Source organism: Persicobacter psychrovividus (genome assembly GCF_036492425.1).
GTDB classification, from domain to species: Bacteria; Bacteroidota; Bacteroidia; order Cytophagales; family Cyclobacteriaceae; genus Persicobacter; species Persicobacter psychrovividus.
In genome coordinates, this window is the sequence record NZ_AP025292.1 from 517,713 (window position 1) to 575,383 (window position 57,671).

Annotated in this window: 49 protein-coding genes and 2 tRNA genes (2 of these 51 cut by a window edge); 25 read left to right on the plus strand and 26 right to left on the minus strand. The window is 43.9% G+C overall.

All coding sequences use genetic code 11. The features are described 5' to 3' along the window. Positions 1-37, minus strand: a tRNA-Gln gene (locus AABK40_RS02290); it reaches 36 nt to the left of the window's first position. A gap of 84 nt (positions 38-121) precedes the next feature. Beyond that, positions 122-194 (minus strand) — tRNA-Gln (locus AABK40_RS02295). Between the two features lie 204 nt (positions 195-398). Here AABK40_RS02295 and AABK40_RS02300 point away from each other — a divergent pair. Then, positions 399-1,631: a tetratricopeptide repeat protein gene (locus tag AABK40_RS02300; protein ID WP_338397530.1), complete on the plus strand. Its 1,233-nt coding sequence runs from the start codon at positions 399-401 to the stop codon at positions 1,629-1,631. 54 nt (positions 1,632-1,685) lie between these two features. Then, positions 1,686-1,916 carry a hypothetical protein gene (locus AABK40_RS02305; protein WP_332920872.1) on the plus strand — a complete coding sequence of 77 codons (231 nt, stop codon included), beginning with the start codon at positions 1,686-1,688 and terminating at the stop codon, positions 1,914-1,916. Positions 1,917-2,204: 288 nt separating this feature from the next. Here AABK40_RS02305 and AABK40_RS02310 read toward each other — a convergent pair whose 3' ends face one another. The 14 genes from AABK40_RS02310 to AABK40_RS02375 all read right to left on the minus strand — a co-directional run bounded on the left by AABK40_RS02310 (position 2,205) and on the right by AABK40_RS02375 (position 18,331). Then, positions 2,205-5,165 carry a PD-(D/E)XK nuclease family protein gene (locus AABK40_RS02310; protein ID WP_338397531.1) on the minus strand — a complete coding sequence of 987 codons (2,961 nt, stop codon included), beginning with the start codon at positions 5,163-5,165 and terminating at the stop codon, positions 2,205-2,207. A 103-nt stretch (positions 5,166-5,268) separates the two neighbouring features. Next, the gene (locus AABK40_RS02315; RefSeq protein ID WP_332920870.1) at positions 5,269-5,748 is read right to left on the minus strand and encodes a gliding motility lipoprotein GldH; all 480 of its coding nucleotides are present in this window, start codon (positions 5,746-5,748) and stop codon (positions 5,269-5,271) included. Beyond that, positions 5,748-7,274: a PSP1 domain-containing protein gene (locus AABK40_RS02320; RefSeq protein WP_338397532.1), complete on the minus strand. Its 1,527-nt coding sequence runs from the start codon at positions 7,272-7,274 to the stop codon at positions 5,748-5,750. Before AABK40_RS02320 ends, AABK40_RS02315 begins: the two co-directional genes overlap by 1 nt. A 412-nt stretch (positions 7,275-7,686) precedes the next feature. Beyond that, positions 7,687-8,973, minus strand: coding sequence for a phosphoribosylamine--glycine ligase (gene purD, locus AABK40_RS02325; protein WP_332920868.1), 1,287 nt, complete (start codon positions 8,971-8,973; stop codon positions 7,687-7,689). Between the two features lie 153 nt (positions 8,974-9,126). Further along, entirely contained in the window at positions 9,127-10,032 is a 906-nt protein-coding gene (locus AABK40_RS02330) for a peptidylprolyl isomerase (RefSeq protein WP_338397533.1), read from the minus strand. A 250-nt stretch (positions 10,033-10,282) separates the two neighbouring features. Next, positions 10,283-11,449 (minus strand): PCMD domain-containing protein, encoded by a 1,167-nt coding sequence (locus AABK40_RS02335; protein ID WP_338397534.1) that lies wholly within the window; start codon positions 11,447-11,449, stop codon positions 10,283-10,285. A gap of 12 nt (positions 11,450-11,461) precedes the next feature. Further along, positions 11,462-12,202 (minus strand): hypothetical protein, encoded by a 741-nt coding sequence (locus AABK40_RS02340; protein ID WP_338397535.1) that lies wholly within the window; start codon positions 12,200-12,202, stop codon positions 11,462-11,464. Between the two features lie 142 nt (positions 12,203-12,344). Beyond that, positions 12,345-13,631, minus strand: coding sequence for a GTPase HflX (gene hflX / locus AABK40_RS02345; protein WP_332920864.1), 1,287 nt, complete (start codon positions 13,629-13,631; stop codon positions 12,345-12,347). Between the two features lie 76 nt (positions 13,632-13,707). Continuing rightward, positions 13,708-14,058 carry a c-type cytochrome gene (locus tag AABK40_RS02350; RefSeq protein WP_332920863.1) on the minus strand — a complete coding sequence of 117 codons (351 nt, stop codon included), beginning with the start codon at positions 14,056-14,058 and terminating at the stop codon, positions 13,708-13,710. A gap of 73 nt (positions 14,059-14,131) precedes the next feature. After that, complete coding sequence (locus AABK40_RS02355; protein WP_332920862.1) at positions 14,132-14,494, minus strand: hypothetical protein; 363 nt, start codon at positions 14,492-14,494, stop codon at positions 14,132-14,134. 131 nt (positions 14,495-14,625) lie between these two features. Further along, on the minus strand, positions 14,626-15,441 hold the full coding sequence (locus AABK40_RS02360) for an alpha/beta fold hydrolase (protein ID WP_332920861.1): 816 nt from the start codon (positions 15,439-15,441) through the stop codon (positions 14,626-14,628). 105 nt (positions 15,442-15,546) lie between these two features. Then, complete coding sequence (locus AABK40_RS02365) at positions 15,547-16,329, minus strand: ZIP family metal transporter (RefSeq protein ID WP_332920860.1); 783 nt, start codon at positions 16,327-16,329, stop codon at positions 15,547-15,549. A 132-nt stretch (positions 16,330-16,461) separates the two neighbouring features. Continuing rightward, positions 16,462-17,205, minus strand: a complete 744-nt coding sequence (locus tag AABK40_RS02370; protein ID WP_332920859.1) for a class I SAM-dependent DNA methyltransferase — start codon at positions 17,203-17,205, stop codon at positions 16,462-16,464. 34 nt (positions 17,206-17,239) lie between these two features. Next, on the minus strand, positions 17,240-18,331 hold the full coding sequence (locus AABK40_RS02375) for an FAD:protein FMN transferase (protein ID WP_332920858.1): 1,092 nt from the start codon (positions 18,329-18,331) through the stop codon (positions 17,240-17,242). A 162-nt stretch (positions 18,332-18,493) separates the two neighbouring features. Here AABK40_RS02375 and ruvB point away from each other — a divergent pair, with 162 nt between their 5' ends. From ruvB to AABK40_RS02395, 4 genes are all read left to right on the plus strand, one after another. Then, positions 18,494-19,531 carry a Holliday junction branch migration DNA helicase RuvB gene (gene ruvB / locus AABK40_RS02380; protein ID WP_332920857.1) on the plus strand — a complete coding sequence of 346 codons (1,038 nt, stop codon included), beginning with the start codon at positions 18,494-18,496 and terminating at the stop codon, positions 19,529-19,531. Positions 19,532-19,737: 206 nt separating this feature from the next. Then, on the plus strand, positions 19,738-20,673 hold the full coding sequence (queG, locus tag AABK40_RS02385; protein ID WP_332920856.1) for a tRNA epoxyqueuosine(34) reductase QueG: 936 nt from the start codon (positions 19,738-19,740) through the stop codon (positions 20,671-20,673). A gap of 524 nt (positions 20,674-21,197) precedes the next feature. After that, positions 21,198-21,602, plus strand: coding sequence for a hypothetical protein (locus AABK40_RS02390; RefSeq protein ID WP_338397536.1), 405 nt, complete (start codon positions 21,198-21,200; stop codon positions 21,600-21,602). 160 nt (positions 21,603-21,762) lie between these two features. Next, entirely contained in the window at positions 21,763-22,281 is a 519-nt protein-coding gene (locus AABK40_RS02395) for a hypothetical protein (RefSeq protein WP_338397537.1), read from the plus strand. A gap of 78 nt (positions 22,282-22,359) precedes the next feature. Here AABK40_RS02395 and AABK40_RS02400 read toward each other — a convergent pair whose 3' ends face one another. Further along, a complete protein-coding gene (locus AABK40_RS02400) occupies positions 22,360-22,539 on the minus strand; it encodes a hypothetical protein (RefSeq protein WP_338397538.1) in 180 nt (59 codons plus the stop codon). Positions 22,540-22,644: 105 nt separating this feature from the next. Here AABK40_RS02400 and AABK40_RS02405 point away from each other — a divergent pair, with 105 nt between their 5' ends. The 5 genes from AABK40_RS02405 (at position 22,645) to AABK40_RS02425 (ending at position 28,773) form a co-directional block, all read left to right on the plus strand. Further along, a complete protein-coding gene (locus tag AABK40_RS02405) occupies positions 22,645-24,114 on the plus strand; it encodes a BatD family protein (RefSeq protein ID WP_332920853.1) in 1,470 nt (489 codons plus the stop codon). A gap of 45 nt (positions 24,115-24,159) precedes the next feature. After that, positions 24,160-25,254, plus strand: coding sequence for a chorismate synthase (aroC, locus tag AABK40_RS02410; RefSeq protein WP_332920852.1), 1,095 nt, complete (start codon positions 24,160-24,162; stop codon positions 25,252-25,254). Positions 25,255-25,452: 198 nt separating this feature from the next. Next, the gene (locus AABK40_RS02415) at positions 25,453-26,751 is read left to right on the plus strand and encodes a dicarboxylate/amino acid:cation symporter (RefSeq protein ID WP_332920851.1); all 1,299 of its coding nucleotides are present in this window, start codon (positions 25,453-25,455) and stop codon (positions 26,749-26,751) included. Positions 26,752-26,846: 95 nt separating this feature from the next. Further along, positions 26,847-27,455, plus strand: coding sequence for a NifU family protein (locus tag AABK40_RS02420; protein ID WP_332920850.1), 609 nt, complete (start codon positions 26,847-26,849; stop codon positions 27,453-27,455). A gap of 139 nt (positions 27,456-27,594) precedes the next feature. Further along, positions 27,595-28,773: a hypothetical protein gene (locus AABK40_RS02425; RefSeq protein ID WP_338397539.1), complete on the plus strand. Its 1,179-nt coding sequence runs from the start codon at positions 27,595-27,597 to the stop codon at positions 28,771-28,773. Positions 28,774-28,963: 190 nt separating this feature from the next. Here the strand turns inward: AABK40_RS02425 and AABK40_RS02430 are convergent, their stop codons facing one another. After that, positions 28,964-31,003 carry a S9 family peptidase gene (locus AABK40_RS02430; RefSeq protein WP_338397540.1) on the minus strand — a complete coding sequence of 680 codons (2,040 nt, stop codon included), beginning with the start codon at positions 31,001-31,003 and terminating at the stop codon, positions 28,964-28,966. 663 nt (positions 31,004-31,666) lie between these two features. Here AABK40_RS02430 and pyk point away from each other — a divergent pair. Then, the gene (gene pyk / locus AABK40_RS02435) at positions 31,667-33,079 is read left to right on the plus strand and encodes a pyruvate kinase (RefSeq protein ID WP_332920848.1); all 1,413 of its coding nucleotides are present in this window, start codon (positions 31,667-31,669) and stop codon (positions 33,077-33,079) included. Positions 33,080-33,246: 167 nt separating this feature from the next. On the opposite strand, the gene AABK40_RS02440 is transcribed toward pyk, so the two are convergent. Both AABK40_RS02440 and recQ read right to left on the minus strand, forming a co-directional pair. Then, positions 33,247-34,155, minus strand: a complete 909-nt coding sequence (locus tag AABK40_RS02440; RefSeq protein WP_338397541.1) for an SDR family oxidoreductase — start codon at positions 34,153-34,155, stop codon at positions 33,247-33,249. 99 nt (positions 34,156-34,254) lie between these two features. Then, entirely contained in the window at positions 34,255-36,414 is a 2,160-nt protein-coding gene (gene recQ / locus AABK40_RS02445; protein WP_338398056.1) for a DNA helicase RecQ, read from the minus strand. Positions 36,415-36,784: 370 nt separating this feature from the next. On the opposite strand from recQ, the gene AABK40_RS02450 reads away from it, so the two are divergent. Further along, on the plus strand, positions 36,785-37,867 hold the full coding sequence (locus AABK40_RS02450; protein WP_338397542.1) for a mannose-1-phosphate guanylyltransferase: 1,083 nt from the start codon (positions 36,785-36,787) through the stop codon (positions 37,865-37,867). A 62-nt stretch (positions 37,868-37,929) separates the two neighbouring features. Here AABK40_RS02450 and rlmB read toward each other — a convergent pair whose 3' ends face one another. Beyond that, positions 37,930-38,703 carry a 23S rRNA (guanosine(2251)-2'-O)-methyltransferase RlmB gene (rlmB, locus tag AABK40_RS02455; RefSeq protein WP_332920845.1) on the minus strand — a complete coding sequence of 258 codons (774 nt, stop codon included), beginning with the start codon at positions 38,701-38,703 and terminating at the stop codon, positions 37,930-37,932. A 131-nt stretch (positions 38,704-38,834) separates the two neighbouring features. Next, positions 38,835-40,043 carry a GWxTD domain-containing protein gene (locus AABK40_RS02460; protein WP_338397543.1) on the minus strand — a complete coding sequence of 403 codons (1,209 nt, stop codon included), beginning with the start codon at positions 40,041-40,043 and terminating at the stop codon, positions 38,835-38,837. Between the two features lie 207 nt (positions 40,044-40,250). On the opposite strand from AABK40_RS02460, the gene AABK40_RS02465 reads away from it, so the two are divergent. Beyond that, positions 40,251-41,024: a class I SAM-dependent methyltransferase gene (locus AABK40_RS02465; RefSeq protein WP_332920843.1), complete on the plus strand. Its 774-nt coding sequence runs from the start codon at positions 40,251-40,253 to the stop codon at positions 41,022-41,024. Between the two features lie 54 nt (positions 41,025-41,078). On the opposite strand, the gene AABK40_RS02470 is transcribed toward AABK40_RS02465, so the two are convergent. After that, positions 41,079-41,984, minus strand: coding sequence for a glycerophosphodiester phosphodiesterase (locus tag AABK40_RS02470; RefSeq protein WP_338397544.1), 906 nt, complete (start codon positions 41,982-41,984; stop codon positions 41,079-41,081). 148 nt (positions 41,985-42,132) lie between these two features. On the opposite strand from AABK40_RS02470, the gene AABK40_RS02475 reads away from it, so the two are divergent. Further along, positions 42,133-43,542, plus strand: a complete 1,410-nt coding sequence (locus AABK40_RS02475; RefSeq protein WP_338397545.1) for an aldehyde dehydrogenase — start codon at positions 42,133-42,135, stop codon at positions 43,540-43,542. Between the two features lie 162 nt (positions 43,543-43,704). Next, positions 43,705-44,883: an N-acetylglucosamine-6-phosphate deacetylase gene (gene nagA / locus AABK40_RS02480; RefSeq protein ID WP_338397546.1), complete on the plus strand. Its 1,179-nt coding sequence runs from the start codon at positions 43,705-43,707 to the stop codon at positions 44,881-44,883. 209 nt (positions 44,884-45,092) lie between these two features. On the opposite strand, the gene AABK40_RS02485 is transcribed toward nagA, so the two are convergent. Continuing rightward, positions 45,093-45,458 (minus strand): DUF4870 domain-containing protein, encoded by a 366-nt coding sequence (locus AABK40_RS02485; RefSeq protein ID WP_338397547.1) that lies wholly within the window; start codon positions 45,456-45,458, stop codon positions 45,093-45,095. A 1-nt stretch (position 45,459) separates the two neighbouring features. Then, complete coding sequence (locus AABK40_RS02490; RefSeq protein ID WP_332920838.1) at positions 45,460-45,756, minus strand: hypothetical protein; 297 nt, start codon at positions 45,754-45,756, stop codon at positions 45,460-45,462. Positions 45,757-46,151: 395 nt separating this feature from the next. Between AABK40_RS02490 and cmk the strand changes: the two genes are divergently transcribed. The 8 genes from cmk to AABK40_RS02530 all read left to right on the plus strand — a co-directional run bounded on the left by cmk (position 46,152) and on the right by AABK40_RS02530 (position 54,106). Continuing rightward, positions 46,152-46,835, plus strand: coding sequence for a (d)CMP kinase (gene cmk / locus AABK40_RS02495; protein WP_338397548.1), 684 nt, complete (start codon positions 46,152-46,154; stop codon positions 46,833-46,835). A 28-nt stretch (positions 46,836-46,863) separates the two neighbouring features. Then, positions 46,864-47,736 carry a 4-hydroxy-3-methylbut-2-enyl diphosphate reductase gene (locus AABK40_RS02500; protein WP_338397549.1) on the plus strand — a complete coding sequence of 291 codons (873 nt, stop codon included), beginning with the start codon at positions 46,864-46,866 and terminating at the stop codon, positions 47,734-47,736. Between the two features lie 145 nt (positions 47,737-47,881). Continuing rightward, on the plus strand, positions 47,882-49,243 hold the full coding sequence (locus tag AABK40_RS02505; protein WP_338397550.1) for a Na(+)-translocating NADH-quinone reductase subunit A: 1,362 nt from the start codon (positions 47,882-47,884) through the stop codon (positions 49,241-49,243). An 8-nt stretch (positions 49,244-49,251) separates the two neighbouring features. Continuing rightward, positions 49,252-50,457, plus strand: a complete 1,206-nt coding sequence (locus tag AABK40_RS02510; RefSeq protein WP_332920834.1) for an NADH:ubiquinone reductase (Na(+)-transporting) subunit B — start codon at positions 49,252-49,254, stop codon at positions 50,455-50,457. Continuing rightward, positions 50,444-51,151 (plus strand): NADH:ubiquinone reductase (Na(+)-transporting) subunit C, encoded by a 708-nt coding sequence (nqrC, locus tag AABK40_RS02515; protein ID WP_332920833.1) that lies wholly within the window; start codon positions 50,444-50,446, stop codon positions 51,149-51,151. The genes AABK40_RS02510 and nqrC overlap by 14 nt, the downstream gene beginning before the upstream one ends. A gap of 22 nt (positions 51,152-51,173) precedes the next feature. Continuing rightward, positions 51,174-51,833: an NADH:ubiquinone reductase (Na(+)-transporting) subunit D gene (locus AABK40_RS02520; RefSeq protein WP_332920832.1), complete on the plus strand. Its 660-nt coding sequence runs from the start codon at positions 51,174-51,176 to the stop codon at positions 51,831-51,833. Between the two features lie 12 nt (positions 51,834-51,845). Then, the gene (gene nqrE, locus AABK40_RS02525; RefSeq protein WP_332920831.1) at positions 51,846-52,457 is read left to right on the plus strand and encodes an NADH:ubiquinone reductase (Na(+)-transporting) subunit E; all 612 of its coding nucleotides are present in this window, start codon (positions 51,846-51,848) and stop codon (positions 52,455-52,457) included. A gap of 170 nt (positions 52,458-52,627) precedes the next feature. Further along, on the plus strand, positions 52,628-54,106 hold the full coding sequence (locus tag AABK40_RS02530; RefSeq protein ID WP_338397551.1) for an O-antigen ligase domain-containing protein: 1,479 nt from the start codon (positions 52,628-52,630) through the stop codon (positions 54,104-54,106). Positions 54,107-54,214: 108 nt separating this feature from the next. On the opposite strand, the gene AABK40_RS02535 is transcribed toward AABK40_RS02530, so the two are convergent. Then, a complete protein-coding gene (locus AABK40_RS02535) occupies positions 54,215-55,441 on the minus strand; it encodes an acyltransferase family protein (protein WP_338397552.1) in 1,227 nt (408 codons plus the stop codon). A 90-nt stretch (positions 55,442-55,531) separates the two neighbouring features. Here AABK40_RS02535 and AABK40_RS02540 point away from each other — a divergent pair, with 90 nt between their 5' ends. Further along, a protein-coding gene (locus AABK40_RS02540) for a UvrD-helicase domain-containing protein (RefSeq protein WP_338397553.1) crosses the window boundary here: on the plus strand, positions 55,532-57,671 show its 5' portion. It continues 1,259 nt past the right edge of the window; 2,140 of the gene's 3,399 nt are visible here — the first part of the coding sequence; its start codon is at positions 55,532-55,534; its stop codon lies beyond the right edge, outside the window.

Genomic DNA, 57,671 nt, shown 5'->3' on the forward strand with positions numbered 1-57,671 from the left:
CCAAAAACAGACGTGTTGCCAGTTACACCATCAGGCATTTTGCTCTTAAAGTCAATGTTTGACTGTAAGGATTGCAAAGGTAATGTTTTTTTCAAAATCCCAAAACATTTTTTTGAGAAAGTTGCCCGACTAGGGCTCGAACCTAGACTCTTCTGTACCAAAAACAGACGTGTTGCCAGTTACACCATCAGGCAGTAGCTAAAGCCCTTATTAGGCCTTTTTGCGGGTGCAAATATAATAGCCTTATTTTTAAAATACCAAACCGATTACCAAAAAATATGCCTTCAGTTTAAAATAAGCCCGATTTGACTGTCTTACAACGAGATGCATATTAATACCAAATCGATATTAAATTTGCATAATTCCATTAACTTTGAGCATATTCCGTAATGTAAGCTATGAGTGTTTTAACCAAGTCAATATCTATAAAACCATTTGTTTTAAAACTATGCCTGAGCATTTTTTGCCTTTTTTGTGCACTGCATGCACAGGCACAATACGATACTTTGGTCGTAAAAGGAAACGGCTTGCTGTTGCTCAATGAAACCAAAGTACAGATAGAATCGGCCAAAATGCTCGACGATATTTATGATTTCAAATTTGAAGATGTAGATCGTGAGTATATCCACCTTAAAGAAAAATATGGCTGGCATCCACTGCCTTATTTTCTGAGGGGACTGGCAGAGTGGTGGAAAATTACGGTGAATTTTGAAGATAAATCGCAGGATCCCGTTTTTCAGGCCTATATGGATACCTCCATTGTATATGCCAGAAAGCTGTACGAATATGAGCGGACTTCCCTCGAGGGGGCTTTTTTCCTCTCTGCGGCCTATGCTTTTGAGGCGCGCCTGCTCTCTGAGCGCAAGGAGTGGACCAAGGCGGCAAATATTGCCAAGCAGGCGCTCAACTATCTTGAGATTTGTAAGGGAAAAGGGGGGATGAGCCCAGAGCTGCTTTTCGGAGATGGGTTGTATAATTACTATGCTGAGTGGATTCCCGAAAATTATGCCATGCTCAAACCGATCATGTGGTTTTTCCCGAAAGGGGATAAGGACCTGGGGATTCGGCAACTTACGGAGGTGACCCAAACGGCCTTTTTTACCCGTACAGAAGGGCAGATATTCCTGATGAGGATGCTTGCTGGTGATGGCAAAGATTTGCAGCGGGCCACGCAAATCAGCGAATACCTTCATAAAACATATCAGGATAACCCTTACTTTGAGCGGTATCTTGCACGAATGCTGTATTCTACGGCTCGCTACGATCAAATGGAAGAAGTGTGCTTTTCAATCCTCAATAAGATTGAACAGAAGAAATACGGTTACAGTGCTGACGACGGGCGCTATGCGGCTTTTTTCCTCGGTCAGCTTTATCACGCCCGGATGATGTATGTTGAATCTGAGAAATATTATCAGATGACGGTCAACTTTGTGAAACAGAATGAAGCCTACGATATGGGCTATTTTCATTATGCTTTATTGGGGCTGATGGATATTTCTGGAAAACAAGGCGATTATTCCAAAGCAAAAGAGTACTACAAACAGTTGAAGAAATATGCCAAACGCGGAGACGCTGTTTCGAAGGCCGCCCGCATGAGAATCAAGCGGTATAAAAAGATGGCCAAGAAGTAGCCTGTGGCGCTTTGGCTGGTTTTAGATTTTCAGATTTGTCAAATAAATAAGAATATGACTGCCGAGGCTTTTTTGAACTATACGATCTGTCAACAATGCGATGTTTTGTGGGAGAAATCAGAGTTGTTGTTTATGCAATTGCGTGACCAGTGTGTGTGCCAGTTGTTTCTTCTTTATGATTTCTTTGTGGAGGTTTCCTTTCAGCAAGGGGGCTATTTGATCTCTTCCATCGCGGCTTATGATGCGAGCACCGTGGCCGAAGAGTATTGGGATCAGATAGGTTAAAAGATGACGTCGTCTATGGGGCAATGGGCTATTGTATGACTGACATTTCGTGAATGAACCTCAACTCATTTCAAAATAATGTACCCAATAGATAGTCCACGCAACATTATTCTCTCAACTATTTGGTCTTAATGCGATAATCATCAATTGTTATCGCATCATTTTTATCCGCAGATTAATGTGATTGAAAGGATTTGATTTTCCTGAAAAAAGGTGACTGATGATCGGTGATCTGAAAGGTGAAATTTACCTTTTATCAAGCACTGATCATCAGTCAAGTTTTACAAATTATCCTCGGCGGCAAATCTGTTTAAAATCGCAATAGGTGCATTTGTGCTCATCTTCCGTTTGGTAAAAAGGGATTTCACTGTTGAACAACTCATTCATCAGGAGCTGCATATGGTTCATCACTTCGGGCATCATTGGACGCGCATCTTTAATGCGTGTTTTTTTGAGCTTCAAATGATAGTCAAAATTATTGGAGAACATCTCACGGATCGCATATACCGCTGGAACAATTTCGTGGTTGGTGTCTGGGTAATTATGATCGTAAAGCATACTGTAAAGTAAGGTCTGCAAAGCGACTTTGGAGCGCTTGGTTTTTTTACGGTCAAAAAGGTCCTCAACGGCAGGGAAGCTGGTGTCGTCCTTCCCTGTTTTATAGTCCAGAATCCGCAGCTGTTTTCCCTTTAAGTCCACACGGTCGATGCTTCCAGAAATTTTCATGTCATATTTCTTTCCTTCATACTGAAAGGGCACCTTAATGAATTTATTGCGCCCCATCTCCAGTCCGACAATTTCAAAAGGAGCATAAGCGATGTCGGTTTCCAGGATTTTTTCGCCCATTTTATTGAGCATCTCATTCACAATCACATTATTCCCTGCCAGTTTCAGGTGCTGATCGCTGTTGATTTTATAATGTTCCCTGATGCCTTTTTCAATTTCAAAAGGCAGCGATTTCATCAGTTCCTCTTTAATTTGCTTCGGCATGATGGTGTTGGAGTTTGTCCTTTTCATCAAGCCTTTATAAAGCGCCTCGAGTGCATTATGGAGAATTGTCCCTGTGGCGGCCATATCGAGCTCCTCCTTGAGTTCCTCCTTTTCCTTGAGCTGGGCAATGTATCGGAAATAGAAGCGCAGTGGGCAGTCGAGAAATGTATTGATCGCCGAGGGGGAAAGTGGGTACTCTTTCGTTATGTAGCGTTCTTTCAGAATCTCCATGACCTGCCCTTTTTTCTCTATCGCAATGGCTTCGGCCTGTTTTACTTTCGGCTCCAGCGCCAACACTTTTTCTTTCAGTTTGAAAGGTGACTCAAAACGCAGTTGATAAAGATATCGACTTTCCTCTCCTTTGTAGTTGCCGTCTGTTTCTGTATTGTGAATCATGTACATTTTTTTACAGCGCTGTGCCAGGCGGTAAAACAGATAGGCGTACATGGCATCGTGTTGCTCGAAAGTAGGCAGGTGAAATGCCTTGCGGAGATTGTAGGGGATGAAAGAGTTTTTGGAAGCGGCCTGCGGAAAAGCTCCTTCATTCATAGACATGATAATCACCTGATCAAAATCCAGGTTACGGGTTTCCAGTACCCCCATAATTTGCAAGCCGAGAAGAGGCTCTCCACTGAACGGAACACGAACGCCCTGAACCACCTGGCGGAGCAGGCGGATGAAGGTTTCCATTTGTAAATTCATGGTATGTGTAGCCATGAGGTCTTCCAGCTTTTTCAGCTCTTTATATAACTTCAGTACAAATTCCTGTTCAGGCGCTGCATCTTCAAACTCCTCGGTAAGTACAGATTTGTTGATGAACAGCAATAGCTTGGTCAGGTATTCACTAAAATGAGCCACATCAGGGGCTTTATAGAACAGCGCATCGAAAATCGGCAACTGCATTTCCTGAAACAGAAACAGGGGAACCAAAGATTGATTTCGGTGAATGATGGCCTTTTTTAGTTCAAGAATTTTCTCCTGGGCGTCTTCTGCGACAGATTGACTCAGGTAGGGGTGATCCAGCAGTTCCAAAGCCACTTTATATGGAAACAGCGGCCCTTCAGTGGCGCCCTGTTGCAATCGGCAGACCAGCTCAAAGAAGGTGTACAGCGCAGTGTTGCGCAATGGATAACCCATTGTTACGTTCAGGCTCTTGAAGTCCTCAGGCACGCTGTGAAGTACCGAGAAAAGCATGTGCTCCTGCGGGATGATGACGGCCGTTTTTTCTTCTTCAAAAGTTTCCCCACGTGCAAGGATTTTGGCTTTGATTTCCGAAAGGATATCGCCGGTTAATTTGGTTTGTCCGACCTCGAGGGGTACGCCAATGATCTCGACAGGAAATTCCTCCTCTTTCTTTTGTGCAATAAAGTGATCTGGTGCACGGTCTGGGTAAGGGTTATTGTCGGAAGGGGAATAAATTGGAGGAAGGGTTTTGCCCAGGATCGGATCTTGTCGGTATTCCCGCAGAAATCGCCCTGCTTCCTGGGCGTAATCTTCATAATAGTAGCGGTCAAGGTCCCAGTAGATTTTAGCATCTTCTTTCTCTACAAAATGAGAAATAATGCGCTGCTCTGTGGTGGTAAGGGCATTGAAGCCCGCAAAGATAATGGTGCCGTACTGGTGGCTGAAATCGTCTTGTTTGATGATCTCCAATACCGACTGGTGAATCATGCCACTGTATCCCATGCCTTTTTCCCGCAGTCGCTGCTGAAAAGCACGGTGAATAGTTGGCAGCTTCTCCCACAGCTCCTGAAACTGTTCCGCCTGTTGTAGATTTTTATCTTTGAAACTCGACCAGAACTGCGTTACGAGGGCTTTTTCCTCCTCGGAAAGGTAATCGAATTGCTGATCGATCGCTTTCAGCTCGGCCACATTTTTGAGCAGGTGCTCACTCTCAACCATGTATTTGTCGAGGTCTTCAAAATCTTTGAGAAGCATTTGTCCCCAAAAATAAAACTGATCGAAAGATTCCTGCTGCGCCTCAGGATTTGTGCCGTACATCACTTCCTGAAATACATGGAAAAGCTCGAAATTGAGCGCCAGGGGATCCTGGCTTTTCAATGGAGAGATATTCTGGATGAAATCATCGATACTGATGACATTCGGCGACCATACCGCTTTGTCGATCTGCTGTGAGAGGGCCTTGCGCAGGAACAGTCCGGCACGACGGTTAGGGAAAATCAGGGTGATTTTTTCCAGCTCAGGATAATCCCTGAGGATGTTTTCAGCAATTTGAGAGAGGAAAGAACTTTGCGACATGATCAATTTCTATTGGGTATGGATGCAAGCAACAGCCATACAGGAACAATTTAGTTGAAAGGAAAAAACCACCCTGAAAATACTTCAGCGTGGTTTCTATCATTTATTTTTCTTTTTTGAGAACACGGACACCCACAGCAACAATGTTGGGTAGGCTGGTGCCTTCATTGCGGACAAACTGCTGCAATTTCAGACGGTAGCCACCACGGTGGGGGAAGCGGAAATCGGTCTTGAGCGCAAACTCATGATCGTAGATGTCGCCCATTCCTTTACCCAGTGGCCTGCCAGTGGTGGCATCAAAAAGGTCTTTTTTGAGCAGTTCAGAATCCAAAACCTGACCAGTGCTGTCTTCGAGCGTATAGGTCAGGTAAATGTTGTGCTTCGGGTACTCCAGCGTATTCCTGATCAAGCAGGTGACGTCGTAAGTTTCCGCAGGATCAGCAATGGAGAAATCAAAAACAGGTGCGTCCTGATCTTGCCACTGCTGGTCTTCAAATTTATGCATCGCCTCATAGACATGGTTCGGGCCACAAGCCCAACAGCATGTTAGCAGGGCGAAGATGATTATCTTTGAGCACTTCATCAATCGTTGCTGTTATTACTGTTGGTGTTCGGTTTTGGTCCTCGGTTATTTGGCTTGCGTCGACGGTTGAAGTTGCGTCGGCGTTTTTGCTCTCCGCCTTCTTTAGCCACCTTAGCGCCACCTTCCGCCGAAGCATCTTTGGGGCTTTGTGCATCAGATTGCTGCGGGCGCATTTTTTGCCTTGGAGGGATCGCTGTTCCTTTACCGTCGGTTTTTGCCTCAGGTTTTTGGTTGTGCTGTCCCTGTTGTGTTTTCTGCTCTTTATTGCCTTCAGGTCTTCTTCGCTGTGGTCGAGCTTGTCGGCGGCGGTTGTTCGGACGGTCGTTGTTACGGTTGCCCTTATCTTCCTGCTCACCTGATCGGCCCTCGGCGTTAGTCCTGTTATTTTGGCCCTGTGCTCCCTGATCTTCAGGCTTTTTCCTGCGCTTTTTCTTTCTGCGCTTCGGCTCTGCGTTGCTGTACTTTTTATCGAGTTTGTCGAGGTCACTCGCAAAGGCGCCTTGCGTATCAATGGCTTGTTGCACATCCGACTCAAGTGTTGCAGGGAATTTTCCGTTTTTGTTCATGCGGATAATCTCCAGAACACGATCAATCGGAATAGAATACCATGAGTTTTCACTCTCGTAACCGAACCACATGATTCGGCGGAAAATATCCGTTTTCTGCAGGCGTGCTTCTCCCTTTTCCGTCACCAGTGGTACGGTAATTTCAGGAATATGCTGCAATGCTTCGAGATAGGTTTCCAGCTCGTAATTCAGGCAACATTTCAAACGGCCACACTGCCCAGAAAGCTTACTTGGATTTAGCGAAAGGTTTTGGTAACGGGCAGAGGAAGTGGAGACACTTTTGAATTCATTCAACCAAGTCGAACAACAGAGCTCACGACCACAAGAGCCAATACCGCCCAATCGACCTGCTTCTTGACGCAAGCTGATCTGACGCATCTCTACACGGATTTTGAACTCCGAAGCCAGCACTTTGATCAGCTCACGGAAATCGACACGCTCATCGGCAGAATAGTAAAAGGTCGCTTTGGTATTATCTGCCTGATATTCAATGTCAGTCAGCTTCATATTCAAGCTCAAGCGCTCAATAATCTCCCTTGTACGGAACAGGGTGGGCGTTTCTCTCTTCTTAACCTCGTAAAATTTATTGAAATCTTTCTCACTCGCCACACGGTAGATTGGGCGAATCTCCTCGTTGTCCTCCACTTTTTTCTTACGCATCTGTAAGCGAACCAATTCGCCCATCATTGATACATAGCCCAAGTGGTGGCCATTGGGTACATCTACAATTACCGCCTCGCCAGTTGTGATTGGCAAGCTGTGGATATTTCTGAAAAAGTCTTTGCGTCCGTTTTTAAAGCGAACTTCTATTACATCATACTCCTTGTCCACGGGCAATTCCATATTGGAAAGCCAGTCAAAGGAATTCATTTTATTGCAACCCCCAGAACTGCAGGAGCCTTGGCTTCCACAGCCTTCAGCATGCTCATTGTCAGTCCCACAAGTGGTACATTCTTCCATAATAATTGATATATATAAAATCAGAGGTGCTACCCATGGTTCATCACGCTCCTGTTGAATTGATATGAAAATGAAAAAATGATAGGGTAGATCAGTTTATTTCAAGGTAATGATAAAATTAAGAAATATTTTGAATATAAGCTTGATTATTTTTGCTGAAGGTATTGTGGGGGGATTTGTGGCTGGGACTACCTTTGGTCTGTCACGAGAGAGACTCTCCTGATAGAGGGAATTAGGCTATCGCGAGAGCCCCTCTCGTGATAGGTGGATTCGGCCAACAAAAAAGGTCATTGCACCTGATAGTACAATGACCTTTTGTTTGATCGTTGAATTGGTTCAAGCGTCTCGCTTGGATCAATGTTATATGTATTGGGTAGTCCAAGCGGGACGCTTGAACTACAATAAGATGGTTCTATTTTTCCAACTTCAACAAATCCTGACCGATATCCTTACGGAAATTCGCTTTGTCCCAAGAGATTTTGTTTACGCCCGCATAAGCATTTTCCAAAGCGGCATTCAAGCTGTCGCCTTTACCTGTGATGTTCAACACACGGCCACCGTTGGTCAATGTTTTGCCTGCTTCCGCTTTGGTTCCTGCATGGAAAACCGTTGCCGTGTTTACATCAGCGATACCTGTGATTTCATCTCCTTTGCCATAAGCCTCAGGATAACCACCTGCTACCATTACAACGGTTGTAGCGATTTCATCATAAACCTCATAAGAAGTATTACCCAACTGACCATTGGCTGCTGCTTCCAACAAATCCAAGAAGTCCGACTTGATACGAGGGATTACTACCTGCGTCTCAGGATCACCCATACGCACATTGTACTCAATCACTTTCGGGTCGCCATTGTCATTCATCAATCCGATGAAGATGAAACCATTATAGTCGATGCCACGGTCTTGCAAACCGTTGATCGTAGGCTTTACAACGCGGTCTTCGACACGCTTCATGAATTCATCACCTGCGAAAGATACCGGAGAAACCGCACCCATACCGCCTGTGTTCAATCCTGTGTCTTGCTCACCAATACGCTTGTAATCTTTGGCCTCAGGCAAAATCACATAGTCTTTTCCGTCGGTCAAAACGAATACCGACAACTCAATACCTGTCAAGAATTCTTCTACCACAACGCTTGCTGAAGCTGCACCGAATTTGGCTTCCAACAACATCTCTTTGAAAGATGCTTTGGCGTCTTCGTGCGTTTCGCAAATCAAAACACCTTTACCCGCAGCCAGGCCGTCGGCTTTCAATACGATAGGCGTATTCATGCCGTCCAGGTAAGTCAAACCTTCCTCGATCGTTTCCGCAGTAAACGTTTGGTAAGCCGCCGTTGGGATGCCGTACTCTTGCATGAATGCTTTTGAGAAATCCTTGCTTCCTTCCAAAGTAGCACCGTCTTTCTTTGGTCCGACGATCTTCAGTTGGCTGTATTTTTCATCTGCTTCAAAGAAATCACGAACACCTTCCACCAAAGGAACCTCAGGGCCAACCACCATCAGATCGATGTTCTCTTTAAGAATGAAAGCACCCAATGCCTCGAAATCAGTAACGCCGATATTGACGTTCTCCGCGATTTCCGCTGTTCCGGCATTGCCAGGAGCAACGAACAGTCGGTCGCACTTAGGACTTTGTTTGATTTTCCAGGTGAAAGCATGCTCTCTACCTCCAGATCCAAGGATTAGGATATTCATAATAATATCGTTCTTAGTGATTGATTAAGTTGTAGCTCAGATAAGCTGACGCAAAAATAATAATAGTTATTTTTTAAGGCAGTAATTAATGAATAAACTTCAAAAAAATAATATTTGGGTTTAAACGGTAACCTCAAATGTCAATTATTGCCTTTATTTATCAAGACCATAGTCTTTTTTTAATACTGATAATGGAACGCTTTCCCCGCCATTTTCACTGTAAATAACGCCGTATTTCCTGCTGATCTCCGCTTTGGGTAATTCTTCAATACTGATGCTTACATGTATATCTTCGACAGGTCGGTCGCCTTTTCCTGTTTTTACTGCCGCAAGCTGATCAATGACGGCAAGGCCTTGTACCACTTGCCCGAAAACGGTGTATTCATCATCGAGGTGATATACGCCTCCGATAGACTTGTAGGCATCAATTCTTGCCTGTGGGTAATCTTTCTTGATCATCGGAACATCGAAGCGCTTTTCCATCATCGGGACCAGTTTAAATATTTCGGCATTATAAGCCTCGAGTCCTTTTGCCTGATAGATGTTGTTGAGTTTGTACAATACACTGTCGTAGCCCGGCACTTCGGGTAAGTATTTCATCAAATATTTATTGATAAGGGGCATATTGGCGATCAGCTCCATTTTGGAAGTTTTCACCCCATCGACAATATAAAACTGACAGGCGCTTGACCGTTTTTCAGGATTGATATTGTCTCCTCTGCGGGCAGCAGCAATGGCACCTTTTTGATGAAAGAGTGCTTTGTTGAACTCGGCGGGGATGGTTTTTTGCGCTTTTTCAGGCATCCCAGCCTCTGCGAGGTCGCCGCCCTGTATCATGAAGTCATTAATTACCCGATGCCAGGTTGTGCTGTCATAGGCACCACTTTTAGCCAGCTTCAGGAAATTGGCTTTATGTCCAGGAGCCTGATCGTAAAGGGTGGCTTTCATGTCACCAAAAGGGGTGTGGAAAGTAATCAGGCTATCGTTGTTTTTATTGGTACAGGCGGAAAAGGCCAGGGTGATCAAAAGGAATAAAAATAATGGCGTAGATCGCATCATGCTGATTTTCTATTAAAAATGATTTCACTGCAAAGAAAATTAAAAAATCGGGCAAGAGAAAATCATTTCATTAATTGTCGATCAAGGGCAAAAGGGAAGGGGCAAAAAAATGACTGATGAATCGTTTCCGAAGCTTGATAATTTTATCCCGCCCCGGTTACTGACCATCAGTCACTGTTGTTAATTTTCCATTTCTCGCCTTTTTAAGCGGTTGCTTTAGCCTCCGCTCCGAACATCAGGCAGGATCTAATTAATAGATCAGCTTAAAATTGGCGACATTCAGTTCACTGTCAATAACGCCAGCAAAATCATTACCGTTTGCACTCGGCGAGAAGACCACCACGATCTCGTTGGGGTTGGCTTGTGGATCGTCGAAGAATCCACTTTCATTCAAGCTTACATATTCACTCGCTTTGGGCAATGCGTAGTCAGGTAGCTGGTCGTTTGGTCCGTAGATCATTTCTATCTGAGCGGTTTGCCAGCCTTCGTCCACTTGATTATTGGCAGGATCAAAAGATTTATCTATTACTCGCAACCAGGCAGTCCCGATGCGCTGAATGTTGCCATTGCCATCGTTGTTTCTCAACAAAACATAAAGGTCGGCAGCGTCGGCCTGATCATCAACGGGCAAAACCTTGTCGCCATTAATGCCTCTGTACTGCTTGCCTGTGCCAGGGAAGTAGCGGTAGCTGATGGAGAATCCTTTCGGGCGGGCGGTAAAGGGTTGCCCGAAGGTCGGTAGTTCATAGGGGTTGGGAATCAGGTTACTTCCATAGTTGAATGTTCCCGAGTAGAGGCTTCCTGCAGCAATTGGGGGGAATCCTTCCACCGTCGAAACATCGATGGTTGTAAGCCGCACTGCAGGCCCATCCGATTTCTGAAAAGGAATATTGTTTTCTGCCTTTCCGGCTCTTTTACTTCCCTCGTTGGGGGTGCACCAGAAGTTGTCGCTTTCCTTGCTAACCCCTATTTGCTGATATTCAACTTTGCCGAAGAAGCTGCTGTATTCATCGGTGTACCAACTTTCGAAATTACTGTTGGTGGGCTGATCGCCATCTTCGGAAATCACCAAATTGACGGTTACCTCCCATTGTTTTTCAGTGCCATTTTCAGCCCTCACCGTATAGGTTACCTTATCGGAAAAGTTCTGTGAAATATCCTCTTCCGGACTCAGGGAGGATAAACTGCTTGTGGTAATGCTTACCGGAGTAATTTCCTGGAGGTCGGTACCAAAAGGAAGGTCCAGGACAATGCGCTGCGTGGCGGTATCAATTTTTGCCGCGCCAATCTGGTTTGGCAGGTTGAAGGTAAGGATTTCAGCCTGATCGTTCAGTCCGAAATAGGACTCATCGATACGGCAGGAAATTGTGGCAAAAAGCAAAAAACAAAGGCCGATATATCTGATTGATTGGTTCATCTTTTGATCGAATTAAAAATATAAAGCAACACCTATATTCAGTTCCAATAGGCTCAGGCGGTAATCGAAGGAAGAGGTTGTTACTTCTGTGATCTCTTCATAGTTGATTCTTTCCTCTTCTTTACTCAGGTTGAACCCCAACAGGCCTACCGATACCTCAAGGGCAAAGCCTTTGGTAATAAAAGCGACCATCCCAGGTTGTATGCCGAGGCCAACTTCATAATAATTATTGACCGATTTACTGATGTTCATGTCGGTGGTGGTAACATTCAGCCTCTGCCCATGTTCGTAGTAAAGGTTTGTTTGATTGTAAAGCGCAAAGCGCCCTTTACCATCCAGTGGAAGGTAGTTTCGCATAAAACCCGTGAGTCGGTAGCTCTGAGATGCTGTTTGCAAAAAACGATCATCAGGATCCCCGATAATGGTCCGCTCGTTAATCCCTCTTTCGTATTTCAGGGCGAATCCAAGGGAAAAGTTATCTTTGAGAAAGTACCCCACCAGCGGCTCTACAGAGAAGTCGTATTTATTTTGGTCGAGCACCTGCTGAATGAGCTGATCCTGATTTTGGGCATGCTTGGTATTGAAGGAAAAGGCAATAGAGGAATGAATTTTACCTTTTTTTCGGAACCGTGAAAAATTTTCATTCAGCAGTTGGATGTCGCCAGTTTTTGGGGCCTGCTGTTCCTGTGCGGAGGCCGGAAAAGCCAAGAAGCACATACTGCACAATAAGGCGGTAAGCCAAATATTTGTCATGGTATTCTGGTTGATGTACGATAGATAAGCTTGGGAATAGCAGCTCCCGTTTCGGGCTAAAATTACAATTTATTTGTGCTTAAACTACCGTCAGGGCATAAAAAAAGGAGATTTAACTTTCGAAAAATCTCCTTTTGGGGTATTAGTCTATTTCTTCAGAACCGTCTGTGGATAGGTCGAAATTACCTCCCCACTCCCATTCTTCTTTTTTATAATTGGGAAATATTTCAAAGTGTTTTTCTCGCACTTTACGCAATACTTCCTTTTTAAACTCGTCGATGTTCTTCTTTTTCGAGGCCGAGATAAATACCGTAGTATGCTCATCTTTGCCATGGTAAGTTCTTTTCAGGCGCGTGATCAGGTCTTCAGTTTCCTCCTCTTCATAATCAGGTGCTTGCCCCAATTCTTCAAGTCGGCGACGCTCATGCTCCTCACGACGCAACTGCTTTTCGTAAAGATCAATCTTGTTGAATACCAAAACGGTCGGTTTGTTGGCAGCCCCAATCTCGGTCAGGGTTTTGCCCACCACCTCAATATGTTCTTCAAAAGATTCATGGGAGATGTCTACCACGTGGATCAACACGTCAGCTTCGCGAATTTCATCCAAAGTGGATTTGAAACACTCGATCAGGGTTGTCGGTAACTTTCTGATAAACCCAACAGTATCGGTCAGCAGGAAAGGAATACGATCGATGACCACCTTTCTTACGGTGGAATCAACGGTGGCAAACAGTTTGTTTTCTGCAAATACATCGGCCTTGGCAATGGCCTTCATCAAAGTGGATTTCCCCACGTTGGTATAACCTACCAGGGCAGCACGCACCATGCGGTCGCGATTTTGTCGGCGGGTGTTAGACTGTCGGTCAATTTTATCCAGCTTTTCTTTCAGAATACTGATTCGGTGTTTAATGATCCGGCGGTCAGTTTCAAGCTCTGTTTCCCCAGGTCCACGCATACCCACACCACCTTTTTGTTTCTGAAGGTGCGTCCACATTCGGGTCAGTCGAGGCAATACATACTGGTACTGCGCCAACTCTACCTGCACTTTGGCTTGCGCCGTTTTTGCACGATCCGAGAAGATGTTCAGGATCAGCAGGCTTCGGTCAAGGATTTTACACTCAAAATGAGTTTCCAGGTTCCGTACCTGTGAAGGGGAAAGGTCATCATCAAAAATGACCATATCGATATCATATGCAGTAACATAGGCCTTGATGTCCTCAAGCTTACCCGATCCTACATAAGTTTTGTTGTCAGGGTGTTCTAAGTTCTGTGTGAATTTTGCCTTGGTGATTGCCCCTGCGGTAGTAGCCAGGAAATCCAGCTCAGCAAGGTATTCTTCCGTTTTTTCAGGACGCTGCTGTTGTGTGGATACTGCCACCAAGACGGCAGTTTCAATCTTGGCACTTGTAGTTATTGATTCTGTTTTCATACACGATATAAATACTTCCGGCACCCAAAAGCCGGGAGTATGGTCATGAAACGCCCCGAAAGCGACGCTTCTTATTTTATTTTTCTTTTAATTGGTCGATATATTGCGCGACCTGTGAAATCTCTTTCGGTGATAAAACATCCTTGAAAGCATTCATATTGCCTTTTCCGTTGGCAATAATCTCGGTGCGTTCTTCCATGGTCATGGTCGTTGTACTGAGGTCTGAAGCCTGGTACATTCCTTTTTTTCCATCGGTGCCATGGCAAGAGCCACATGCGGCTTTTCTGTACACACTTTTGCCAGGATTTACCTTAGCAACTGTTTTCTGAGGCGTTTTGATCGTTGTTTCCGCTTTTTTTTCATTGCCACCACAGGCCCACAGCCCGACCGACAATAATGCAAAGATAACTAAAAGATTGTTTTTCATGATCAAAGGGGTGAAAATAGCACAGGGTAAAGCTGTTTGGCCTTACCCTGTGATGAATTTTTATTTGATAATCTTAAGCGCCCACGGCTCCGTAATGGAAAAGCATATACAGGAGCAACAAAGCAAATGCTGCTGCTGAAATACCTGCGAGCGCAATATTTTTCTTTCTGAAACCAATAATGCCAAGTGGGGTACCCACAAGCACAATGGCTAATTTAAGCATGAACAAAGGTTCGCCGAGTAATCCGGAGGCCATCCAGAGGAATAAGCCTGTGGCCAGTACAAGGAAACCGAGGATCATGTCGGCGATTTTCGTTTTCGCACGGAGAATATCCACCTTTGCAGGTGCGGCAATCATCATGATGAATTTAAAAACAATCCATAGGGTGAATAAAATAACTACCGTGGTGTGCAGGTGCTTGATACCAGTGAGCATAATTTTTGGGTATTTGTTGAGGTTATGGTTTGATTGAATGACCCATTTTGAAAATAGGTACACAAATATATGACAATCCTGTGAAATACCGCTTATGCCCCTCAAATTCCTAATTCAAGCGGGCAATATTTTTAGGGCGTTGCTTTGTGCTCAGAAAGGAAGCTCAAGGCCATATTATTGAAATAATTTGGCGCCTCTACATTACACACATGTCCGCAATTATCGATGATCTGCAGAAAAGCGGAATGGTGTTTTTGTGCCATTTCTTTCACGGGCTTGAGGAACATATGATCCTCTGCCCCCATAATATAAAGCGTTGGGGTGGCAATTTCCTTTTCCTTGAAAAATTTCAGCAATGGGTTGACGTCATTGGTGAGTTTGAACCATCGTAAAAATTCCTTCTGTGCGATTTTTTTCGCTTCGCGGATAAAAATATAACGACTTTTCTCGTGGTTCTTTTTCGGCATGATGATGAAGGCCATCAGGCGGTAGAGCCACATATATGGTACAAACTGTTTGGTCAGTTCAGCCATTTTGATCAAAATTCTGCTGCTGATTTTCAGGCGGGTAATCGCCCCACCAAGAATCATAGACTGCACCATGTCGCTTCTTAATTCTGCAATGGTACGAATGATGATCGTCCCGAGCGATATGCCTACAAAATGTGCTTTGGGGATTTTCAGGTATTCCAAAAGGTAGATCACATCCTTTGCGATAGACTCAAAAGTATAAGGCCCTTCGATCAGGTCCTTAATCATGTTCTGAGATTCCCCATGCCCCCGAAGGTCGAGCAGTAAAACGTTGTATGCTGCTTTGAAATCTTCAAGCTGCTTGGCCCAGATACGGGAACTGCCACCAGCACCATGGACAAAGACCACCCAGTCGCAATCCTGCGATTTGATGAAAGTATGGTGATGTAGCAATGGTTGACTTATATTTTTGATCATTATTTTCAATCCTCAATGGTGTAAAAAAGGCTCTTGTGAACCTATTTTGAAAACGGTTTGTTCAATCAAAAGTCAAAAGGAGTAAGTTATGCTTTGGTGAATTTATCAGTGAAAATGAATAAATTCTGTTGCAATAGCGACTAATGTGCCCAATCCCATGGCACCGAAGCCTTTCCATGAGCGGTGTTCTTTGCCGGAGTTTTCAAAAAAGATGGTGCAGGAGATATGCAGAAAACTCCCCGTAACGAGTGCCGAGATCCATTCGAGCTGCGTATGATCGATCCAGGAAGAGTCGCCAATCCAGTGGGTAATCAGTACGCCTAAAGGGGAGGCAAGCGCAAAGATGGCCAGGGTGAACAGGGTGTTTTTTTGCATGGTTTTTCCGTGGTTCAGCATGGCGGTTAAAGCAAATGCTGCGGGCACTTTGTGCAGCAGGATGCCCAACAGCAGGTTGTTGCCATGGAAATGCCCATGAATAAGCTCATGGCCGTTGAGGGCGCCGTGGCCAAGCATTGCCCCTTCAAGCAGGGAATGGGTGCCCAGGCCGATCAGCAATACCAGCGGGCTCAGGTTACCGTGCTGATGATCGTTGTGGGCGTGGAAGTGCCCATGTTCAATGCCTCCAGAGAGTTTTTCGAGCACTACCTGAAAGAAAAAACCACATAGAATGATCAGCCCAAGGATGCTTTTTTCGTGCATGGAGTCTGCATGAATATGATCGCTGTGGAATAATTCAGGGATTTGATGTACAAGGGTAAGCGCGAATAGATAACCTCCTGCAAAATTAAGAATTGCGCGGAAGTCGGGTTTATATTTTTTTGAGATCCACGGTTGCAGCAAGCCTGCGAGTATCGTGGCAAAAAATAAGATAGCTAAGGTTAGCCACATAGGGTGTTTATTTATAATTTTTATTTATGCAATAATGTGGCAAGTTAAGACAAATTCCGTAGCACAAAAATAGCAACACCAATATTTCCTTTAAAAAAGAAATGCCCATCCTGAACCGGACGGGCATTGTAATTATTTTTTGGCGACGAAAATCATTCGGTCAGAAATCCTTTCATCGTAATCGTTCAGTTGGTAATCTCCGTAAACGGCCTCGACGGTCAGTCCTGCAGCTTCAAAATATTGGATGAAATCCTCCTTTCGGATCGCCTTGACCCGTTCCTGAAAGTGGAAAGGCCTGTTTTCATCTTCAAACCAAATATCCTTCACTATATAGCCGTCATCACTGAGGGCGCGGGTAATGCTGAAATCAATATTTTCAACAGTTTTACGTTCTTTAGGGACCAATCCCTGAATCACTTTTTCAGGATTCAGAAAGTCCAGTACAAATTTCCCACCTTTCTTGAGGCCTTCTGCGGCACGGCAAATGGCCTGTTTGTTTTCATCCTCCTGGGCAAAATAACCGAAAGAGGTAAACAGGTTCAGGATAAAATCAAAACTGCCTTTGCCCTGTTCAAATACATTTCGCATATCATGAATGTAAAACTGCAATGAACTGTTGGCGCTTTGTCGGGCAGCCTCAATATTCTGTGCCGAAAGGTCGAGCCCAACCACATGGTAACCTTTTTTATTCAGGAAAATACTGTGTCGCCCTTTACCACAGGCAAGGTCCATGATTTTAGCGTCGGGTGCAAAAGCGAGCTTGTCAGCCAAAACACTGATAAACTTCTGAGCCTCCACATAATCACGGTCTTTGTAAAGGATATGATAATATGGGGAGTCAAACCATTCACCAAACCATTCTTTTTTATTCATCATTGTAGGTTGTTTTTCTATTTGAAGGTTTCAGGAATTAAGATTTACGGATATTAATCATTGATTGCTCTGCTTTTTTAGTCGCATAAACCTTCAATTTACCATTTTCATCCGAATAAATCAGGTAGGCATCCAACTCAGGGTGCTGTTGCAATACCGTTTTGGCTTTCTCAACGCCCATCACCATAAAGGCCGTTGCATAAGCGTCGGCAATCATGCAATTTGGTGCCAATACCGTGGCACTGAGTATGCTATGCTGAACAGGGTAACCCGACTTGGGATCAATGGTGTGAGCATATTTCTTGCCATTTTCAATATAATAATTGCGGTAGTTTCCGCTGGTTGCCATGCCACGGTCCTGAACCTGAATGGCCGCAAAAAGCTGTCGGCCACCACCACGGGCTTTCAGTTCATCGGCAGTCAGTGGTTCGTCAATGCCAATCACCCACGCCTGATTTTTATCGCTGATGCCGTAGCAATCCACCTCGCCGCCAATTTCAACCATGATATTATCGATGCCCTGTGCGCGGATATAATCAGTTACCACATCCACACCATAGCCTTTGGCCAGTGCACTGAAGTCCAGCTGTACTTCTGGTCTGGATTTTTGGGCTGCCAGGCTGTCAAAACTGATGGATTTAAAATCTACCAGTGCTTTCAGGCTGTCCACCTTATGGGGAGTCATTTCATCCTTTTTGCCTGGCCCAAAACCCCATGCTTTCACCAGTGGTAGTACTGTTGGGTCAAAGGCGCCATCGGTAGCCTCATAAACTTGTTTGGAGGTTTTCAGTACCTGATAAAAATAAGGGCTTTGGTAAGTGAGTCCATGATTTTTATTGAAAACTGAAATTTCTGAAGTGGGAATATAAGTAGACTGGGACTGATTGAAAGCCACCAAAAGCGAATCGACTTGTGTTTTAAAGTTGCGTCCCTGTGGGTCAATATATTTGATATGGTAATAAGTACCCATGGTCTCGCCTTCAAGGTACACCATGTTTTTGGTGTGCTCAGAAACATTTTGCTGGTGCTGATGATCTCGGTATAAATGAACCGCCCACATCAATAAAAGCAAGATGGCTGGGTAAATGAAGCTCTTTAGGTTTAATTTCGGTCTTGATTGCTGACTCATTTGATCAATAGGTTTATTTCTTTTGACAAATAAAAGGGTATTTGCGAAATAATCCCACTATTGATTACTTTTGCCTGTTCTTGCAGGAAGTATTGTGATCTTTTTGTTAAAATTTCGCTTCTTATTGCAAATAATTGCCTTCAATAATAAACCTTAGACCTTATGCGTGAGGATTATTTAAATGGGGAGGATGATAATCTGAGCCCCAAAGAAAAAGAGTTTGAAAAGGCGTTGCGCCCCTTGAGTTTTGATGACTTTACTGGACAGGAGAAAGTACTCGATAACCTAAAGGTGTTTGTTGGTGCTGCCAAAAAGCGGAATGAACCCCTGGATCACGTCTTGTTACATGGCCCTCCAGGCTTGGGGAAAACGACCCTTTCACATATTATCGCCAATGAGTTGGGTTCCGAAATCAAGGTAACCTCTGGCCCTGTATTGGATAAACCTTCCGATTTGGCGGGCCTGCTTACCAACCTCGAGGAGCATGATGTGCTGTTTATTGATGAAATTCACCGCCTGAATCCTGTGGTGGAGGAGTACCTTTATTCGGCCATGGAAGATTACAAAATCGATATTATGCTCGACAGTGGGCCTAATGCGAGAACAGTACAAATTGGGCTGAACCCTTTTACGATGATTGGCGCAACGACTCGGTCGGGATTGCTGACTGCTCCTTTGCGTGCGCGTTTCGGGATTACGGCTCGTTTGCAATATTACGATGCGCAGTTGCTGACACACATTGTGCGTCGTTCTGCGGAATTGCTTGGCACCCCAATTGATGAGGACGGCGCTTACGAAATTGCCCGCAGGAGTCGGGGAACGCCACGTATTGCCAATAATCTACTGCGGAGAACGCGTGATTTTGCTGATGTGAAGGGGGATGGATCCATTACGATTGCCATTGCACAAATGGCGCTTGAAGCCCTTGATGTGGATCATAACGGGCTCGATGAAATGGATAACCGCATCTTGTCGACAATCATTGAAAAGTTCAAAGGCGGGCCAGTGGGTATCAGTACCATCGCTACTGCGGTCAGTGAAGAGGCCGAAACGATCGAAGAAGTTTATGAACCTTTCCTGATTCAGGAAGGATACATCAAAAGAACAGCAAGAGGTCGGGAATGTACGCTTTTGGCTTACGATCATTTGGGCATAAACCCACAACAGGATACCAGAAGCTTGGGCTCCCTGTTTGATTGATTTGTGAAGGATTTTGTCCACAGATTATTTTATGAGTTGCAATATGAACTGTTTTTAGGGACATGAACCTAAAGCAAAATAAAAAATCATGATCATCCTTTAAGTCAAGGTAATCATGGTCAAAAAATAATCACTAATTATAGGCTATTGCCTACGACCTAACCGAATCAACCTGTGAAGGAAAAACAATCACAGTAATCATCAGAATGAACGCAACAGCAATAAGGAACAACACCCAATTTCTCAAAGCCGAGGCCAAGCGCCTGGGCTTTGATTTTGTTGGTGTATCGAAAGCGGAGTATTTGGAGGAGGACGCCCCTTTGCTGGAGCAGTGGCTGAAAAATGATTATCAGGGGAAAATGCAATACCTGGAAAATCATTTTGACAAAAGGCTGGATCCGCGAAAGCTCGTCGAGGGGGCAAAGTCAGTCGTTTCGCTGGTCTATAATTATTACCCCGAGGAAGATTTAGCTAAAGACGGAGAATATAAATTTGCCAAATACGCCTACGGCAAAGATTATCATTTTGTGGTTAAGGATCGGCTGAAGGAATTGATGCAATCTTTGAATGATGAAATTGGTGAGATTGACGGCCGTATCTTCGTGGATTCCGCACCTGTTATGGAGCGAAGCTGGGCCAAAAAAAGTGGCTTGGGCTGGATCGGGAAGCATTCTCTGTTGATCAATAAACAACAGGGGAGTTTTTTCTTTTTAGCGGAACTGATCATAGACCTTGAGCTGGAACCTGATCTGCCCTATGCGAAAGATTTTTGCGGCACCTGTACCAAGTGTATCGATGCCTGTCCGACGGAAGCAATTGTTGCGCCTCAGGTGGTGGATGGCAGTAAGTGTATTTCCTACCTGACCATCGAGTTGAAGGATCAATTGCCGAACAGCTTTAAAGGGCAGATGGATCAATGGGTGTTTGGTTGCGATGTTTGTCAGGATGTTTGCCCCTGGAACCGATTTTCTAAACCGCACCGTGAGCCTGAATTTGCACCTCATCCCGCTTTGGGAAAGATGCAGAACCGAGAGTGGGAGGAATTGACACAGGAAGTTTTCAGTGAAATTTTCCGTAAATCTGCCGTAAAACGGACCAAATTAGCAGGCTTAAAACGAAACATTATCTTCGCCAAGGAGTAGCAAATCACCTTTTTTTAAATCATTTGCTTTCAATAAGTTAGTTATCCACTGAAAAAGGGTGGTGTGGAAAACTTTTGTGGAAAACTTGGTGATTCACAGCCTTTTCCACATAAAATTTAGTCAAAGTTGGGATTTGCCGAATTTTAGTCCTGAAAATCAAAGTGAAAAACGGCGCCATGTGGATAAGTTGCGAATCGATACTGAAAAATCGAAATACGAACACGCGAAAAGTGGATAAGTCAGTATGGTTTTTGAAATTTCTAAAAAAGCAGAGCATTATCCACTGTGGATAAGTGGGGGGAATGGCTCATCTTGTCGGTTATTCACAATTCATACCACACCTTGATATCGAAAGTGTATTGCCCGTAGTGTAGGGTGCACGGGAGTGAAGCCGACTGCACCTCTTGAAAATTAAATTATCAACCAACTTTATCTTGCGTTTAAATCATCAGGCTCCTGGTGAAAGCGCAAGCAATTGCTTTGAGGCAATAAAGTTTTTAAATTGAAATGAATTTTAAAAAGATATGATGAACGATCAGCAACGTAAAGGCCTTTTCTTCTCTGTAATTCTTGTATTGATCATGCTTTGCAGTGGGCTGTCGGTGAATGCGCAATCTATTTCTCCCAATTCGAAAACTCCTGGAAGGCAGTTTACCAAGAAGGAAAAACGACAAATGCGCAAGGCTGAAAAGAAACGCCGAAAATTCCTTGAAGAGGCACAGAAGCAAAGTCAGGGAAGAACTTACGATCAGGCGATTTTTGAGGCGCAGGAACGGCAAAAGCAAAATGCTGAAAAATATGCACGAATGGAGCGGGAGATGAAAAAACCGCAATATTCCGACCCTACCTATTTCGGCCATAAGCGCAAACCCAAAAAGCGAAAGCCTGGCAAAAAGAAATTTTGCAAAGAGTGTGGCATGTGGCATTAGGTACGCCAATCAAATTTAGCCTTTAAATGCTGATGAAATTCGCTGAGGGATGCTGCTATCTTGCGGTCGGTAGGTGGAAAGCGATACTTTACAGCCACCAATCGCATCTCAAGAGTTGTTTTTGACAGAATACTTAAACGGATCATCGATCAACGAACTTATGCAAAATATAAAAATCCTTCCCCAGTGGCACCCCAGGCAAACCAAAGGGCTATTTAGTGAGTCGATGACAGCAAATGCGTTGCTTTTCTTGCCCTCTTTCTGGGTTAAGCTTGCGGTGCGTGAAGCCGAGGAATCTACTGATATCGGCCTGCTCGTTGATTACCCGATGGGGAACAGTCATTCGGCAGTCTGCATGAATGCCGTGGAGGTTGGCTTGAAATACGGTGTTCGTGCCGTCGCGCTGACTTACCCTTACGGCGCTCATCGAAGTGGTATGGACTGGCCTAAAATTCTGATGGCTATGACCTCGAAAAAAGTTCATCAGGAGGCTGTTTTTTTATGGATGCTGATCGATGTGGACCGACTTCCGCAAACGTTATGGACACAGGCCGTTAAATGGATGCTCGATGCGGGCGTTGACGGTTTATTGGTTGAAAATCTTGCGAAGGAAGATCAGGAAGCGATTCAGGTGCTGGAGGGGCTCACCTCCAATCAACTCGACTTACACTTTTTATAACTGCCAATTTAATTTTTGAGCAAAAAAAAGTCCCCTTCGGTTAAAAAGAGGACCATCATTGTTTGGGGGAAAGAAAATCTATCCGAAAGCTTCGTTGAGAATTTTGTTGTATTGATCACCAAATTGTTGATAACACCAGTTTTGCAATTCGAGCCTTTCTACAGGCATGCAAAATTTGATCGCTTTGATCAGTTCTTTTTTGAAAAGATGGGCATCGAAACTCACTTTAGACAGAATAGTCTTGCAATATTTGAGCATGTTGTTAAAATTTAGGCCTCCTTATGTTAGAGGCGTAAAAAAATAAATGTTAAAGGAAAATTTATCTTATTTTTGTAATAAGTAAACTAAGTAAAAAGTTTTTTCATGGAACGAAACTGGAAATTAAACCATGTACTGTTTGTACTGGCTTTATTGCTGTTACCATTATATACGTTCGCTCAAAACGAAAAGGTTTCATTAGAGCTGGGATCTTCAAGTGTTGCTAAGAATCAGATGTTTACCATCACTATTAAAGTGGAAAATGGTCGGATGAAATCCCATACCAATTTTCCTCAAATTGATGGATTCGTGATGCAGGGAACTTCGTCGTCCTCTTCAACAAATTATATCAATGGGCAGATGTCTTCTTCTGAATCATTGATACAAAATTATGCGCCAACCAAAGAAGGTAAATTTCGCCTTCCCCCTTTCAAAATGGAGGTCAATGGGCAAACGTTATCCTCTTCAGGAACAACTATTACCGTCGGACCTGCCCGTCAGCGGCGCAGAAGCCGTGGTTTTGATCCCTTCGGCAGTGACCCTTTCGATGATTTCTTTGGGAGAAGAAATACCCAGCCACAGGAATTTGTAGATGTAAAAGATGATGCCTTCTTCGCGCTGACCACCAGCAAAAATCAAATTTATGTAGGAGAGGGTGTCAATGTTAATTTGGCTTTTTATGTGGCGGCAAATAATCAGGCACCGATGGATTTCTATCAGTTACCTGAACAAGTGCAGGAAATGGTGAAGAAAATTAAGCCTGCATCCTGCTGGGAAGAAAACTTCAATATCGATAGAATTAACGGCGTACCTGTAACCATTAACGGAAAAAGTTACACGCAATACCGCATGTATCAAGCGACTTATTTTCCGCTCAATGCTGGCGAGCTTAAATTTCCATCGCTTTCCCTGAAGATGATCAAGTACAAGGTGGCCAAGCAGCAGACCTTCTTCGGAAATAATAAAAAAGAAGACTATAAAACTTTTAAATCACCCGCTAAAACAGTGAAGGTGATTGAGTTGCCTGAACACCCGCTGAAAGACAAAGTGTCGGTGGGCCGTTTCCGCTTGTCGGAAAAACTCAGCCGTGACAAGCTTGATGCTGGTAAAAGTTTCGAATATTCTTTTACCGTTAACGGGCAGGGGAATATCGCTTCGATCAATAAACCAATTTTGGTGAAAACGAAGGATATAGAATTTTATCCGCCAAATATTCGCCAGAATATCAATAGAAACAATAACCGTATTTCAGGTTCAAAAACCTTTACCTATTATGGGATCCCTCGGGAGCCAGGTACTTATAAACTGAGCGACTTCTTCTACTGGGTGTACTTTGATCCGAGCAAGCAGGCTTACGATACCCTGCGACCTCGAAAAACGATCACCGTTACTGGGCAGAGTCAGAAATTTGTAACCATTGAATCCAATAACCTCGGCGAGTTTTATAACCGCATCGGGAAGGATGATAATGAACTTGAAGCCCTGGAGCCTGTCAATTACTGGCAGTGGATCGGAAATATCCTTATTGTATTGGCCGTAACAGGCACAGCAGTATTGCTGATCAGAAAAAATTGATGCCACAGGAAGCATTAAAGAAAATACCTAAACTACTATACCAAGATGGGAAATTCATTCGGAAGAAAATTCCGCATAACAACTTTTGGCGAGTCACATGGCCGTGGCTTGGGCGTAACAATTGACGGTTGCCCCGCAGGCGTGCCTGTTGATGAGGAATATATTCAGGCTGAACTTGATCGTCGGCGTCCTGGGCAGTCGAAAATCACCACCCAGCGTAAAGAAGGCGATAAGGTAGAGATCCTCTCGGGAGTTTTTGAAGGGGTGTCCACTGGTACACCTATTGGCATGATCATCATGAATCAGGACCAAAAGAGCAAGGATTACTCGCATATCGCCAAGTCGTTTCGCCCTTCGCATGCCGATTACACCTACCATGAGAAATACGGGCAGCGGGATTATCGTGGAGGCGGAAGAAGTTCGGCAAGAGAAACGGCCGCAAGGGTAGCTGCTGGTGCGATTGCCAAGCGAATGCTGGCACATTTTGATATCAAAGTACAGGCTTATGTTTCGCAGGTGGGGCCTTTGAAGTTGGAGAAATCTTACCAGGAGCTTGACCTGAGCCAAATAGAAAGTAATATTGTGCGGTGCCCTGATCAGCAGGTGGCTGAGCAGATGATTGCCCTGATTGATGATACCCGATTGAAGAGAGATACGATCGGTGGGGTGGTTTCTGCGGTGGTCAGTGGTGCTCCTGTAGGTTTGGGTGAGCCTGTTTTTGATCGGCTTCATGCAGAGCTTGGCAAGGCGATGTTGAGCATTAATGCTGCCAAAGGTTTTGAGTACGGTAGTGGATTTGACGGGGTCGCATTGTACGGTTCGCAACACAATGATGCCTTTGTTACCGATAAAGATGGTGGGATCCATACCAAAACCAACCGATCAGGTGGGATTCAGGGAGGGATTTCCAATGGTGAAGATATTTATTTCCGCGTTGCATTCAAGCCTGTTGCCACGATTATGATGGATCAGGAAAGTATTGATGTTGATGGAAATGCGGTTACGGTGAGCGGCAAAGGGCGACATGACCCCTGTGTGGTTTCGCGGGCGGTACCCATTGTGGAGAGTATGGCCGCTTTGGTCATTGCTGATCATTTGCTGTTGCAACAAAGCACAAGGCTGGATCAGATTACCTTATAATTGAATAGGAAAACGAAATGGTGAATCATCACGGTTTCGTTTTTTTTTGTGTCGAAAATCGCCGATTGCCTCAATTGTGATTTGGAATTCCAATGTCAGAATGTTATTATCAGCCGCCCTGATGTTTTCAGCCCTGATTATTGGCTGATTGCCCTATCTATCGCATAATCTTTCAAAATACTATATATCTTTTTTTAGATGACTAAAAAACTTCCGCTTCACACACAAATTGTTATAGGCTTAGTGACTGGCCTGGTAATCGGTTTGATTTTTATTTTTTCAGGAGTACCATCTTGGATTACCATTGAGCTGATCAAACCGATCGGTTCTATTTTTATTCGGGCATTGAAAATGATTGCCGTTCCGTTGGTGTTGGCTTCATTGATTGGCGGTATTGCCAACCTGAGTGATGTATCCAAACTTTCCCGCATGGGAACCAAAACGATCGGCATATATCTGCTCACAACCCTCTGTGCGGTGCTGATCGGACTGGCGGCGGTTAATATTGTTCAGCCCTACAAGATGATCTCCAAAGAAACGAGTGCCGCCATTGTGGCGCAGTATTCTACGGATGTTCAGAAAAAACAACACAATGCCGAGAAGGTCAAAGAGCAACATGCTTTGGATCCGCTGGTTAATATGGTGCCAGAGAACGTGGTTACGGCTTTTGCCAATAATAAAAACATGTTGCAGGTGGTCTTTTTCGCCGTCCTGTTTGGTATTGCCCTGCTGAAATTGCCTGAGGAAAAGAGTGCTCCCCTGGTCAGCTTCTTTGATGGACTGAATGAAACGGTGCTCAAGATTATTGACTTTATCATGCTGTTGGCACCATTTGGGGTGTTTTCACTGATTTGTTCCCTGATTGTGGAGGTTGCAGGTGATGACCCCAACCATGTTTGGGGCGTGCTGAAATCGCTGGGGGCTTACTCGCTGACCGTTATCGGAGGATTGCTGATCATGATGCTGGTGGTTTATCCAACAATTTTACGCCTGTTTACCAAGCGCCGTCTGAATTATAAAAAGTTCTTCAAGGGAATGGAACGAGCACTTTTGTTGGCCTTCAGTTCAAGTTCGTCGGCTGCAACTTTGCCGATTACGATCGAATGTGTAGAGCATGAGTTTGGGGTTTCTGAGGAAGTAAGTTCTTTTGTTTTGCCTTTGGGAGCGACCATGAATATGGATGGTACAAGTCTTTATCAGGGCGTTGCAGCGGTATTTATTGCCCATGCCATGGGGATTGAACTGACAATGATGCAGCAGGTTTCCATTGTCTTTACAGCGATTTTGGCTTCGATAGGTTCAGCAGCTGTTCCAGGAGCAGGTTTGGTGATGCTTCTGATTATTTTGGAAACCATAGGCGTTCCTGCAGGTGGTTTGGCATTGGTTTTGGGCCCTGACCGAATTATTGATATGTGCCGTACAGTGGTGAATGTAACGGGCGATGCGACGGTTTCGATGATCATTGCTGACTCTGAAGGTGAGCAACTTAAGATTTAGCCCTTTTGGGAATAAAAGATTAAATTGTCGTCAATCAGTCAGAATTGCTCATAAATATTTTGTAATTTTGTTCAAAATTAGAACCTATTAAGCTGATGGAAAATAACCAAGGATACGATCGCGATAAGATGTATGAGAAGGTGGTCACCATTTATTTGGAAGCTAACCCTAATCCTAATTCTTTGAAATTTGTGACCAATTTGATGTTGGTCAATGGCATGGAACAGTACGATTTTTCTGATATGGAAAATGCCGCTCCTTGTCCTTTAGCTCAGGAATTGTTTGGTTATCCATTCGTTGAGCGTGTATTTATAAGTGGTAATTTCCTGACCATCTCCAAGGCAGAGAATGTTGCCTGGGAAGATATTCAGGATGATTTGAAGGCCCATATCACTGAATACCTTCAGTCGGGAAAAGAGTTATTCAATGCCGAAGCGCAGGAGCAGCAAGCAAGCTCAGCAGAGAATGAAACGGAGATTGAAGGAAAGATCAAGATGATTCTGGATGAGTATATCCGTCCTGCTGTTGAGTCTGATGGTGGTGCAATTTCTTTCCACTCTTTTGAAAATGGCGTTGTGAAAGTATTGTTGCAGGGCGCCTGCAGTGGTTGCCCATCTTCAACAATTACATTGAAACAGGGGATTGAAAACTTACTGAAACACCAAATTCCAGAAGTTCAGACTGTTGAAGCTGTTGGTGTTTAAGTCTTTTTAGAGATATAAAATATATAAAGCCCGAAACGGAGCGTGATGCACTGTTTCGGGCTTTTTTTTAATAAATGAAAACCAAACCGGTAGGTAGGAAGTGTTTTTAGTATAACTCAAATTCAAAATAATATTACGTATGTTTGAGGTAGTAGCCATAAAAGGAGCCGGAGGCGAAAATTTAAGCAAGGAACAACGACAGTTCAATCGCCTTACCAAGCAAATCCAAAACCTTCATGTCAAAATAGAAAAGGAGGAGAATAAGCTCGAGCAATTATTGGAGATTTATCAAAAGGAGATCAAACCGACAGAGCGACTACTATTTGAGGCGCGTGTTCGCTTTTTGAAAAAGGCCGATAAGATTTACAAAAAGTTTAAATTTAATAAACGTCAGGCCGAGGATATTGAGGAGGTTTTGGAGTTAATTTTGGTTCCTATCATTGAAATGATGGATCAGCCCGACGATGAAGTTATTGCATTGTACAATCGTTACTCTGAAAATACCTATGAAGAGGAGATGCAGGAGCAGTCGATGGAAATGATGGACGAGCTCGAAGATATGATTAACAATATGTTTGGGGTAGATGTGGATTTCAGCGATTTGGATCCTGAGAAAATGAATACGCCTGAGGGTATGGCTGAGATTGCACAGAAGCTCAAAGAGCAAATGGGGCAACAATTTGAACAAGAGCAAAAGGAGCAAAAAGAAGCGCCAAAGACGAAAAAACAGATCGAGCGAGAACTAAATGCCAAGCAAGAAGAGATGGCGAAGTTGAAATCGCTCAAAGGCATTTATTTTTCATTAGCTAAGGTTTTGCATCCTGATACGGCTCGTACAGAGGAGGAGAGAGTTCAGCGAGAAGAGTTGATGAAAGAAGTTACTGCTGCCTATAAAGCAAAAGATCTTCCTGCTTTGTTGAAATTGGAGATGCAGTGGTTATCCTCTGAAAACGAGCATCTCGAAAAATTAACCCAAGAGCAACTGTCCCTGTACATTAGGGTGCTGAAAGAGCAGGTGAAAGAATTGAAAGGGGAGCTCGAGATCATTAAGATGAACCCTCGCTATAATGAAATAGGGGGGCTTGTTGATTTAGGAATTCAAGCGGCTAAACGAGAGATAAAGGAAGCGTTGAAGGGAATGAAAGATTTTATTGCCGTATGTGAAAAAGATACGCAACAACTGAATTCCCGCAAACAGTTGTTAATTTTTACAGAAGAAATGTTGGAAGAAGCAGCTGCAGGAGAAACGGATGATGAAATGGAGATGTTTGAGGATTTTTTCAGAATGATGGATGAAATGGATGATGATGACTATTGATCTTTTTTAAGTGATTTAAAGTAAAAGCCCGAAACGGAGCGTGATGCTCTGTTTCGGGCTTTTTTGTTAGGGTATTAGCCTATCATTCTGGTTCAAGCGTCCCGCTTGGATCAGGCATTGGTAATCATTAGTCCAAGCGAGACGCTTGAACTAAAGATAGCTATCACGAGAGGGACTCTCGCGACAGGTTTTAATAATTTACACCCAATTCTTCAATCAAAAAGGCGTATTCCAAAGCGGTTTCTTTGAACTTGCGGAAACGCCCCGACTGCCCACCGTGGCCAGCATCCATATTGGTATGCAACAACACACGATTATTGTCAGTCTTCAGCTCACGTAATTTGGCCACCCATTTGGTCGGTTCCCAATATTGCACCTGACTGTCGTGGAAGCCACTCGTTACCAAAACCGATGGATAATCCTGTGCCACCACATTGTCATAAGGCGAATAGCTCAGCATATAATCATAATAGGTTTTGTCGTTCGGATTTCCCCATTCTTCATATTCGCCAATGGTCAATGGAATGGATTCATCCAGCATGGTTGTAACCACATCCACAAATGGAACCGCAGCAATCACCGCCTTGAACAAATCAGGGCGCATATTCATCACCGCACCCATCAACAGGCCTCCGGCAGAACCACCCATCATTGCCAATTTATCTTTATTGGTATAATTTTCAGCTGTTAGCCATTCCGCTGCTGCGATAAAGTCCAAGAAGGTATTTTTCTTTTTCAAAAACTTACCATGCTCATACCATGAACGTCCCAAGGTTTCAGAACCACGGATGTGCGCAATGGCATAAACAAATCCACGATCCAACAGCGATAATCTCACCGAGCTGAAATGCGGATCAATGCTGTAACCATACGAACCGTAACCGTAAAGCAAGGTCGGGTTGCCTCCCTCTTTTTTCAGTCCTTTTTTATAGACAATCGACATCGGAACCATCACGCCATCATGCGAAGGGAAGTTCACGCGCTCACATACATAATCATCCGCAGAATACCCGCCGACAATCTCTTGCTCTTTTTTCAATTCTTTGGAGCGATCCGCCATATTGAAATCAAATACCGAGTTTGGACGGGTCATCGAAGCGTAACCAAAACGCAGGATGTTGGTGTCAAAATCCATATTGGCACCTGTATAAGCCACATAGGCAGGTTCATCGAATGGAATGTAATAGTCTTCCGTTTCGTCCCAACGCTTCACATTCAGGTGGATCAATCCGTCTTTTCTTTCGGTAACCACCAAATAGTCGCGGAAAATTTCGATGTCTTCTAACAGCACATCTTCGCGGTGAGGAATCACTTCCACCCAATCATGAAAAGTGGTGGCCGTTTCGGTACATTTCATCAGGCGGAAATTGTGCGCCGCCATATTGGTGCGGATATAGAAATGATCTTCGAAGTGATCAATGCCATATTCCAACAGAGGCGTACGTGCCTGAAACATTCTGAACTCGCCGGTCGGGTTTTCCGCTTCCAAAATCTGAAATTCGGAAGAGGTTGTACTCGTTGAGCCAATGATCAGGTATTTTTTGGATTTGGTTTTATAGATAAAGGTGTCATATAAGCCATCCTCTTCTTCAAATACCAAAACATCCTCTTCCTGAGGCGTACCCAGAACGTGTCGATAGGTACGGTAAGCTCGCAGGGCATCATCTTTCAAAGTATAAAAGATCGTTTTGTTGTCATTGGCCCAAGTGATGCTTCCCGCCGTGGCAGGAATCAAATCCTCAAATACCTCACCCGTCTGCAAATCCTTGATGCGGATGTCATAATTGCGGCGGCCGACCGTATCTTCACTAAAGGCAATCAGTTGATTATTGGTACTGACCTCCCAATCGCCAAGGGAATAATAATCATGCCCTTTGGCCATTTGATTTTGATCCAAAAGCACTTCTTCCTCCGCTTCCAAACTGCCCTTTTTTCGGCAATTGATCGCATATTCCTTGCCCTCTTCATATCGGGTATAGTAATAATAGCCATCATAGAGCACAGGAACAGATTTATCGTCCTGCTTGATGCGACCAACGATTTCGTCATAAAGTGTCTTTTGCAACCCTTCAGTAGCCGAAAGCGAAGCCTGCGTATATTCATTTTCTTTGTTCAAATAATCGACAACCTCTTGGTTTTCGCGGTCGCGCATCCAATAGTATTCGTCCACACGTTGGTGTCCGTGGGCAGTCAATATTTTATTTATTTTTTTGGGGCGAGGTGCTTCCATTATTGCTATGATTTGGTGCGGCAGAGCGCACATTTTAGTCTATTCTTCTTTAAAGTTCAAAGGTCGTTTTTTCAGTAAAATTTTCTAAAGGAATGTAGCTTTTTGTCAAAAATTGGGCTGAATTTGATCAGTGCAAAAAGTGTATTAATTCAAAAACGGGGAAGGGACGTTAAAATAAGTGGGATCTGATGGATAATTGTGATAATTATGATAAAAGTCATGATTTGTGTTTTTCTTATTTCTATTCAGCACAATCGGGTGAGTTTTTTCAAAAAAAATCACATAGTTTGAACCACATTATCATTTCTTGTGTTACTTCTAAAGCCAAATATTGGTGATAAGATCTTAATAGTTTGTGAGATCATTAATTTGTGAATCAATAAGTTGCTTGTTTTTGGGAAGGGTGTAAAATTTTCGGCTTTTGCGCCACAGAATGTAATTTATCGGCAAATAGGCATCGCTATTAGGCTAAGGCCTATGTTTTACTTAAATTTGCACGAAATTTACAGGCGACCGATAATGTAAGTATTGGCACAAATATTGTTTTTACAAGATCAATTATCGCTTTTGGCTTTGAGGGTACAAATGCTGGATCAGCATATTTGGCGTTTATGAATTTTAATGATTGAGAAAAAGCTGAAAAGTTAAACAAATACATCTTTTATGAAAAATACTAAAATTGTTGCTACGATCTCTGACCGTAAGTGTGACATTCCGTTCTTGACAGAAATGTATAATCAAGGTATGAACGTTGTTCGTATCAATACAGCTCACCAAACTTTCGAAGATTCTTTGCGCGTTGTTGAAAACGTTCGTGCAGTATCTGACAAAATCGGTATCTTGGTAGATACTAAAGGTCCAGAAATCAGAACAACAAAGATCGAGGAAGAGTTCCGCGTGAAGCCAGGTGACGAAGTATTCATGGCTGGTGATCCTGAAGGTAAGTCAACTCGTGAGTTGGTTTATGTAAACTACGCTGGTTTCGTAGAAGATGTACCTGCAGGTTCTCGTATCTTGATTGATGATGGTGATGTTGAGTTCATCGTAAAAGAAAAACAAGGCGACAAGTTGTTGTGTATCGCACAAAACTCTGGTCCTGTTAAGTCAAGAAAATCAGTGAACATCCCTTCTGTTCACGTTAAATTGCCTTCTATCACTGCTAAGGATAAAGGTTATATCGAGTGGGTTGCTGATAACAACATTGATTTCGTAGCACACTCTTTCGTACGTAACGCTGCTGACGTTATCGCTGTACAAGACATCTTGGATGCTAAAGGTTCTGATGCGAAAATTATCGCTAAGATTGAGAACCAAGCGGGTGTTGATAACATCGACGAGATCTTGGATCACGTACACTCTATCATGGTAGCTCGTGGTGACTTGGCTGTTGAGATTCCACAGGAGCGTATTCCGATCACTCAAAAAATGATCATCGACAAGTGTATCGCTCGTCGTAAGCCTGTTATTACTGCTACTCAAATGTTGCACACAATGATCGAGAACCCACGTCCAACACGTGCGGAGATCTCTGACGTTGCGAATGCGATCTATGATGGTACTGATGCAGTAATGCTTTCTGGTGAGTCAGCTTACGGTGACTACCCAATCGAGGCCGTAAAAACAATGACTTCTATTGCTATGGCAACAGAAAACTACGAAGGTTTCAAGAAAAACACTGAGTTCGTTGTATTGAACAACGATATCTCTGCATTCGTAGCAAAATCTGCTTACTATGCTTCAGAGCACTTGAACCCAACTGCAATCATCACAGACACAGCTTCTGGCCGTTCTCCACGTGCTATTGCAGCTTACCGTCCAAAAACACCAATTTTCGCTGTAGCTTATGATGAGCGTGTAATGCGTGAATTGTCTTTGACTTACGGTGTGCGTGCAACTTACTTGTCTAAAGGTGACGATAAGAACGCATTCATCAAAGAATCAGTGAAGACGTTGAAAGACAATGGTGCTGTTGAAGCAACTGATCGTTTGGTTATCGTTGGTGGTAACTTCGGTGAGGCTGCTGGTGCATCTACTTTGGACATCGCAACTTTGGAAAACATCGAGAAAAACTACTAATAAGTAGCTTTCCCATAAAATAAGAAAGACGACCAATATGGTCGTCTTTTTTTTTGCCAAGCATTTTTTTCGACGCTTTCAATCTTGTTCTTCCTTTTCAGATGGCAGTAAATTGAAATCAATACAATGAGTGTTGATGTGCTGTTGAATTGCGCTCAATCGTTGGCCTACACCTTCTGGGTAATCTGTTCATGTAGAATTTTGATTCCTTCCTCGAAACTGTGGGGTTCGTAACCGAGTACTTTTCTGGCTTTGTCGATATTGAAACCTGTCTTGGGTGGTCGTTTGGCTGTTTGCTGAAAGATGCTGCCGTCCACTTTTTCTATGGCTGATTTATCAAGCTCAAAATAGTCGCAGGTCATCATGGCCATATCATATGGCGTAAGAAGATCTTTTCCTGAAATATTGAAAATACCTTCTGCCTGTTTTTTGGCAATCAGCCAGCAGCCCATCGCAAGGTCTTCGGCAAGGGTAGGTGTACGCCATTGGTCATCGACAATTTTAAGCTCCTTACCCTGCTCGATGCTGTTTTTTACCCACAGGATAATGTTTGATCGGCTCATGTCATGAGCGATACCATAAACCAGTACCGTTCTTGCAATGGCCCATCGGATATTGCTTTTTTGCAGGCATTCCTCCGCAGCAAGCTTACTTTCTCCATAATAACTGATCGGGTTGGGCTTTGCTTCTTCATCATAAGGACCATCCTGTCCGTCAAAAATAAAGTCCGTAGAAAGGTGTAACAGAAAAGAATCCTGCTTTCCGCAGGCATCAATCAGGTGGTTTACCGCAGATACATTCAACTTCCAACAGCTTTCTTGTTCTGTTTCTGACTGATCGACATTGGTCATGGCGGCAGTGTTAATGACCACCTCAGGCTTTTGAGCACCTATCACTTCATTGACCTCCGCTGCATTGCAAATATCCATCGGAATAAAAGTAAATTTCCCTGCTGACGCTGGGAGCCTTGATTTGCCCAATCCCGTGGCAATCACCTCTACATCTGTTTGCTGGCTAAGTAGCTGTACCAATTTTTGCCCCAATAGGCCATTGGCTCCAGTAATAAGTATCTTCATAGGTTTATAAAAAAGGATGACAAAAAAGCGTTTATCATGACCATCATTAAGTTGATGCTGTCATCATAAACGCTTTCTTCAATCTGGTGTTGTATCAATTTAATTTGCTAAGTCCGTGTAAATCTTAATGCGCATCAAGCGGATTTCGTCTTCGGCATAATCTTCTCCCAGTTCATCGAGTGCGGTTTCGATATTGTCCGTTTCAGCGCCCATAAAATATTCCTGAATATCGCTTTGCATTTCTTCATCCATGATTTCCTCAATGAAATAATCGATGTTCAGCTTCGTTCCAGAAAAACAAATGTGCTCCATTTCTTCCAATAGCTGGAAGAAATCCCAGCTTCTTCCTTCAGCAAGCTCATCGAGATTAACCTTACGGTCGATTTGCTGAATGATAAAAATTTTATCTTTAGAACGGTCACCAGCCGTTTTTACCGTTACTTCATCGGCAGTTTCAATGTCGTTTTCAGCGACGTATTTTTCTATCAGGCTCAGGAACGGTTTTCCGAACTTGCGTGCTTTGCCTTGCCCCACTCCCTGAACCTGCAAAAGGCTTTCCATGGAGGTGGGATAGATGATGGCCATCTCTTCAAGTGCTGGCTCTGAAAAAACCACATAAGGAGGCACCCCTTTGGTTTTGGCTACTTCTTTTCGAAGGGCGACCAATTGCGCAAAAAGAACCTTATCGTGCGCTTTTACATTGATGGTCGGCAGATCCTCTTCTTCACTTTCGTTGCGGTAATCGTGCCCAAGGGGAACAAGGATCTCGTGTGGTTCGTCAATGAATTTTTTACCGAGCTCGGTAACCTTCAGTACCCCATAATTGTCAATATCTTTATCCAGAAGCTGATGAATCATCGCCGCACGGAAGATATTTTTCCAGTGCTCATCATCATCTTCTTTTCCCAGACCATAAATTGGCAGCTTGTCATGTTCGTAACTGAGGACATACTGATTTTGTGAACCTCGAACAACGGACACCAAATGGTTGATGCCGAAACGCTCGCTGGTCATCAGGGCTGTTTTTACAGCTATCTGAATTTGATCCTGTGCATTGAAACGATCTTTCGGGTGCTTACAATTGTCACAAAAGCCACAATCTTCCTCCATATGTTCTCCAAAATAGTGGAGCAACTGTTTGCGTCGACATACGGCAGATTCTGAAAAGGAAGCCACTTCATCCAGGAGCATCTTTGCGTTCTCCCGCTCGGTAACTGGCTTGTCTTTGTTGAATTTTTCGAGTTTTACAATGTCGTTATAACTGTAGAAAAGCAGACAATGCCCATCGAGGCCATCGCGACCTGCACGTCCCGTTTCCTGATAATAACCTTCCAGTGATTTTGGGGCGTCGTAGTGAATGACAAACCGCACATCGGGTTTGTCGATCCCCATACCAAAAGCAATGGTCGCTACAATCACTTCAAGATCTTCATTTAGAAAATCATCCTGATTTTTTACCCGCATTCCAGACTCCAGACCTGCATGGTATGGCGCTGCCTTAATGCCGTTCACTTTCAGTAAATTGGCAACCTCTTCCACTTTTTTACGGCTCAGACAGTAAATAATCCCTGCCTGCCCTTTGTGGTCAAGGATAAATTTTATCAGTTGCTTGTCGATTCCTTTTTTCGGGCGAACCTCATAATAAAGATTTTCGCGGTTAAAGGAAGATTTGAACAGGTTAGCTTCCTCAAGCCCGAGGTTACGCTGAATATCCAGCTGCACTTTTGGGGTGGCCGTGGCCGTGAGCGCAATAATGGGTAAATCACCAAACTGAGTGATGATTGTTCGAATTCGACGATATTCCGGTCGGAAGTCATGCCCCCATTCTGAAATACAGTGGGCTTCATCAATGGCTACAAAAGAAATTTTTGCCTCTTTCAAAAAAGCGACATTCTCTTCCTTGGTCAGTGATTCTGGTGCCACATATAACAAACGCGCTTCACCCTCTAAAACTTTTTTCTTTACCTTGTTCATCTCCCCTTTGGTCAGGGTGGAGTTGAGCATGTAAGCGGAAACGCCCAAAGCATTGAGTTGATCAACCTGGTTTTTCATCAGTGCAATCAGCGGGCTGATAACAATAGCAGTACCGTCCAAAAGTAGGGCAGGAAGCTGGTAACAAAGTGATTTACCGGCTCCTGTGGGCATAATAACGAATGTATTATTGCCGTTCAGGAGGTTTTTTATAATGACTTCTTGGTTACCCCTGAATTGGTCATAACCGAAGACTTCTTTTAATTTATCTGTTATTTTACTCAAGATCCTTGCAGTTGTAGGTGCTCAAAAATCATTACGTAGTTCATGGCCTGAAAATTGGCAATGCCCTAATATAAGATATTGAAAAATATTGTATTTTTCTAATGATTTTGATCATTAGTTATGCGTTATTCCCTATGGGGTAAACTTGATTGAGGAGGATTTGATATTATATTTATAGAAAATTAAATTAATATTTAAATATTGCCTCTGAATCCCTCAAAGGATAGATTTGATACATGAATTTACAATTTATAACATATCAACAAAAGGAGTTTATTTCTTTTTTCGGGGAATAGGATATAAATTGTAAGCTGTAAAGCAGTATTTAAATTTAAACAAATTAAAGATTTGTTTAATTGTAACCCGTGTAGTAATGTACAGTGAAAATAATTATGTGGTGATCATGGCTGGAGGCATTGGCAGCCGGTTGTGGCCATTCAGCAGTATAAAAAAGCCCAAGCAGTTTATGGATGTTTTAGGCACGGGGAAATCGCTCCTGCAACAGACTTACCAACGGTTTTTGCCCGTCTGCCCACGCAAGAATATTTACATCGTTACGCATGAGTCTTATGAAGAACTGGTGATGGAGCAGATTCCTGAGATGGATGCCGATCAGTTACTATTGGAGCCCCACCGTCGTAATACAGCCACCTGCCTGGCATACGCCTGTTATAAAATTGCGGCAAGGAACCCGCTGGCACGTATTGTGGCCGCACCTTCAGATCATACCATTTTTCGTGAAGATTCCTTCTACCGTTGTATTTTTTCAGCATTGGATTCGGTCGAGGAGCGTGACACACTGATGACCATTGGCTTGAGGCCTCATGGGGCGGAGACGTCTTTTGGTTATTTACAATATATTGAAGGAAAGGACGAGACGATCAAAAAGGTAAAGACGTTTACTGAAAAGCCGACAAAAGAGATGGCAGAACTTTTTGTGGACAGCGGCGACTATGTGTGGAACTCGGGGATTTTTGCCTGGAATGCACAGTCAATCGTTCGGGCACTTCGCAAGTACCTTCCTGAGATTGCAGAGAATTTTGAGGACCTTCGGGATGTGTTTTTTACGGATCAGGAAAGTGGACAAATCAAAAAGGCGTATTCGCACTGTAAAAATATCTCCATTGATTATGGCTTGATGGAGAAGGCCGATAATGTAGAGGTGATTTTGGGGGAGTTTGAGTGGGCTGATTTGGGCTCTTTTCAGGCGATTCACGAAGGTAATGAGGAAAAGGAGGGCACCAACAGCGTGAAGGCGAATGCGATGTTGTTTGATGTGGAGGACTCGATGATTGTGAGTGATGACCCTGATGCGCTTATTGTCGCAGAAGGCCTGGAGAATTATGTGGTCGCACTGCGGGAGAAGGTCGTGATGATCGTTAAGAAGGGTGACGAGCGAAAGTTCAAGAAGATATTCAAAGCGGTAAAAAAAGCCACAGGAAACGAATTTCTGTAGCCGGGGGATTTACCCCAACAAAAGAAAGGGAAGATGCTGATGTGCATCTTCCCTTTTTATCTTTATAGTCCTTTCTGACGAACGGCCTCGTACAGGATAATTCCTGCGGCTACCGAAACATTCAGAGATTCGATTTTTCCCAAAATTGGAATCTTAGCTTTCAAATCGGAGCGTTTTAGGTATTCCGGCGATACACCGTCTTCCTCTGATCCCATTAGAACAGCAATAGGCTGGTTGTAATCGATATCTGAATAGCTGTTGTCTGTTTTTTCTGTAGCAGCAACAACGGCAACACCACTTTCCTGAAGGTAGGTGATGGTATCTTTCAGATAATCCTGACGGCAAACCGGGATAATGTTCAATGCACCTGCAGATGTTTTTACAGCATCTGGATTGATCTGTGCAGCACCCTTGCTTGGGATCACGATGGCATCCACACCGGCACATTCGGCCGTACGGCAAATTGCCCCGAAGTTACGCACGTCCGTTACACGGTCCAGGATCAGAATAAAAGGATCTTTCCCCTGCTCATAACAACGGCTAATGATGTTATCCAGCGACTGGTAACTCACTGCTGAAAGGTAAGCGATAGCCCCTTGGTGATTTTTACGCGTAATGCGATTTAGTTTTTCCACAGGGACTTTGCTGATCGGCAATCGAAATTCAATTGCAGTATCTACAAGCTCTTTTGTAAGTTCGTTGTTCAACCCTTTCTGGATGAACAGCCGATCGATTTCTTTTCCGGCGCGTATCGCCTCAATGACAGCTCTTGTGCCAAAAATCATATCCGCCGATTGCGGTTTTCTGCGGGGAGTGCCGCGGAATTGTCTTTCCATAAACTGAATACTTTCCTAAATATAAAAGCGCTGATTAATCATTAGCAAAAATGATGCTCAATTACTGCCAGGCTTTTCAATGCAAAGATACAACCCTTTTAAGCCCATGCCCAAAGATGTTTCTCATTTATTTAAATGCCCTTGAGGCCTTTGCGCCACAGGTCAACCTGCCGAAACCATACATCCTGATATTTTTTGGCCCTTTTCAGCATAAACAGACCATTTTTGTAGTGCTCGGTATTTTTTTCAAAAACAAACCGTACCTGCTCCTCTTCTCCGCGCCCATACACCCAGATTTCATCTTTGGGGTGAAGGTAAACCTCATCGGGCTTGCCGAAAACAATATAGACCATCCCGCGGTCCGTTTTCCATCCTTCCTTATAAGTGGTGAAAAAGGTGTTGGCAAATTCCACCTGATTGTAGTATCTCTTGATGGTGCTTTTAGCGCGTTTTGGTGATCGGCTGTTGCTGAGCCAAAATTCCTCAAAAGCTTTTCGGCGGTCGTTGGTGACCAACAGGGCTTTGTATTCATCATTGGTGGAGATGTAGCGCAACGGTGGCGCGAGGTCTTCCACTTTTTTGATTTTAGGATAGTATTTATCTTGTTTCATGAATATCCAGCCCTCTTTTTGATCAGGGTTTAGGCTGATGAAGTACGTTCCCATCGCCTTGATCGGGATGGTGGCGCCAGAATCAAAGGTTTTGTCTTCAGTGGCCAGTTCTTTTGGCGGCGAGGTTTTACTCATCGGTGGTAAGGAAGGCAGGAAAGGGTCTTTCCAGTGGCGCACCGTAACTTTTGCATTGGGGTCGGCAGTGGAAATCTGAAAAGCCTTTTCAGGAATGAAGTTGTCAGTCATTCCCCAGAAAGGTTGTGTGCCATCCATGGGCAGAAAATCCACCGCTTCTTCCAGCGGGATACAATGATAAAAGGTAAAGTTTTTATCGTAGGTGGCCATTTTTATGACCATTATATCACCTGTATCAACCTTTGGGCTCAGGGGAATGGTAAAGTGGTTATTCAGCGTTTCATGGCCTACAAAGTGGCTGTTGTTGAGTTTTTCCGTATTGCTTTTGTCAAGGGAGTTCAGCGAATTGACAAAGAAGTAACTGAGCTCACTGTCTTCCATCACGCTGTTTTCTGAACGGTAGCGGATATTCAGGTACACCCTGAGGTTTTGCTTGTCCCGGTAAACAAAATGGTGAAAGTTGGTTAAGGCCAACGGATTGTAGTTGTAGGCCTGATTATATTCACTCAATGGGAGTTGAGCCACGGCTGATGAAAGTGAACAAATGTTCAGTAGCGCGATCAAAATGATCAGGAGATGATTGGGTTTATGCATAGGAGGGCGGCGATATGTCAAAAATTCATGGTTAAAAATACAATTTTTAGTGGAAATAAGATATTTCCTCGGCCATCTCCTTCATTTATTTCTCCCTTCGCTTTTCAGTTCACGGATTTGGCTATATTTGTATTTAAAGATTTAACGTAATAGGAAAGGATGCGTTGAGCATTCAATTCTATATCCAATAGCTTAGTCATTAATCGAATGAGTGTATATACAACCGAAATCGCTTCGGATCAGATTCCTTCTGATAACCCTATTCATCAACGCCTGCTAAAGGCTTACTATGCCGCACAGCCGTTTGTCAGTGGACGCTTGCTTGAGGTGGGCTGTGGAGAAGGCCGTGGGGTCAGTTTGTTGGCGCCCAAGAGTGAATCTTACACGGCCATAGATAAAATTCATGAGGTGGTGGAGAAATTGCAAGCCCAGCATCCCGAGGTGGATTTCCGCCAGGCAATGGTTCCTCCTTTCGAGGGAATTGCTGACGAGTCTTTTGATACTGTGGTCTCTTTTCAGGTGATTGAGCATATCGAAGATGACGCCTTGTTTCTGAAAGAAATTCACCGCGTACTGAAAAAAGGAGGTAAAGCGATTATTTCAACCCCCAATATTATCAAGACGCTGAGCAGAAACCCATGGCATATTCGGGAATACACTGCGGAAGAGTTGCGCCTGTTGGCTAACCGTTATTTTGATCAGATCGATACGCTGGGTATTGGTGGCAACGAGAAGGTGTGGGAATATTATCACCGAAATAAAAAATCAGTTCAGGCAGTGATGAAATATGATTTCCTGAACTTGCAGTATCGTCTGCCTGCGGCTTTACTGAAGATCCCTTATGATATTATGAACCGCCGCAACCGTAACAAGCTGAAAGATGTATCGGATGATTTGGTCAAGTCAATTTCCCATCAGGATTACCTTTTGGTGAAACAGCCAGAAGAAGCCCTTGATTTATTTTATGTACTGACCAAGTGATAAAATATTCAACACAAAAAAAGCCATTTACAACCGCTGTAAATGGCTTTTTTATTATAAGCTTGTGGCGTGCAGCTTCATTTCTTTTTTGATGATCATCAGTCGGTCAGGGTAATCACTGATCAGGCCATCGACGCCCCATTCCACCAATTTCTCCATCTCTTCTTTGTCATTGACTGTCCATGGAATGACTTTGAAATCATTGGCATGAAGCCACTTGACATCCTTCTTTTTCAGTAAAAAATATTCAGGACTGTAAATCGGTGGCTTAAAGCTGAGCTTTTTCAGATTCTCCTGAATAGACTGCTTGTTTTCCACCAAAAAGGCCAGTCGAATTTGTGGGTAATGCTGATGTAAATACTCCAGCACGCGGGGATCAAAAGATTGAAGAATCACACGGTGCATCGGCACGTAAGCATCTACGGTTTTCACCACAAGCTCACAAAACTCATCTACCGGAGGAGTATAAAGCATGTCCCACTCCTCTTCCGCCTTAATTTCTATATTGTAATATACCTCATCACGATCCGTATTTTTCACGTGTCGCTCAGCCGTTGTTAACACCTCTGAAAGTAGGGGTTTGTAGGCAGGGACAGAAACCTGCTCTGGGAATTCCGAATGGTTGCGTTTTCCGACATCATACTTCTTGATGTCCTCATAATTCATGTGATAAAGCAAGTGCTCATCGTGCTGACGCGAGCGAATTTTCTTTCCCTCAGGCGTTGTGGTAAACTCATGATTGAAAAAGGGATCATGTGAAACGACCACTTTTTTGTCTTTAGAAATCACCACATCCATCTCAAGGGTGGTAACGCCCAAATCCAACGCTTTTATAAATGCGGGAATAGTATTTTCTGGAAGGAGTCCCCTTGCTCCCCGATGACCTTCAAAATCAAACTGCGCCATGGCATTAGTACAAATAAATAATAAGACGATAAGACCGATGTAAGGCTTTTTCATTGAGTATGACTTCTTTTTACTCGCAATGTGGGTTTTGTTTGGTGGAATTGCAAGTGATGTGTTTGAAGGAATTATTACTTCTTGGTGAACTTAACATGGTTTTAATTTATTGTATCTTAACAAAGCTATTTTTCTTATTTTGATAACTATGAGTGAAACAATAAATCAGACCCTGAGTCCAGATCAGGCGACCACCCTTTTGGAGGCGCAGCAAGCATATTTCCAACAGCAGCATACCCGTGATTTAAGCTTCAGGAAGAGGCAGTTGCAAAAACTACTCCAAGCTGTGGAGAACTTCGAGCCAGAACTTACCGAAGCGGTGCAGCGCGATTTTCGGAAAAGTACTTTCGAGACCTTCATTACTGAAATAGGAATGCTCAAGGTAGAGATTAAGCATGCGCTGAAGCACTTGAAAAAATGGACAAAGCCACAGGTACAGGGCGGTTTGAGCTTGGTGAACTTTCCTGCACGCAATTTCCTTTATCAGGAGCCGCTTGGCGTAAGTCTGATCATCGCGCCGTGGAATTACCCGATTTTGCTCGCATTGTCTCCCCTGATAGGGGCAATTGCCGCGGGCTGTTGTGCCGTAATCAAGCCGTCAGAACTAACACCCCATACTTCAGCAGTATTGAAGAGGCTCATCACTTCAACTTTTCTGCCTGAATATATATCCTTGGTAGAAGGTGGGGCAGAAACGGCCTCGGAGCTGTTGTCCATGCCTTTCAATCATATTTTCTTTACAGGGAGCAGCAAGGTCGGGCAGATTGTAGCCAAAGCGGCGGCAGAACAAATGATTCCTGCCACTTTGGAGCTTGGAGGGAAAAGTCCCGTGATCGTTCACCGTGATGCAGATATTGAGGTGGCAGCTCGTCGGGTGGTCTGGGGGAAATTTCTGAATGCGGGGCAAACCTGTGTAGCGCCAGATTATGTTCTTGTGCATCGCGAGGTGCACGATGCCTTTGTGGAAGCCCTTCAGGTGGAGGTAATCAAAGCTTACGGCGACAATATTCAGCAGAATGAAGATTACCCACGAATAATTAGTAATAAACATTATAAAAGGTTGGAGGCGATGTTGCAGCCAGATAAAGTGGCCTTCGGGGGTGTTTGTGATGAGCTTGATCTGTATATATCACCAACGGTTATGGTTGGGGTTGCCGTAGAAGACGCCGTAATGCAGGAAGAGATTTTTGGCCCCGTTTTGCCGATCCTTTCTTATGATGGGATTAATGAGATTGCCCCAATACTGAACAAACTCAGTCACCCACTCGCTTTTTATGTCTTTTCCGAAAACAGGCATTTTACCAATTATTTCATTGAAAACTTTCCTTTTGGAGGGGGATGCATCAATGATGTGGTGGCGCATCTTGCAGAACAACAGTTGCCCTTTGGGGGAATGGGCAAGAGTGGTTATGGGCAATACCATGGGCGGTATTCGGTGGAGGCGTTCAGTCACCGCAAAGGCGTAATGAAAAAGCCAACCTTCCTGGATGTTCCTTTCAGGTATGCGCCTTATGGCGGGAAGTTAAAGCTGATGAGGCAGTTGTTTCAGTGGTTTTAGTTATTAAAAATAGTATTGAGGGTGAAATAGGGCTGCTGAGGTGGTGGTTTAAATTAAATTCAGCTTAATAAATAAAATAAATTATTTAAAGATCCGTTATTTTGAATATTATTTTTATATTTGACGTATAGTAAATGAGGTAGAAGAAAATATAAGCCGAAAATGAAGGTTTTAGTTCAAAATGTACGTGTAGTTTCCCCTGATTTGGATATCGATCGGGCATCAGTATTGGTTCAGGATGGTAAAATTCAGGCAGTGCTTCGTTTGGGGCAAATGGTTCCTGCGGCAGAGAAAGTGATTGATGGCCGCGGGCAGATATTAATGCCAGGGTTTATTGATATTCATACCCACGGTGCTGCGGGTGCCGATGTTTGTGAAGGTACTGAAGAGGCCGTGCGTACAATTGCGAAGGCAAAACTTCAGGAGGGGGTAACCATTTTTCTCCCCACAACAATTACCGCACCCAATGCAACGCTGTCGCAGGCAATGCAGGGAGTGAAAGCGTACCAGCAACGAATGGATTACGCTAAAACACCTTCCGTACATATTGAAGGGCCATTTATCAATGCGGATTGCGCAGGCGCGCAGAACCCTGATTTTGTCCGCAACCCCAACTGGGAAGAGTTAAAGCATTTACATGAAATCGCTCCAGTGGGCGTGGTATCCATTGCCGTAGAGACTGAGGGAGCTATGACATTTACTGAACAGGCCTCCTCTGCGGGAATTGTGGTTTCAGGGGCGCACTCCAATGCGACTTATATGGAATTCCTTCAGGCAAAAAATAAAGGACTGGGGCATCTGACGCACTTTTGTAACCAGATGACTCCTGTGCATCATCGGGAAATCGGTTTGGTGGGCGCAGGCTTGCTTGATGATGATATTAAGCTGGAGCTGATTTGCGACGGGGTACACCTGAATCGTGATATGATCAAGCTGATATTTAAAAGTCGCTCGGTTGATGGCCTGATGCTGATTACGGATTCTGTGGCGGCATCCTGGTGCCCTGATGGTATTCGGGATTTCGGAGGCTTGCAGGTAGAGGTGAAAGATGGTGTGGCAAGACTTGAAAGTGGTGCTTTGGCAGGTTCAACCCTTAAATTCAACGATGGGCTGAAGATGGTGCGCTCGGTAACGGGCTTGCCGCTGAAGGAGCTGGTAAAAACCACCTCTTGGAATCAGGCGCAGAGTCTTGGACTTGAAGGTGTCGGGAAAATAGAAAAGGGATATGCTGCGGATTTTGTGCTGCTTGATGAGGAGCTGAATATTCAATCCACTTTCGTGGATGGGGTAGAGAAGTTTACCAAAGAACAGACGGAACAGCGAAAACAACATTTAGCCTAAAGCTCAGGTTTTAAAAAAATACAGATAACGGCATCGGTAGTTACTCTACGGACTCAACAAAAGTCAATTGCAGGCTATGCTGATTTTGAAAAGCTACGCTTGCAGTAAAATACTTGAAAAATAAGATGGTTAGGAAATAAATATTCTCCTTAAAATTTGAAAAGCCCTCCGTATCGCTCGGAGGGCTTTGCTGTTTATTTTTCAAATGTTTATTTAAAAAACGAAATACTGATGGGGTAGCGGTAATTCTGATCCTGGTCGAGTCGGATGGCTGCAATGATGGCACATACCATGGACATGATTCCCAAAATCATGATGATGGGTATGCCGATAGCCAATAAAACCAGGGGCGAAGCGAGCAGGCAATACAATGCTATGGAAAGCTGGAAATTCAATGCGGCCCGTGCATGGCTGGCAACAAACGCTGATTCCTCTTTTTTGGAAAAGTAGATCACCAGTGGGATAATCAAGTGTGCCATAGGCATCACGCAAGCCGCTAACGCACTCAGGTGCGCAAACAGTGCCCACTGCCTTTCCGAGGAGGAGGCGTATTTTTTAGGTAAATAGGGATTCATCTTATTTTTTGTCCTTTAAATGATCTCGGAAATTACTGAATTCCTTTTTAATCTTCTCCTTCGATTCCCGCACTTTATCTTCCACTTCCTGAATGGTACTCTGGTGATTGATCGCGAACTCATCAACCTTCATTTCAAGAAAATGTAAGTTTCTTTTCAGTTCATCCGACCTTTTGTGTAGCTCAGATTTAAAAGATTCCTTGTCTTTTGGTACTTCAGAAATCAGGTCGTCCATGCGTTGGCCAATCGTTCGAAATAGTGATTCTAAAGGGCCTTCTGCTTTATTTTGATGATTCATAATGTTATTGATTGATTTTTCTAATTGTTCCTTACCTGTATTTTAATAACGTGTTTTTTGCCCTGCTGTTATTTCGATAGTTTGGATCTTTTATTTGTGATTGTGGAGTGGTATTTTTCGGGAAATTCCGATTTGCTTTGTTATCTTTGGTTTCGCGGATGTTATTGGCAGTGATGGTTTTTTGATAAAATAATGCAATAAATAATGAAAGGTAACGCTAAAAGGAAGAATTTTCCACGAATACTGCTGTGGGTGCTACTCCTGACCTTCGGCACTGCCGTATTGGGGGCTTGTTCAAGCGCTCGGAAATATCCGCCTAAGCATCGGCAAATCAAAAAGGGGAAGCCAATTCCCTGCCCGATGAAGGATTGTTAAAGAGGAATAAATAATTTTCAATGAGTAATAAAATTGTAATTGCGATCGATGGTTACAGTGGCTGTGGGAAAAGCTCCACGGCAAAAGCTGTCGCCGCAGCATTAGGGTATGGTTATATTGACACAGGTGCAATGTACCGCTCGGTAACGCTTTACTTCAAAGAACATAATATCAAGCTCACCGATCCCAAGGCTGTCAAGGCCGCATTGAAGGAAATTAATATTTCTTTTGTGTACAACGATAAGTCGGGGCTCAACGAAACGTTTCTTAATAGTAAGAACGTGGAAAAGGAGATCCGAAAGATGTATATTTCTGAAGGGGTCAGTGAGGTGGCTGTGATTGCTGAAGTACGAAAGGCAATGGTAGACCAGCAGCGTAAGATGGGCAAAAAGAAAGGCGTAGTGATGGACGGGAGAGATATTGCCTCGGTGGTATTTCCTAATGCAGAGCTGAAAGTCTTCATGACTGCCGATGTGCGCATTCGTGCCGAACGCCGACAGAAAGAACTTTTTGATCAGAAGCAGCTCGTGAATTTGGAGGATATCATTGATAACCTCAAAAAGCGCGACCGTATCGATACTTCTCGGGCAGAAAGCCCACTGACACAGGTGGAAGATGCCATGGAAGTGGACACTTCTTTTATGAATTTTGATGAACAGGTAAATGTCATTGTGGAGGCTGCCCAGAAATTAATTGGTAAATAGCCTGCGGGTGAGATTGAAAAACAACACTATGGAAGTAACCATTGATAAAAATTCAGGCTACTGCTTCGGTGTGGAGTATGCCATCAAGATGGCTGAAGATGAGATGGAACGCTCGGATCAGTTGTACTGCCTGGGGGATATTGTCCACAACGATATGGAGGTAAAGCGGCTGAATGAAAAGGGGTTGAGGATTATCTCTCGTGAGGAGCTGAGCAAATTGAAGGATTGCAAGGTGTTGATTCGTGCCCACGGGGAGCCTCCAGCAACCTACCGCATGGCGATGGAGAATAATATCACACTGATTGACGCCTCCTGCCCTGTGGTTTTAAAATTACAAAACAGGGTAAAGACCGCCTACGATAAAATGCTCGACATTAACGGGCAGGTGGTTATTTACGGAAAGAAAGGGCACGCTGAAGTGGAAGGGCTTGTGGGTCAAACCAATGCCGAAGCACTCATCGTGACCGAGGAAAAGGACCTCGCGCAGGTGGATTTTAACCGCCCCGTGACCCTCTTCTCTCAGACCACCAAAAGTACCAAAGGGTTTTATGCCCTCAAAGATAGTATCGCCTCACAAATTGTAGCGAGTGAAGGCGGTCAGGAAAATTTTCAGGCCAATGACAGCATTTGCCGACAGGTATCCAACAGAGAGCCGCAGCTTACCCGCTTCGCTCAAGAGTACGATGTCATCTTGTTTGTCAGTGGTAAAAAAAGCTCCAACGGCAAGGCGCTTTACCAGGTGTGCAAGGCCAATAATGTAACGAGCTTTTTTATTGAATCAGAATCTGATATCGATCCTGCCTGGTTGGCGCAGGCAAAGTCCGTCGGGATTTGCGGTGCAACCTCTACGCCCATGTGGCTGATGGAGCGAGTATCAGATTATATTAAAAATATTGTTTAAATCATTTTTCGGTATATTTACCGAGGTTGAGATATGATAAGGCTCAATATTACTGTGAATAATTGTCATTTTACGTAATTAATACGTCAGTTTTTCGTAGATTTGAGCCGTTTTTTAGGGACCTATTGAATCAATTCATGTAGCGATGTCAAATACAAAAAAGCTGAAGAAGGGGTTTGATATCCGTCTTGTTGGACAAGCGGATAAACAAATTACTTCATTTGCAAAATCAAGTGTTTTCGCGCTTAAACCTTCAGATTTTATCGGGATCCAACGCCCGAAGTTGAAGGTTAAAGTCGGCGATACAGTAAAAGCAGGTTCGCCAGTTTTATTCGACAAAATGACCCCAGAGGTTCTTTATACTTCTCCAGTGAGTGGTGAAGTGGTAGAGATCGTTCGCGGGGCAAAGCGTCGCCTTTTAGAGGTTAGAATTTTAGCGGACAAGGAACTCGAATACGAGACCTTTAATCAGTTCAACATTGCCGACCTGTCAAATGTTTCGGCAGAACAGATTACTGAACAGTTGTGTGCCTCAGGTGTATGGCCACAAATCATTCAACGCCCTTATGGGGTGGTTGCAAACCCAAAAGATAAGCCAAAGGCCATCTTTATTTCTTCTTTCGATACTCACCCATTAGCACCAGATACTGATTTCGCATTCCAGGGCGAAGAGCAGCATCTGCAAGCAGGGATCGAGGCATTGTCGAAATTCACAAATCAAATTCATGTCGGCCTGAATGCCAAGTCGCCATCGAAAGTATTCAGTGGATTGAAAGGAGTAACCTTTACCAGTTACGAAGGGCAGCACCCTGCAGGTAACGTAGGTATCCAGATTCACCATACTACGCCAATCAACAAAGGCGATCTTTATTGGACGGTTTCGCCTGCGGGCTTGGCTGACATTGGTCGAATGTTGCTAAGTGGCAAATATGATCCTCAGCGCGTTATTGCGGTAACAGGTTCAGAAGTGAAGAAGCCTACTTACACGAAGGTGCATGCAGGTACTTCAATCAAGTCTTTAGTGGAAGGAAATGTAAACTCAGGACATTTGCGCTACATTTCAGGAAACGTACTGACAGGGGAGAAAATCGCCGCGGATGGTTTCTTGGGCTATTATCACAATCAGGTAACGGTAATTCCTGAAGGTGATGGAGAGCAGGAATTCCTGGGCTGGATCACCCCTCAAGCAGAGCGTTTGTCATTCTCAAAAGCATTTGGTTTGTTGTCTTTCTTGAATCCGAAAAAAGAGTACCGTTTGGATACCAACACGCGTGGAGAAAAACGTCGCTTTGTAGTTTCTGGAGAATTCGAGAAAGTATTGCCGATGGACATCTACCCTGTGCATTTGTTTAAAGCGATCTTGGCAGAAGATTATGAAAATATGGAAGCCTTGGGGATTTACGAACTGGTAGAAGAAGATGTAGCTCTTTGTGAGTTTATCGATGTTTCAAAAAATGACATTCAGTCTATTTTGAGAAAAGGTTTGGATTTGTTGCAGTACAGCTAATAAGTATTATGAAATTCTTAAGAGAAAAACTCGACGAAATAAAACCGAACTTCAGCAAAGGAGGAAAATTCGAGAAGTTTCATCCCGCTTTTGAAGCGATTGACACGATCTTGTATGTGCCCAAAGAGGTGACCTCTGCAAAAGGAGTTCAGGTTAAAGACGCAGTCGATTTGAAGCGTCTGATGATGACAGTGGTGATCGCCCTGATCCCTTGTCTGTTATTCGGTATGTGGAACGTAGGTTTTCAGCACTATCTTGCGATAGGTGAAACGTCTACTTTCATAGATCAATTCCTTTACGGTGCCATGAAGGTACTTCCTATCGTGATCGTTGCTTATGCAGTCGGTGGATTGGTGGAAGGAACCTTCTCTGTGCTTAGAAATCACCCCATTGCGGAAGGTTTCCTGGTAACAGGTATGTTGGTGCCTTTGTGTATTCCTGCTTCTATTCCTTTATGGCAAGTGGCTTTGGCCATGGTGTTTGCCATTGTATTGGGTATCGAGGTGTTTGGTGGTGTAGGTACTAACGTGTTGAACGTAGCCCTTACCGCACGTGCTTTCCTTTACTTTGCTTACCCAACAGATATCTCAGGAGATGTTTGGACGGCAGGTATCCACGGTGAAGGGATTAAATTGGTAGAAGGATATACAGGTGCTACGCCTTTGGCAATTGCTCACTCAACCCCTGCGGGCGAGAGCGTGGCCAATGCATTGAGCGCAGTATCGTATGGTGGTTTCGACCATATCTTTAGTTTGAAAAACCTGTTCATGGGAGTGATCCCCGGCTCAATCGGTGAGACATCCACTTTGGCGATTTTAATCGGTGCCGCTATTTTGATTGTAACAGGCGTTGCTTCTTGGAGAATCATCGTTGGGGTATTTGGCGGTGCTTGGTTGACAGGCCTGTTGTTGAATGCTTTTGCTGTAAACCCATTCATGGGATTACCTGCTCACTACCACTTGGTAATGGGTGGTTTGGCTTTCGGTGCTGTATTTATGGCTACTGACCCTGTAACGGCTGCCCATACCACTAAAGGGAAGTGGATTTACGGTATTTTGATTGGTGCAATGACGGTGATTATCCGTGTATTCAACCCAGCATATCCTGAAGGAATTATGTTGGCAATTCTTTTGATGAACGTATTTGCGCCATTAATCGACCATTACGTAGTTGAGGCAAACAAAACTAAAAGATTAAAACGTGCGACAGTCTAACGGATATATTATTGGTTTTGCAGTAGTCATGACAATCGTCTGTGGAGGATTGTTATCGTGGGCTGCTGTGGGCTTGAAAGAAGCTCAGACCAAAGCGAAGGAATTGGATACTAAACGCCAAATTTTAAGTGCTGTAATTGATATCAAAGGAAAACCTTCTGAGGAGCTTTTGAAATTGTATGACAGCGACATCTCTGCAATTGTGATTGATGCACAAGGCAAGGTGCTTGATGGCGTAGATGCTGCGACAGTAAATATCGCAAAAGAATACAAAAAGAAACCTGCTGAACGCAAGTTGCCGATTTACGAATTCAAGAAAGACGGTAAAATTTCTGCTTATATCCTTCCAATGTATGGCTCAGGCCTTTGGGATGCTATCTGGGGATTTATCGCTATTGAGTCTGACGGTAATACCGTGCAAGGGATCTCTTTGGATCACAAAGGAGAGACGCCTGGTCTTGGCGCCCGTATTACTTCTGAAGAAGTACAGGAGCGTTACAAAGACAAGAAGATCTTTGAAGGTGGTAAATTGGTGTCGGTACAAATGGTGAAAGGGGAAAACAACCCTGGCCTTAGCGAGCACCAAGTAGACGGAATGTCTGGCGCAACATTGACTGGTAACGGTGTGAATAAAATGTTGGAGTCTTACCTTGATCTTTATAAGGGCTTCCTGAAAGAGCATAAAGCAGGTTAATTAAACTTTAAAAGATATTACAATGGCTGAAACAGTAGAAACGGCGAAGGTAGAGAAGGCAGAGCCTTTATTCTCCAAGCGCCGAAAAAACATTGTTGCCGACCCTTTGAATGACGATAACCCAATTACCATTCAGGTACTGGGAATCTGTTCTGCACTTGCGGTAACGACACAAATGGAGCCTACATTCGTAATGGCCTTGGCCGTAACGGTTGTAATTGTATTCTCCAACTTGATTATTTCATTAATGCGTAACTTGATTCCAGGTCGTATTCGTATCATCGTCCAATTGGCCGTGATCGCGACTTTGGTATCTTTGGTAGACCAGGTTTTGAAGGCCTACTTCTTCGACATCTCCAAGATGTTGTCCGTATTCGTATCGCTGATTATTACCAACTGTATTGTAATGGGTCGATTGGAGGCCTTTGCAATGGGTAACAAACCTTACGATTCTGTATTGGATGGTTTGGGTTCTGGTTTGGGTTATGCGTGGATCATCTTGACCGTAGCATTCTTCCGTGAACTTTTGGGTTCTGGATCTGTTTTCGGTATCAAGATTTTTGAAGCATTGCATATCAACTTCCCAACGAATGGATTGATGGTAACGCCTGTAGGTGCCTTTATGGTATTGGCTTTGATCATCTGGGTACAGCGTGCACGCTCTGGTTACGTAGAAAAATAAACGAACAAAATAATGGAATTATTTAACTTAGGAATAAAATCCATCTTCATCGAGAACATGGTATTTGCCTACTTCTTGGGAATGTGTTCTTTCTTGGCCGTTTCTAAAAAGGTAAGTACAGCGATGGGATTGGGTATTGCCGTAACGTTCGTATTGACGATTACAGTACCTGCGGACTGGGCATTACAGACATACGTATTGAAAGAAGGTGCTTTGGCTTGGCTTTCACCAAGTCTGGCATCAGTAGATTTATCATTCTTGCAGGCGATCATGTTTATTGCCGTTATTGCATCGATGGTACAGCTTGTAGAGATGGTGATTGAAAAAGTATCTCCAGCACTTTATGGTTCTTTGGGTATCTTCTTGCCTTTGATCGCAGTAAACTGTGCGATTTTGGGGGCGTCGATGTTCATGGTACAGCGTGAAATGGATCTTGCTGAATCAGTAGTTTATGGTTTCTCTTCAGGAATCGGCTGGTTGTTGGCAATTGTTGCTTTGGCGGCAATCCGTGAGCGTATGAAGTACTCTGATGTGCCAGATGCAATGAAAGGTCTGGGAATCACCATGGTCATCACTGGTTTGATGGGTATGGCATTTATGTCATTCATGGGAATCTCGCTTTAAGCAACTTCCCTTGATTATAAAAATGGAAAGCACCTCAATTTTGAGGTGCTTTTTTTTGTTCCTTTTGAGTGAAATTTCGTCAGTAATAACTGTAACAAGCTGACAAGTATTTGAAATTGATCAAATGCTAAAGAGGGGGAGGGAGTATAAGATGCTAAAACAACAACCTATTGAGTCCACTTCATTCCAAAAATATTTTTTCCAGCGATCTGTTCAAAAAATGGGCAGTGCTGTTTTTCGCCCCTTTAGCGGTGGCTATTGGTTTAATGATCGGTACAGGAAGCAAACTGCCATTCATTATTTTTATCGTTCCGGCGGCCATATTGTTCCTCGTTAATTTTTATAATAACCCACGTATCGGTATTTATATTGTCCTCGTGGTTGCTTTTATGCAAGCTGGCTTAACCCGCTACTACCCCGTGGCGCCTTATGGGCTTGCCGTTGATGTCTTTCTGCTGCTTCCCATCCTTTTTATTATGCTTCGGAAAGGAAAGGACCTTGATGCTTCTGATTTAAATCAGGCCGTATTCTATGTGATTTTGCTGTGGTTCAGCTATTGTATTGTTGAAATAGCCAACCCGCTCGCGCGAAGTGTTGTTGCCTGGTTTTATGCCATGCGTGGTTTGGCACTGTACCTGGTGCTGAACTTTATTTGTGGTATGCTGATATTCAATAAGCCCAAGGACATGGACCTGATGATTACCATCTGGACCGTATTTTCAATCATCGGGACCATTTGGGGCATAAAGCAGCTGTTCATTGGGGTGTCCCCTACAGAACAACGATGGCTCGATGCAGGAGCAGCAAACACCCACGTGCTTTTCGGTAAATTGCGGGTGTTTTCCTATTATTCGGATGCCGCACAGTTTGGTGCCTCCCAGGCCATGGCAGGGATTGTTTTTGGTATTTATGCCATTGCCGAATGGGCCAATAAACGGCGAAGGAACTACCTGATTTTTGCCTCCCTGATGGCTTTTTATGGAATGATCATCTCGGGTTCCCGTGGGCCTTTGGTTATTCCTGCCTTGGCGGGTTTTATGTATCTGTTGCTAAGTAAGCGTTTGAAAATCCTGATCCTCGGTTGTTCGATAGGCTTTATGGTGTTTTCAGTTTTGAAATTCACCACCATCGGGCAGACCAACTATCAAATCAACAGGATGCGTACAGCCCTGAACCCTTCTGAAGACCCATCCTTTTTAGTGCGACTGAACAGGGAAAAAATTCTTGAAGCCTATATGCACAACAAACCGATTGGTGCAGGTATCGGCATGGCAGGCTCGTGGGGGAAACGCTTTGCGCCAGGTACTTTCCTTGCGGAGCTCGGAACCGATGGTCATTACACCCGTGTGTGGGCAGAGTGTGGATTTATAGGGCTTTATGTCCATATTTTCATGATTGTTTTTATAGCAGTGAAAGGCTTTTTGGTCGTCTGGAACCTCAAAGAATCCAAAACAAGGGTCAAGCTAATTGCTATGTATGGTGGCTATTGTGGGGTGGCAGCTGCAAGTTATACCAACGGATTGATCACACAGATTCCTACGGCTCCACTCACCTACTTCGGAATAGCGTTTATTTTCCTGGGCAGGCGGTGGGAACAGGAAGCGGAAAAAGAAGAGGCGAAGTTGCTCGAAAAGCAGGAAGTTGAATAAGCGGATGCTTAATATTTGCAGGAGGGTGTTAAGTTTTTTTAATACGCTCTAAAAAAGAAAATCCCCTGAGTCATCACACTCAGGGGATTTTCTTTTGCTGATTCAGGCTTATTGATTTTGAATGGGACTGATTTTACTGCCCACATCACCAACGGCAGATTTGGCGTCGGCCTTTGCTTCAGGGTGTACGCCACTTTTAATCACCATAAACCTGCTTTTGAATTTCAGTACTTTTGATTCAAAATATTCATAAGAGATTGCGGTGATGAAAGTCGTGAATATCACACTTCCCCCATACAGCAATACATTGAATAGGGTAGGGTTTACGAGCTGAACTTCAAAATACATCAACATTTTTATGATCAGGATAATACAAATGTTGTGGTACATGTAAACGCCATAAGAGAGGTTGCCCAAAAAGTTAAAAAAGGGCCCCTCCATACTGTTAGAGGCATTCGGATGTGTTGAGAGGTTCATCAGGAACAGGGTAAATACGATACCCTCTATAATGGAAGCACCGAAAAAGTGCATCGGCAGAAACATCATCAGGACCAAACCGAACATGCTTCCATACTTACTGATGGGGTGATAAATAAGGGCGAGAAATTTCGCCTTTTGCTGATACAACACCCATGCACCAATACCCCCAAGCGTCATTTGTTCAATCTGGAAAGTATGCATCATGCGATAGGCAAAATTGATCGGTACATGCAGGGAATGCCCCGCCACGAAGTAAGACTTTGATAGGTACAACGCCAGGTCGATGCTGGTTTTAAAGGCCAAAAAGCCGATGAGAAACTGAAAGAGATTTTTTCTGAATAACCAGATCAGTACTGGCCACGCCAGGTAGAACTGCTCTTCAACACCAATAGACCATGCCTGATTTGCCCCCAGAACAGGATCAAAAGCCTGGCGGGCAACATTGGGTAAAATAGCGAGGTACAGGACTAATTTCTGCATGAAATTTTCCTGCAGGTGAATACCAAAACTGTCGAGATTGACGATTTGAGGAAGTAAGAAAAAGGCGATTATTGTTACCAAAAAGTACAAGGGCCAAATTCTTAAGGCACGACGAAGGTAGAATTTGAAAAACGCTATGTCCTTCGTTTTTTCAAGCTCAGCCATCAACAGATAGGTAATCAGGAACCCGCTCAGCACAAAGAAAAGCGATACCGCCTTATGTCCGAGGGCATCGACAAGGGTCGAGCCCCAGGCATTCTCAAGGCCAAGCCAGTATTTATGATGCTCAATATGATGGAAGATCACGGCACAGGCAGCAAAAAATCGCACACCATTGAGTCCTTTAAAGTAGATTTTCTGTTTTGATTGCTCCATTTAGGGGCTTATTTTTGGTGGGTAATTGTTGGATTTGTTTTTCTGTAACGATATCCTATTTCTTTAAGTTCCTCACCTTATTTATCATCCATGTCAGTACAAAATATATATCCCTCCGAAAGCGATAAAAAATTCAAGGTTTACAAGGCAGCTGCAGGCTCGGGAAAAACCTATACACTGGCCAAAGAATACATCGGCTTGGCGATTAAAGGTGAGCAAGCTTTCAGGTTCAGTAATATTCTTGCGGTAACCTTTACCAATAAGGCGACGCAGGAAATGAAAGACCGCATGCTCCTGTTCATGCACAGAATTGCCAAAGGAGAGGAAGGCGGCATGTGTGGTGATATTGCCGAAAATATCGGCCTGTCGCCAGAGGAAGTGCAAAAGCGCTGTGGTCGGGAACTGAAAAATATTCTTCATGCTTATTCTCAGTTTAGGGTAACGACGATCGACTCCTTTTTTCAGGAGGTGGTTCGGGCTTTTGCTAAAGATCTGGGCTTGCATGGTGATGCCCGTATTGAGATGGATTCCTCCGCAGTGATGGACAGTGTGGTGGAACGGCTGGTCAATAAATTGGGGTATGATGAAGAACTGACAGGCTGGATGGTCGCTTTTGCGGAAGAAAAATTGAACGACAATGAGCGGTGGGACTTCCGTGATGGACTGAAGAAGTTTGCCTCGAGCTTGCTCTCTGAAGAGTTCAAGGTATTTGAGAAACCACTGAGGGAAGACGTCTCAGACCCTGAAAAAATGAAGAGATTTCGGGATGAGATTAATGCGGTGGTGAAGGGTTTTGAACAACAGATGGATCAGTTGGGAAATAAAGCACTGGATATTATTGCAGCGGCAGGTTTGAGCATAGAAGTTTTTCCTTATGGCACGTTCTCTTTTGCTAATTACTTCAATAAGGTACTATTGACCTCAAAAGATTATAAGCCTGGAGTCAGGGTGCTCGCGGCCTGCAATGAGGTACAAAAGTGGATGAAGAAAAACGACCCCAACGAGGCCAGTATTTCCATGGTTTATGCAACGCTGAACCCTGTGTTGAATCAGTTGGTGGAACTGTATAGAAGTCAGCATAGCTTTTATAAAATATGTAAAACCGTTCGTTCGCAAGTCTATAATGTCGGCCTGTTCGCTCGTATCCTTGAAGAGTTGCAAGCCTATCGCGAGGAGCAAAACATGATGCTTATTTCTGATACTTCAGATTTCCTGAACCGCATTATTTATGGAGAGTCGGGCACTGAGGAAATGGATTTTGCCGACAGCCCCATCCCTCCTTATATCTATGAGCGCGTAGGGACCAAGTATGAGCATTTTCTGATTGATGAGTTTCAGGATACCTCCCTGTTTCAGTGGAAAAATTTCCGCCCTTTGGTGACCAATACGCTGGCTGAGGGCAATGAAAGCCTTGTGGTAGGGGATGTCAAGCAGTCTATTTATCGTTGGCGTGGTGGCGACTGGGAATTGTTGCTGAATAAAATTTATGATGATATTGACCGTGTAAACGATCAAACATTGGACACCAATTGGCGGTCTTACGAGAATATTATCAAATTCAATAACCACCTTTTCGAGACTGCGCCCGCTGTTTTGGGAGATTATTTGGTGAACATGGTCTCAGGTATTGAAGAACTTCCCCATGATGCCCTTGAGCAGGTGAAGCATGGTGCCGAAGATATTGTGAAGGCCTATGAAGGTGCAACACAAAAGGTCAGTGGTCCCAAGCAAAAAAAGCCCATTAAAGGGTTTGCGGAATGCCATTTTCTGGAAATGAGCAAGGAAAGGGTTAATGAAGAAGGGAATTTTAAGGATTTGGTTTTGGATCGGTTGCCAATGGCACTGGAGCGGTATTTTGCACTGGGATATCAACCCAAAGACCTTTCTTTTTTGGTGAGAACCAAACGCGAGGGGCAGAAAATCGCCAATCGCCTGATAGCCTACGGACAGGAGACCAATCAAGAAAAACTTTTTCGGGTCGTTTCTTCCGAGTCGCTATATATCAGCGAGGCCAGCACGGTTCAGTTGCTGGTTTCATGCATGCGGTGGATCAACACCCCCGATGATCGCCATGCGATTGCGCAAGTGGTATATGCGCATGTAAAGGCAAAAGATATTGATGCTGAGCCTCACGAGGCATTTACAGCCAATGTCGATGCGCCAATTTTTCCGCAGGCATTGCGTATACAACGCGCCTATTTTATGAAGTTGCCGCTGTTTGAAATGGCAG

Excerpts from the sequence above, each read along its gene's own strand:
- pyk (WP_332920848.1), top strand. The coding sequence starts at position 31,667 with ATGAAAAATACTAAAATTGTTGCTACGATCTCTGACCGTAAGTGTGAC.
- AABK40_RS02485 (WP_338397547.1), bottom strand. The coding sequence starts at position 45,458 with ATGAATCCCTATTTACCTAAAAAATACGCCTCCTCCTCGGAAAGGCAG.
- AABK40_RS02310 (WP_338397531.1), bottom strand. The coding sequence starts at position 5,165 with ATGTCGCAAAGTTCTTTCCTCTCTCAAATTGCTGAAAACATCCTCAGG.
- queG (WP_332920856.1), top strand. The coding sequence starts at position 19,738 with ATGAACGCAACAGCAATAAGGAACAACACCCAATTTCTCAAAGCCGAG.
- AABK40_RS02425 (WP_338397539.1), top strand. The coding sequence starts at position 27,595 with ATGTTTGAGGTAGTAGCCATAAAAGGAGCCGGAGGCGAAAATTTAAGC.
- AABK40_RS02400 (WP_338397538.1), bottom strand. The coding sequence starts at position 22,539 with ATGCTCAAATATTGCAAGACTATTCTGTCTAAAGTGAGTTTCGATGCC.
- AABK40_RS02415 (WP_332920851.1), top strand. The coding sequence starts at position 25,453 with ATGACTAAAAAACTTCCGCTTCACACACAAATTGTTATAGGCTTAGTG.
- purD (WP_332920868.1), bottom strand. The coding sequence starts at position 8,973 with ATGAATATCCTAATCCTTGGATCTGGAGGTAGAGAGCATGCTTTCACC.
- AABK40_RS02490 (WP_332920838.1), bottom strand. The coding sequence starts at position 45,756 with ATGAATCATCAAAATAAAGCAGAAGGCCCTTTAGAATCACTATTTCGA.
- AABK40_RS02300 (WP_338397530.1), top strand. The coding sequence starts at position 399 with ATGAGTGTTTTAACCAAGTCAATATCTATAAAACCATTTGTTTTAAAA.
- AABK40_RS02500 (WP_338397549.1), top strand. The coding sequence starts at position 46,864 with ATGGAAGTAACCATTGATAAAAATTCAGGCTACTGCTTCGGTGTGGAG.
- AABK40_RS02535 (WP_338397552.1), bottom strand. The coding sequence starts at position 55,441 with ATGGAGCAATCAAAACAGAAAATCTACTTTAAAGGACTCAATGGTGTG.
- AABK40_RS02450 (WP_338397542.1), top strand. The coding sequence starts at position 36,785 with ATGTACAGTGAAAATAATTATGTGGTGATCATGGCTGGAGGCATTGGC.
- AABK40_RS02510 (WP_332920834.1), top strand. The coding sequence starts at position 49,252 with ATGAAATTCTTAAGAGAAAAACTCGACGAAATAAAACCGAACTTCAGC.
- nqrE (WP_332920831.1), top strand. The coding sequence starts at position 51,846 with ATGGAATTATTTAACTTAGGAATAAAATCCATCTTCATCGAGAACATG.
- ruvB (WP_332920857.1), top strand. The coding sequence starts at position 18,494 with ATGCGTGAGGATTATTTAAATGGGGAGGATGATAATCTGAGCCCCAAA.
- AABK40_RS02340 (WP_338397535.1), bottom strand. The coding sequence starts at position 12,202 with ATGACAAATATTTGGCTTACCGCCTTATTGTGCAGTATGTGCTTCTTG.
- AABK40_RS02390 (WP_338397536.1), top strand. The coding sequence starts at position 21,198 with ATGATGAACGATCAGCAACGTAAAGGCCTTTTCTTCTCTGTAATTCTT.
- AABK40_RS02505 (WP_338397550.1), top strand. The coding sequence starts at position 47,882 with ATGTCAAATACAAAAAAGCTGAAGAAGGGGTTTGATATCCGTCTTGTT.
- hflX (WP_332920864.1), bottom strand. The coding sequence starts at position 13,631 with ATGAAAACAGAATCAATAACTACAAGTGCCAAGATTGAAACTGCCGTC.
- AABK40_RS02315 (WP_332920870.1), bottom strand. The coding sequence starts at position 5,748 with ATGAAGTGCTCAAAGATAATCATCTTCGCCCTGCTAACATGCTGTTGG.
- aroC (WP_332920852.1), top strand. The coding sequence starts at position 24,160 with ATGGGAAATTCATTCGGAAGAAAATTCCGCATAACAACTTTTGGCGAG.
- AABK40_RS02370 (WP_332920859.1), bottom strand. The coding sequence starts at position 17,205 with ATGATGAATAAAAAAGAATGGTTTGGTGAATGGTTTGACTCCCCATAT.
- AABK40_RS02470 (WP_338397544.1), bottom strand. The coding sequence starts at position 41,984 with ATGAAAAAGCCTTACATCGGTCTTATCGTCTTATTATTTATTTGTACT.
- AABK40_RS02520 (WP_332920832.1), top strand. The coding sequence starts at position 51,174 with ATGGCTGAAACAGTAGAAACGGCGAAGGTAGAGAAGGCAGAGCCTTTA.
- AABK40_RS02440 (WP_338397541.1), bottom strand. The coding sequence starts at position 34,155 with ATGAAGATACTTATTACTGGAGCCAATGGCCTATTGGGGCAAAAATTG.
- AABK40_RS02365 (WP_332920860.1), bottom strand. The coding sequence starts at position 16,329 with ATGTGGCTAACCTTAGCTATCTTATTTTTTGCCACGATACTCGCAGGC.
- AABK40_RS02360 (WP_332920861.1), bottom strand. The coding sequence starts at position 15,441 with ATGATCAAAAATATAAGTCAACCATTGCTACATCACCATACTTTCATC.
- rlmB (WP_332920845.1), bottom strand. The coding sequence starts at position 38,703 with ATGGAAAGACAATTCCGCGGCACTCCCCGCAGAAAACCGCAATCGGCG.
- cmk (WP_338397548.1), top strand. The coding sequence starts at position 46,152 with ATGAGTAATAAAATTGTAATTGCGATCGATGGTTACAGTGGCTGTGGG.
- AABK40_RS02375 (WP_332920858.1), bottom strand. The coding sequence starts at position 18,331 with ATGAGTCAGCAATCAAGACCGAAATTAAACCTAAAGAGCTTCATTTAC.
- AABK40_RS02405 (WP_332920853.1), top strand. The coding sequence starts at position 22,645 with ATGGAACGAAACTGGAAATTAAACCATGTACTGTTTGTACTGGCTTTA.
- AABK40_RS02305 (WP_332920872.1), top strand. The coding sequence starts at position 1,686 with ATGACTGCCGAGGCTTTTTTGAACTATACGATCTGTCAACAATGCGAT.
- AABK40_RS02460 (WP_338397543.1), bottom strand. The coding sequence starts at position 40,043 with ATGCATAAACCCAATCATCTCCTGATCATTTTGATCGCGCTACTGAAC.
- AABK40_RS02475 (WP_338397545.1), top strand. The coding sequence starts at position 42,133 with ATGAGTGAAACAATAAATCAGACCCTGAGTCCAGATCAGGCGACCACC.
- AABK40_RS02420 (WP_332920850.1), top strand. The coding sequence starts at position 26,847 with ATGGAAAATAACCAAGGATACGATCGCGATAAGATGTATGAGAAGGTG.
- nagA (WP_338397546.1), top strand. The coding sequence starts at position 43,705 with ATGAAGGTTTTAGTTCAAAATGTACGTGTAGTTTCCCCTGATTTGGAT.
- AABK40_RS02330 (WP_338397533.1), bottom strand. The coding sequence starts at position 10,032 with ATGATGCGATCTACGCCATTATTTTTATTCCTTTTGATCACCCTGGCC.
- AABK40_RS02395 (WP_338397537.1), top strand. The coding sequence starts at position 21,763 with ATGCAAAATATAAAAATCCTTCCCCAGTGGCACCCCAGGCAAACCAAA.
- AABK40_RS02465 (WP_332920843.1), top strand. The coding sequence starts at position 40,251 with ATGAGTGTATATACAACCGAAATCGCTTCGGATCAGATTCCTTCTGAT.
- AABK40_RS02335 (WP_338397534.1), bottom strand. The coding sequence starts at position 11,449 with ATGAACCAATCAATCAGATATATCGGCCTTTGTTTTTTGCTTTTTGCC.
- AABK40_RS02320 (WP_338397532.1), bottom strand. The coding sequence starts at position 7,274 with ATGGAAGAATGTACCACTTGTGGGACTGACAATGAGCATGCTGAAGGC.
- AABK40_RS02355 (WP_332920862.1), bottom strand. The coding sequence starts at position 14,494 with ATGCTCACTGGTATCAAGCACCTGCACACCACGGTAGTTATTTTATTC.
- AABK40_RS02350 (WP_332920863.1), bottom strand. The coding sequence starts at position 14,058 with ATGAAAAACAATCTTTTAGTTATCTTTGCATTATTGTCGGTCGGGCTG.
- AABK40_RS02430 (WP_338397540.1), bottom strand. The coding sequence starts at position 31,003 with ATGGAAGCACCTCGCCCCAAAAAAATAAATAAAATATTGACTGCCCAC.